We start from the raw sequence: 56,463 nt of genomic DNA on the forward strand, positions 1-56,463 counted from the left end.
TCTGCTGCACCAGCCCGGTGATGCCGAGGGTGCGGAACGCGCCGTCGACACCGTCGGCCGCGTGCTGTTCGTGGAGCTCGGCCACGTGCGCGCACCACGTCGCGCGGTCCTCCTGCCAAGCCCGCAGGTAGCTCGCGCACAACTGCGGCTTGAGCACGTTCTCGCTCTGGCGCAAGGCCGTGCGCAGCGCTTCGATCATGTTGTCGCGCCTGGCCGGATCCAGCCCGTTCGCTTCCTGCACCTGCAGCATCGCCTTGCGGATGAAGTTCCTGCGCTGGACGAGGAAATCGGCCCAGTAGCCCTCCGTCGCGGCCCTGAGGCCGAGACCCCGGTCGAGCAGGGCGTACACGCCTTCGGCGAGGGTGTCGCCCAGCTCCTCGTTCTCGGCGCGGATCAGGTTGTACGGGTCGTAGTCCGCCTGAAACGCGCTTCCGGTGAGCGCGGTGCGCCGCAACCCGTTGTCGCCCAGCAGGAAGAACCAGTCTTCGTTGTAGATGTCCGGGAAGAACGAATCGAGGCACCGCTCGCCCACGACCAGCGCCCCGCCCCCGACGAAGGTGTCCTGCCACCCGCCGGATTCGCGGTAGGCGTGGCAGACCACGGAGTTGTCCGGCATGCCGATGTTGTTCAGGCCGACGGCCGCGTACTCGCCCAGCAAGCCCGCGGCCTCGAGCAGGTCGGCGGGGCGGGGCAGCGTGATGTCGTCGTCGAGGAACAGCACCCGGTCCCAGCGCGCCAGGCCGGCGACGAGCAGGCCGAGGTTGCGCTTGAGGCTGGTGTCGGCGCCGCGGAGGAGTCCGTTCACGCGCAGCAGCTCGGTCGTGGCGAAGCGAGGCATGACGTGCTCGGGCAGGCCGTCGGTGTCGATCGCGAAGGCCTGCACGCCGGCCGTTTTCGCCGACAGCACGACCCGGTCGGCGCTTGCCGCGTGGCTGCAGAGCAGCAGGACCGGCACCTCGAGTTCGCGGGCGATGTCCCAGACGTGGACCAGCGCGTGCTCGTCACGGCCGTTGGGCACCACGATCGCGTCCAGCGCCACTTCGGGCGTGGTGCCGGCGCCGACCTCGGCCACCAGGCGCCGGTGGGTGGGTAGCTGCGCCGGCGCTCCGACGGCAGTGGTCATTTCAGCTCGTTTCTGGCCATTCGTGCAGCCGGTGCTCAGGGAGGGTCCAATCGGGGGTGAGTCCCTGGTTGTTGAAGATCGGCACTCGGCTGATGATGCTGTAGGACTTCGCGGCAGCGAATCGCGAGTTCAGGTGATCCTGGTTGCGATCGCGAAACCGCGGGTCGGTGAGCGCTCGTACGGCTCCGAGGGTGCCCCGGCCGTACATCCCGTTGCACACGGTGACGGTGCGTTTGCGGTTGAGCGGGTTGACTCCGTGGTAGAAGAGCGCGACGTCCTCGATGAGGGTCTTCTCCGGTGACAGTCGCGCGGTGAAGAGTTCGGTCGTGCCGTCGGGGTGGGTCACTTCGAACCCCCCTCGTTCGTCCTTGCCCGGCTCGTCGCGGCCGATCTGGCGGATCGGTGCGTCGATGAGGTTGAGCAGCTCGCGGGTCTGCGGGTTCCAGTCCACTCCGCCGAGCAGCACGAGGTGGGCGGTGTAGTCCTTGGGGCGCAGCGGAACGCGGGGGTTGGCGGTGCGGAACGAGACGTGGTTGCCGGGGTTGCACGCCCGGATGTGACCGTAGAGCTCGATCAGCGCGTCCGGGTCAGCGTAGCTGAAGAGCCGGGAATAGTCGGGATTGGCCGGGTCGGCGTACTTGATCTGGAGGTCGGGTGGCAGCTGTGCGTCGACGATCACGACGTCCTGGTTCGGTGCGAAGCGCCACAGGTTGTCCGGGCCGATCTCCTCCGAGCGCGTGACCTTCGGGGCGCCGCCGCGGAGGTCGGTGGTGTCGGCGGTGCTGCCGCGCAGGTCGGTGAGCTCGGCGAGCAGGTCCGCGCGCCGCTGTTGTTCCTCGTCGGTGAGCTGCTCTTCCGGCAGGATGCGGAAGTCCCGGCCCTCGATCGAACGGCGGGTGGCGAAGAAGGTGGCGTACGCGTCGAGACGGTGCTCCGGCGGGCTCGCGGGGCTGCCGGTGTTCTCCCAGGACGAGAGCAGCGCGTTGCTCACCCCGAACGCCTCGGCGAGCTGGCGCTGGGTGATGACCACACCCGGCCAGCTCTGCTTGCGCAGCGCACGGAGGCGACCGGCGAGGGCGGGACTCGGCTGGGACACGACTTCACACCCTTCAGTGAACTTCACTGGAACGTGAGTGACGGCGATTGTACACGGGGAGTATCTCCCTGGCCCATCAGACTCACTGTGGCTGGTCTGTTCGGGTTCGGGGAGTTGTTCAGTTGATCGAGCTGGCGAACTTCTTAGTCAGAACTTAAGGAAGTGGCCCTGTTCAGCCAGTGGCTGAGCCCTTACAGTTGGTTCGGTGGAAGTCTACTAGATTTCAGTAGCGACCTGAACAAGGGGGTCTGCCATGGACACCGCTGTTCTGCACGTACCGCTGCACCGGGCGATCGTGGTGGTCGACATCGAGGGGTCGACCACCCGCACCAACCCCGCCCGGGCCCGGCTGCGTGCGATCGTGTTCGACCTGCTCGACGAGGCGTTCCGCGCCGGCGGCATCGCGGAGGGGTCCAGAGACCCGTTCGTGGATCGCGGAGACGGTGCGCTGTGCCTGGTCCGGCCGGTCGACGAGGCGCCGAAGACGCTGCTGCTCGCCGGCGTGGTGCCCGCGCTCGAGGACCTGCTCGCGCGGCACAACGCCGAGCGACCCGACGAGGCGTTCCGGCTGCGGGTGGCGATCCACGCCGGCGAGGTGCACTACGACCTGCACGGCCCCTACGGCGAGGACGTCGACCTCGCCTGCCGGTTGCTCGACGCGCCGGAGGTGCGCCGCCGCCTGCGCGAGGCCGGGCCGCTGGCGCTGGCGGTGTCCGAGGCCATCCACTGGTCGGTGGTGCGCCACGGCTACGACGGCATCGATCGCGCCGAGTTCACCCAGGCGTTCCACGTGCGCGTGGGCGGCAAGCGCATGCGGGGCTGGCTCCGCACCGCCGACTTCGCGGGTCTCCCCGGAGCGGGCCTCACCGCCTGACGAGCCAGGGAGGTGGGCCATGGACACGACCGGATTCTGGCCGGCGCTCGGCGCGACCGAGCGGGACAAGGTGGCCGAGCTCGCCGTGCGGCGCAGCTACCGCCGCGGCGACGTCGTGTGCCGCGAGGGTGATCACGCCGCGGTGGTGGTGCTCCTGCTGAAGGGGCACGTCCGGATCACCAACGCCACCTCCGACGGCCGCGAGGTCGTGATCGCCGTGCGCGGCGCGGGCGACGTGGTCGGCGAACTCGGCGCCATCGACGGCGGCCCGCGCTCGGCGACCGTCGCAGCGCTCGACGACCTCGACGCGCTCGTGGTGCCGGCCCCGCGGTTCGCCGCGTTGTGCCGGCGAGAGCCCACCATCTCGTGGGCGCTGTTGCTGGTCCTGGCCCGGCGCCTGCGTGACGCCGGCCGTCAGCGCCTCGACGTCGGCGGCGGCACGATGACCCGCCGCGTCGCCGCGCTGCTGATGCAGCTGGCGGTGCAGCACGGCGTACGCCGGGGCGACGACATCGTGATCGCGATCCCCGGCACGCAGGCCGAACTCGCCACCACGGCGGCGATTTCGCGCGAATCGTGGGCGCGGGTGACGCGCGAGCTGCGCCGGCTCGGGGTCGTGAGCACCTCGCGGGGGCAAGTGGTGGTCCACCGGTTCGCGGAGCTCGGCCGGCTCGCGCGCTGAGTTCGTCGCGGACGCCCTGACCGGCCCCGAATTTCCCGGTGCCACGGCCGTTTCGATGGCGATCGGCAGGGGATTTCCTTGTGCCTCGGGCATTCCTGTGCGTTCGACGCCGCGTGCGGCCGGAAATCGGGTCCGGCGATTTCCTTCGAAGGTGTCTGCAGACACAGATTTCCCTGTCCCGCAGCGGAATCCTGGAGTCACGCACCCACCACGGAGGTAACCATGGACCCGTTTCTTCCCGCCCCGCAACCGATCCGCTGGCGTCGCGGGGTCTACGCGGCCGCGATCGTGATTCCGTTCACCGTGATCCAGGCGTGGGCGCTGCTGGTGCTCCTGAGCCTGGCCGACTTCACCGGCCTTGTCGCGCAAGCGGTTCTGGTGCTCGTGCTCGGGTCGGTCGTCTCGCTCGCCGTCGGGTGGCGGTGGGCGTGGCGGCTGGGCACGGAGCGGCGCCGGGCGCTCGAGATCCGGCGTGAGGTCGAGGCGTGGCGCGCGGCTGCGCGCGAGACGCCGCCGGCCGAGCGGCTCCCGGCCGGGCGAGGCCGCTGGTGACCGCGCTGGCGGTCGCGGCCGCCGACGGTGGTTCGTCGGAGGTGGTGCTGGTGCTCGGGCTGGTGGTGTTCGTGCTGCTGGTCCGGCTGGTGTGGCGGTTGGTCGGGTGGCTCGCGAAGACCGCCGCGCTCGTCGCGTCGCTCGCCGGCGTCGTGATGGCGGTCGGCGGGCTCGGCGGCTTGGCGACGTTGACCCTGGTGGCGCTCCGCTAGCGCACCGACCCGAAGATCCGCGAACCCGGTCCCGCGCTCGGCGGGCACCGGGTTTTCTTTTGCCGCAGGCGATCGGCTCACCCGGCCAGCTGCTTCTTCACCTCCGCCGCCACCCGCCCGCCTTCCGCGCGTCCCGCGACCTTCGGCTGCACGGCCTTCATCACCGCGCCCATACCCGCCATGCCCGACGCCCCGGTCGAGGCCACGGCGTCCGTGACCAGCGCGGCCAGCTCGTCGTCGGAAAGCTGTGCCGGCAGGTAGGCCTTGAGGACCTCGGCCTCGGCCTGCTCGCGCTCGGCGGACTCGGCGCGGCCGGCGCCCGCGAACGCCTCCGCGGCGTCGCGGCGCTTTTTCACCTCGCGGGTGATGATCTTCTGCACCTCGTCGTCCGACAGCTCGCGGTGGGCGTCGCCCGCGGTCTCCTCGTAGGCGATGGCCGAGAGCGTGAGCCGCAGGGTCGCGGAGCGGAGCTGGTCGCGCGCCTTGATGGCGGTGGTGAGGTCGTCGTGGAGGATCTGCTTGAGCGTGGTCATCCCCTGATCCTGGCACCACCGCTGCCGCCACGCGCGGGTCTTCTAGACTCGACCGCGATGTCCAACCAGTACGAATCGCTTCCGGAGGTGCGGTGATGAGGCTCGTTTTCGCCGGCACCCCCGAACCCGCCGTGCCGTCGTTGCGCGCACTGCTCGAATCCGACCGCCACGAGGTCGTCGCCGTGGTGACGCGCCCCGACGCCCAGGCCGGGCGCGGCCGGCACGTCGTGCGCTCGCCCGTGGGGGCGCTCGCCGACGAGCACGGCATCGAGGTGCTCACGCCCGCGAAGGCCGGTGACCCCGCGTTCCTCGCGCGGCTCAAGGAGCTGGCGCCCGACGCGTGCCCCGTCGTCGCGTACGGGGCGCTGCTGCCCCAGAGCGCGCTCGACATCCCGGCCCACGGCTGGGTGAACCTGCACTTCTCGCTGCTGCCGGCGTGGCGCGGCGCCGCGCCCGTGCAGTCGGCGATCCGCGCCGGCGACGAGATCACCGGCGCCAGCACGTTCCGCATCGTCAAGGAGCTCGACGCTGGGCCGGTGTTCGGCGTCGTCACCGAGCAGATCGGCGCCACCGACACGGCGGGCACGCTGCTGGGCCGCCTCGCCGAGTCGGGTGCGCACCTGCTGCTGTCCACCATGGACGGCATCGCCGACGGCACCCTGCGCGCCGTCGAGCAGTCGGGCGACGGGATGACCTACGCGCCGAAGGTCACGGTCGAGGACGCGCGGGTGTCGTTCGCCGACCCGGCCGCGTCCGTCGACCGGCACATCCGCGCGGTGACGCCGGAACCGGGCGCGTGGGCGGAGTTCCGCGGCGAGCGCTTCAAGCTGGGCCCCGTCACGGTGGTCGACGAACCGGGCCCGCCGCCGGGCGAGCTCGTGGTCGAACGCAAGCGGGTGCTCGTGGGCACGGTGACGAAACCGGTGCGGCTGGGCGAGGTCCAGGCATCGGGCAAGAAACGGATGGCGGCCACCGACTGGGCGCGCGGTACACGGATCGAAGAGGGAGAGCGCCTGCGGTGAACGAGCGTGGGGAACGGCGGCCGTCGCGGCCGCAGCGGGGCCGGCCGGCTCCGCGCAAGGACGGACCGCGCCGTCCGCCGGAGGTCGACCCGGCCCGCCAGGTCGCGTTCGACGTGCTGCGCGCGGTGCGTGAGAAGGACGCGTACGCGAACCTCGTGCTGCCGCAGCTGCTTCGTGAGCGCCGGATCTCCGGCCGCGACGCGGCGCTGGCCACGGAGCTCACGTACGGCGCTTCGCGGGCCCAGGGGCTGCTCGACGCCGTGATCGGCGCCTGCGCCGAGCGTCCGGTCGAGAAGACGGACCCGGTGGTGCTCGACGCACTGCGCCTGGGCGTCTACCAGCTGTTGCGCACGCGCATCCCGGAGCACGCGGCTGTCGGGTCCACTGTGGACCTCGTTCGCGCCGAAGCCGGTTCGTGGGCCACGGGTTTCGCCAACGCGATCCTGCGCTCGGTGTCCGCAAAGGACGAAGCGCAGTGGCTCGACGAGCTGGCGCCCGACGAGTCGGCCGACCCGATCGGTTCGTACGCGCTGCGCACGGCGCACCCGCGTTGGGTCGCGCGCTCGTTCGCCGAAGCGCTGGGTGACAAGGGCGCCGAGCTGAAGGCGGCGCTGGAAGCCGACGACGCCCGCCCCGAGGTGCACCTGGTCGCCCGCCCCGGCGAGATCAGCGCCGACGAGCTGGCCGCGATCACGGGCGGCGACGTCGCCCCGTACTCGCCCTACGGCGTGCGGCTGCCCGCCGGCGCCGGTGACCCGGCCGAGGCCGAGCCCGTTCGCGAACGCCTCGCCGCCGTGCAGGACGAGGGCAGCCAGCTGTGCGCGATCGCCGCCACGAAGGTGCCCGTGGCGGGCTCCGACGAGCGCTGGCTCGACCTGTGTGCGGGCCCCGGCGGCAAGGCCGCGCTGCTCGGCGCGCTGGCCGCGATCAGCGGCGCGACCGTGGACGCTGTGGAGAAGGCCCCGCACCGCGCGAAGCTCGTGGAGAACGCGACGCGCGGCCTGCCGGTGAAGGTGCACGTGGCCGACGGCCGCGAGTCCGGCCTCGAACCGGGCTACGACCGCATCCTCGTCGACGCGCCGTGCAGCGGCCTCGGCGCGCTGCGGCGGCGGCCGGAAGCCCGCTGGCGGCGCAAGCCCAGCGACGTCTCCGACCTCACCAAGCTTCAGGGCGAGCTGCTCACCGCCGCCCTCGACCTGGTGCGGCCGGGCGGCGTGGTCACCTACGTCGTGTGCTCGCCGCACCTGGCCGAGACCGAGGGCGTGGTGGGCGAGATCGCCCGCCGCACCAAGACCGAGGTCCTCGACGCGCGCGAATTCTTCCCCGGCGTGCCGTTGCTCGGCGACGGCCCGTACGTGCAGCTGTGGCCCCACCGCCACGGCACCGACGCGATGTTCTGCGCCGCGCTGCGTAAACCGTGAGGCGCAAACCGTGAGGGACCTCGGCCTGGTCGCGAGCTCGTGCGGTGGGCTGGACACCCGGTTCACCGCCGAGCTCGCGCGGCCGGCCGTCACACGCGGCTGGCGACTCGCCGTCACCCTCACACCCGTCGCCCACCGCTGGCTGGAGGCGACGGGCGGGCTGACCGAGCTCGCCGCCACCACGGATCTGCCGGTGCGCACTGTGTCGCGCCTGCCCGGTGAGCCACGGCCGCACCCGGACCCGGCGGTGTTCCTGTTCGCGCCCGCGTCGGCCAACTCCGTGGCGAAGCTCGCCCTGGGCATCGCGGACAACCAGGCGCTGACGGTGCTCGGCGACGTGCTGGGCGCACCCGGGATGACGATCGTGGTGGCGTACCAGATCCAGGACACCCGGGTGCACCACCCGGCCTGGCAGCGCCACCTGGACACGCTCACGTCCGCGGGCGTCCGCCTGCACCGCCTGGACCCGCGCCGGCCGTGGTCGGAAGTCCTGGACCTCCTGCCCGGCGCGTGAACCCGGCGCCCGAAAAAACGGGTGCGCCTCCGGACCAGGAGACGCACCCGTTCACCCGGCGAAGGGTCAGCGCAGGCGCAGGGCCCGCTTGAGCGTCGAGAACACGTCGGTCTGGTTGGTCAGCCCGACGATGTTCGCGGCCTGCGGTCCGTAGCCCGCGATGCGGACCTGGGTACCGGTGTGCGACTGCGAGCCGCCGGTCTCCGCGGTGCCGTAGGCCAGCGTCATGTTCGCGCCCTCGTTGGTGACGAGGGTCGCGGTGAGGCCCGGGGTGGCGGTGGGCTCCACGATCTGGCTGCTGTGGCCGTGGTCGGCCGTCACCAGCACGAGGGTGTCGCGGTGGCTGCGGGCGTAGGCGAGGCCCGCGGCGATCGCGGAGTCGAAGTCGATCGTCTCGCCGATCTGGCCGCACGGGTCGGCCGCGTGGTCCTGCTTGTCGATGCTGGCGCCCTCGACCTGGAGGAAGAAGCCCTTGTCGCTGTGGCGGTCGTCGAGCAGCTCGATCGCCTTGCGGGTCTGCTCGGCGAGCTTCGGCTGGGTCTTCGGCAGGGCGGCGTTCGGCGTGCAGCGGGCCGGCTTGGTGCCACCGTGGACGGCGGCCGGGCCGGTCCAGTTCACGGGCATGTTGTTCTGCGCGAACAGGCCGAGGACCGGCTTGCCCTTCTTCGCCTTCGCCAGGTCCGCGGCGGTGTTGACGACGTTGTAGCCCGCCGCTTTCGCCTGGTCCAGCACGGTCTTGCCCTTGTACTTGCCGGCCGTCACCTTCTGGTCGAAGAAGGCCGCGCCGCCGCCGAGGAGCACGTCGGGGCGGGTCTGCACCAGCTGCTCGGAGATCGAGCCGGCGCCGCCGTTCTCCTTGGCGTTGACCGCGCACTTGGCGGTGGTCTCGACCGGGCCCTTGCAGTCGCGGCTGACGACGTGCGAGCCGAGCACGGCCGGGGTCGCGTCCTGGACCTCGGCGGTCGTCACGTCACCGGTGCGCAGGCCGCCGCGCTTGGCCAGCTCGAGGATCGTCGGCACGGGGTTGCCGTACGCGTCGACCGAGATGGCGCCGTTGTAGGTCTTGGTGCCGGTGGCCCAGCCGGTGCCGGACGCGGCCGAGTCGGTCACGTAGTTCGGCTTGCCGGGGTTGTTCTGCTCCACGGCGTAGGTGGTGTAGTCGCCGGTCAGCGGCAGCTCGTCCATCGAGAGCCGGCCGGCCGCGCCCCGCTCGTAGTTGCGCGCCGCGGTGATCTCCGACTGGCCCATGCCGTCGCCGATGAACAGGATCACGTTGCGGGCGGTGCCGCCCTCGATCGCGTTGCGGACTTCCTGCGTGCGGTCGCCCGTGGAAGCGGTGCGAGCGGCGGTGTCCGACGTGTCCGGGGTCGCCAGCGCGACCGGGGCCGCGGCGATCAGCGCGGCGCCGAGCGCGCCCGCGGTCAGCCACTTGCGGCGGCCGGCGAAGAGCGTTCTCATGCAATTTCTCCTCGGATGGTGATTAATCCGGAACCTCCGGCTTGCGTCATTAGTTCTTGTGCATGTGTTGCGCACGAAGACTCCGGATGATCAGCATCTGTCCGAAAAGAGAACACCGGACCCCTACGGCCGGTTCACGACGGTGACCAGGCCCGACCTAGACTCGGGCCGTGGCTGACCGACCTCTCATCGCACCCAGCATCCTGTCCGCGGACTTCGCCCGGCTCGGCGAGGAGATCGCGGCGATCGCGCGGCCGGGGGAGACCCGCGCCGACTGGGTCCACGTCGACGTGATGGACGCGCACTTCGTGCCCAACCTGACGCTGGGGCTGCCCGTGGTCGAGGCGTTGATCAAGTCCACCGACGTGCCGCTCGACTGCCACCTGATGATCGACGACCCGGACCGCTGGGCGATCGGCTACGCCGAGGCCGGTGCCTACAACGTCACGGTCCACGTCGAAGCCGCGAACGACCCGGTCAAGCTCGCGAAGGACCTGCGCGCGGCGGGGGCGAAGGCCGGCCTGTCGATCAAGCCCGGCACCCCGCTCGAGCCCCACGTCGAGACCCTCAGGCACTACGACACGCTGCTCGTGATGTCGGTCGAGCCCGGTTTCGGCGGCCAGTCGTTCATCCGCGACGTACTGGAGAAGGTGCGCACCGCACGCCGCCTCGTCGACACCGGCCACCTCAAGCTCGTGGTCGAGATCGACGGCGGCATCAACGCCGAGACCATCGAGCAGGCCGCCGAAGCGGGCGTCGACTGCTTCGTCGCCGGGTCCGCCGTCTACGGTGCGGACGACCCGGGCCGCGCGGTCGCGGCCCTGCGGGAACAAGCGGCACGCAGCCGTCGAGACTGACCCCGGGCCCGGGAAGCAACCGGGTCCGCGCGGGTGTTGGATGGTGGGATCACCGGGTTTCCGGCGGTGACGGCGGCGAGGAGGCAGCAGCGGTGTTCACCGGCATTGTCGAGGAGATCGGCGAGGTCATCGAGGTCGAGCAGGGCACGAACACGGCCCGGCTCACGGTGCGTGGCCCCTTGGTCACGTCGGACGCGGCCCACGGCGATTCGATCGCCGTCAGCGGGGTCTGCCTGACCGTCGTCACCTCTTCCGAGGGCACGTTCACCGTCGATGTGGTGAACGAGACACTCGAGCGTTCGAGCCTCAACAAGGTCGCCGTCGGCGACGCCGTGAACCTCGAGCGCGCCACCCCCGCGGGTGGCCGGCTCGGTGGGCACATCATGCAGGGCCACGTCGACGGCACGGGGGTTTTCCTCTCGCGCGACGACACGGGCGTGACCACGTTCGCCCTGCCCAAGGGCCTGGCGAAGTACGTCGTCGAGAAGGGCTCGATCGCCGTCGACGGCGTCTCGCTCACCGTGGCGTCGATCACCGACGAGCAGTTCTCCGTGGCGCTGATCCCCACCACGCTCGAGGCCACGACCCTCGGCCGCCGCGAAGCGGGTGACCTCGTGAACCTCGAAGTCGACGTGGTCGCGAAGTACGTGGAGAAGCTGGCGACCCCACATCTGGCCGCGAGCGCGCACAATGTGTGACGTTCGGTCGGACGGTACGAAGGAGCAGCCGTGAGCGAGACGAAGGCGGCCGAGCCGCGGACGGGCTGGACGCCCTGCGGTGCCGGCGCGGTGTTCGACGCTGACGCCATCGAGGCGGCCATCGCGGACATCGCGGCGGGCAAGGCCGTGGTGGTCGTCGACGACGAGGATCGCGAGAACGAGGGCGATCTGATCTTCGCCGCGGAGAAGGCGACGCCGGAGTTGCTGGCGTTCATGGTCCGGTACACCTCGGGCTACGTCTGCGTCGCGCTCACCGAAGCCGAGGCGGACCGCCTCGACCTGCCGCCGATGTACCACACGAACCAGGACGTGCGCGGCACCGCGTACAGCGTGACCGTGGACGCGGCCGAGGGCATCACCACCGGCATCTCCGCCGCCGACCGCGCGCACACGATGCGGTTGCTGGCCGACCCGGAGGCGTCGGCGAAGGACTTCCGCCGGCCGGGCCACGTCGTGCCGCTGCGCGCGAAGGAGGGTGGCGTCCTGCGCCGCCCCGGGCACACCGAGGCGTCGGTGGACCTGGCCCGCATGGCCGGGCTCCACCCCGCGGGCGTGCTCTGCGAGATCGTGTCGCAGAAGGACGAGGGCGACATGGCGCGGCGCGACGAGCTCGAGGTCTTCGCCGCCGACCACGACCTGCGGGTGATCACGATCGCCGACCTGATCGCCTACCGCCGCCGCACCGAGAAGCAGGTGGAGCGCGTCGCCGAGGCCCGCATCCCGCTGGCCGCCGGCACGTTCCGCGCCGTGGGTTACGACAGCCTGCTCGACGGCATCGAGCACATCGCGTTCGTCTACGGCGAGATCGGCGACGGCGAGGACATCCTCGTGCGCGTGCACTCCGAGTGCCTCACCGGCGACGTCTTCGGTTCCCTGCGCTGCGACTGCGGTCCGCAGCTGGACGCCGCGCTGCAGGCCGTGGCCGACGAGGGCCGCGGCGTCGTGCTCTACATCCGCGGCCACGAGGGCCGCGGCATCGGCCTGCTGCACAAGCTGCAGGCCTACCAGCTGCAGGACGCCGGCGCGGACACCGTCGACGCCAACCTCGCCCTCGGCGTCCCGGCCGACGCCCGCGACTACGGCACCGGCGCCCAGATCCTGTGCGACCTCGGCGTGCGGTCGATGCGGCTGCTCACGAACAACCCGGCCAAGCGCGTCGGCCTCGAGGGGTACGGCCTGCGGGTCACCGGCCGCGTGCCGCTGCCCATCTCGCCCAACCCCGAGAACCTGCGGTACCTGCGGACCAAACGCGACCGCATGGGCCACGACCTCGCGCAGCTGGAGCACTACGAACAGGTGGGTGCCGCCGACCAGGCGGAGAAGGGGACAACACCCGATGAGCGGTGAGGGACGGCCCGAGTTCGAGCTCGACCTGAGTGACTGCAAGGCGCTCAAGCTCGGGATCGTGGCCACTCGGTGGAACGCGAACATCACCGAAAAGCTCCTGGGGCGGGCGCTGGCGGCCGCGAAGGCGGCCGAGCTCGAAGAGGAGCCGACCGTGGTGCACGTCGCCGGCGCCGTGGAGCTGCCGGTGGTCGCGCAGGCGCTGGCCCGCCACCACGACGCGGTCGTGGCGCTCGGCGTGGTGATCCGCGGCGAGACCCCGCACTTCGACTACGTGTGCGACTCGGTCACCGCCGGCCTCACGCGGGTGGCGCTCGACGAGAGCACCCCCGTGGGCAACGGCGTGCTCACGGTCAACAACGAGCAGCAAGCGCTCGACCGCTCCGGCCTGCCGGGGTCGAAGGAGGACAAGGGCTACGAGGCCACGGTCGCGGCGCTCGACTCCGCCCACGTGCTGCGCAGCCTTCGCCAGCCGTGGACCGAGCGGGGATTCGTGTGAGCCCCGCCGTGACCGAGCAGGAGACGACTCTGGTGCTCCGCCCGCGGCGGGCGCTGGTGATGTGCAGCGTGCTGGCCGTGGTGCTGCTGGCGGTGTTCGTGGTCGTCGCGATCCTGCTGCGCAACTCGCACACCGGCGTGGTCTTCGAGAAGTCCGACCAGGTCGCGATGATCGGTATCGGCGTGCTGCTCGCGCTGGGCACGATGCTGTTCGCCAACGCGCGGGTGCGCGCGGACGCGACCGGCATCGAGGTCCGCAACGTGATCACGACCCGCCGGTTCCTGTGGAGCGACGTGCTGTCCGTCAGTTTCCCCGACGGCGCTTCGTGGGCCCGGCTCGAACTGCCCGACGACGAGTACTTCTCGGTGATGGCCGTGCAGGCCGTGGACCGCGAACGCGCGGTGGCCGCCGTGCGCGCGCTGCGCAAGCTGCACAAGGCGGCCACGGGTTCCTGACCGTTCGGGCTACCGCTCCAGGTCGACGACGATCGGGGCGTGGTCCGACGGGCCCTTGCCCTTGCGGGCCTCACGGTCCACATAGGAATCGCGCACGGCCCCGGCGAACGGTTCGTTGCCGTACACGAGGTCGATGCGCATCCCGCGGTTGTTGGGGAAGTTCCCGGCGCGGTAGTCCCAGTACGTGAACGGGTGGTCGTACTTCAGCGGGCGCGGGAACACGTCCGTCAGGCCGAGGTCGCGCAGCCGGGCCAGCGCCGCGCGCTCGGGTTCGGTGACGTGCGTGGAGCCGTCGAACAGCGAGCGGTCCCACACGTCGGCGTCGGTGGGGGCGACGTTGAAGTCGCCGAGCACGGCGAAGGGCGCGTCGGAAAGCTCGTTCGCGACCGTGGTGCGCAACGCTTCCAGCCACTCCAGCTTGTACGCGTAGTGCGGGCTGTCGGGCTCCCGGCCGTTGGGCACGTACACCGACCACACCCGCACGCCGCCGCAAGTGGCACCGACGGCGCGGGCCTCGGCGGCGCCGTCGAACCGCGGCTCGCCCGTGAGCCCGCGGACCACGTGGTCGAGGCCCACGCGCGAGACGATCGCGACTCCGTTCCACCGGCCGAGGCCGTACGCGGCGACGTCGTACCCGAGCGCCTTCAGCTCGTCGGCCGGGAACGCTTCGGTGGTGTTCTTCAGCTCCTGCAAGCAGAGCACGTCGGGTGCCGAGCGCTCGAGCCAGTCGAGCACGCGCGGCAGCCGCGGCACGATCGAGTTGACGTTCCAGGTCGCGATCCTCACGACCGCCAGGATAGGGGTGCGTGGCCCGGGGCACCCGGCCACGCACCCCCGCTCGGGTGCGGTCGGTCCGGCTCAGACGCCCGCGGTGCTGCGGATCCACGAGCGGCTGGTGGCGACGCTCGCGTAGTTGTTGGTGCCGCGGGTGTTCGTGCCGCTCTGGTTCTGCACGGTCGAGGCCACGCCGACCTGCACGCCGTTCGCGACCTCGGGCCCGCCCGAGTCGCCCTTCCACGCCGACCCGTCGATGCCGACGCTCTGGATCGCGCGCCCGCCGTAGGCGTCGGTGGAGCGGCCGGTGACCTGCACGTTGGCGACCTTCAGCGCCGACGCCGGGGGACCGGTCGGAGTCGTGCGGCCCCAGCCGTAGAGCTGGTTGGTGCTGCCCGTGGCCGGGTCCGCGCTGCCGAGGGTGATCGGCTTGGCGGTGGTGGCCTGCGCGAGGTGCAGCAGCGCGATGTCGCCGTTGGGCGACTCGGCTTCGCGGTCGACGGCGATCTTGGTGCCGCCGAAGAGCGTGTTGGTGCCGACGCGCACGTACATGCCGCTGCCGTCTTCGTCGAGGCAGTGCACGGCCGTCATCACCCAGCGCGCCGCGATGACCGTGCCGGAGCAGTTGAAGCCCTCGAAGTCGCGGCCCGGGGTGTTCACGTACACCTGGGCGCCCCAGCTGACAGCGGGCGCGGTGCCGCCGCCCACGATGTTCGTCTGCGCGGTGGCGGCGGTGCCGCCGGCCAGGGTGCACGCGACGGCGGCGGCGGTGACCACGCCGGCGAAACGGGTTCTGCGCACGGGAGTTCCTTTCGGTGGGGACCGGAAGTGCCGGGTCTCGGCTGGAACGGACGGTAATCAGCGCGTCACCCGGCCGGGAACCGACGAAGGTCGCGCGTGTCCGAATCACCCGACTTCCGTCGGGTCGGGGCGGGCGGTGGGCACCAGCCGAGTGCCGAACGGGCCGCTCGCACCGGGGGCCCGCAAAGTTGTCGGGGCGGGACCATGGTCCGCCCATGCCCCCACCTCCACCCTCAGCGGAGGCGCTACGCGCCACTGCGTAGATTCGAGACGTGGCTGACCCGACCACCTACCGTCCCTCGCCGGGGAGCATCCCGGACGCCCCTGGCGTGTACAAATTCCGTGACGCCGCCAAGCGGGTCATCTACGTCGGCAAGGCCAAGAGCCTGCGCAGCAGGCTGAACTCCTACTTCGCCGACCTCATGGGCCTGCACCCGCGCACGCGCCAGATGGTCACCACGGCCGCGAGCGTCGAGTGGACCGTGGTCACCACCGAGGTCGAGGCGCTGCAGCTCGAGTACAACTGGATCAAGGAGTTCGACCCGCGCTTCAACGTCCGCTACCGCGACGACAAGAGCTACCCGGTGCTCGCGGTGACGTTGAACGAGGAGTACCCGCGCCTGCACGTCTACCGCGGGGCGCGCAAGAAGGGCGTGCGCTACTTCGGGCCGTACTCCCACGCGTGGGCCATCCGCGAGACGCTCGACCTGCTGCTGCGGGTGTTCCCGGCCCGCACCTGCTCGGCGGGTGTGTTCCGGCGCCACGGGCAGATCGGCCGCCCGTGCCTGCTCGGGTACATCGACAAGTGCTCGGCGCCGTGCGTCGGGCGCGTGTCGGCCGACGAGCACCGGGGGATCGTCGAGGACTTCTGCGACTTCCTCGCGGGCCGCACCGACGCGATGATCCGCCGGCTCGAGCAGGAGATGGCGGCGGCGTCGGAGGAGCTCGAGTTCGAACGCGCCGCGCGGTTGCGCGACGACCTCGGTGCCCTGCGCCGCGCGATGGAGAAGCAGGCGGTGGTGTTCGGCGACGGCACCGACGCCGACGTGGTCGCCTTCGCCCACGACGAGCTGGAAGCGGCCGTGCAGGTGTTCCACGTGCGCGGCGGACGCGTGCGCGGGCAGCGTGGGTGGGTCATCGACAAGGCCGAGGAGATGGACGTCGCGGCGCTGGTCGACCAGTTCATCACGCAGTTCTACGGCGAGGAGTCCGACCGCGCGGCGCGCGACGGCGTCGACGCCGGGCCGGTCGTGCCGCGCGAGGTGATCGTGCCGGAGCTGCCCGCCGACGCCGAGGCGCTCGGTGAGTGGCTCTCCGGGATCCGCGGCTCGCGGGTGCGGGTGCGCGTGGCCCAGCGTGGGGACAAGAAGGCGCTCGCCGAAACGGTGGAGCGCAACGCGGGCGAAGCGTTCACCCAGCACAAGCTGCGCCGGGCCGGCGACCTCACCGCGCGTTCGGCGGCCCTGCAGGAGCTGCAGGACTTCCTCGCGCTCGACAGCGCGCCGCTGCGCATCGAGTGCATCGACATCAGCCACATCCAGGGCAGTGACGTGGTGGCGTCGCTCGTGGTGTTCGAGGACGGTCTCGCGCGCAAGTCCGAGTACCGCCGGTTCGCGTTGCGCGAGGCGGCGGAAGAAGGCGACGTCGCGTCGATCGCGGAGGTCGTGCGCCGCCGGTTCCACCGCTACCTCAAGGAAACCGCGGAGCCGAGCGGCTCCGGCGACGCAGTGGCCGAAGACGGCACGGACGACGGGGCCATCGAACCCGCGCGTCCCGGCATCGACCCGGACACGGGCCGTCCGCGCAAGTTCGCGTACCCGCCCAACCTGCTCGTGGTCGACGGCGCGGGCCCGCAGGCGACCGCGGCGGCCGACGTGCTGGCGGAGCTGGGGATCACCGACATCGCCGTGGTGGGGCTCGCGAAGCGGCTCGAGGAGGTCTGGTTGCCCGCCGACCCCGATCCGGTGATCCTGCCGCGCACGTCGGAGGCGCTGTACCTGTTGCAGCGCCTGCGCGACGAGGCTCACCGCTTCGCCATCCGTTACCACCGCGAGAAGCGGTCCAAGCGGCTGTCGGCGTCCGAATTGGACAGTGTGCCCGGGCTGGGGCAGGCTCGGCGCACCGCGCTGATCAAGCACTTCGGCTCGGTGAAGAAGCTCAAGCAAGCCAGGGTCGAGGAGATCGAGGCGGTGCCCGGCTTCGGCAGGCGCACCGCGGAGGCCGTGGTGGCGGCACTGGCCGGGGAGACCGGTGCCGGTTCGGGAGGGGACAAGGGGTCGTGATCGGGGAAGGAACCATCGTGAGTGCGCAAGAGGACAGCCGGGGAACCGGGATGGAGGTCGCCGTCGTCAGCGGCCTCTCGGGAGCGGGGCGCTCGACGGCGGCGAAGTGCCTGGAGGACCTGGGCTGGTTCGTCGTGGACAACCTGCCGCCGGAGCTCATCGCCACCATGGTCGAGCTGGGCGCGCAGGCGCGGGGCGCGATCACCAAGGTGGCCGTGGTGATGGACGTGCGCTCGCGCGCGTTCACCGACGACCTGGCCTCGGTGATCAAGGACCTCGACGCGCGCGGGTACAAGCCGCGCGTGCTGTTCCTCGAGGCCACCGACGCCGTGCTGGTGCGCCGGTTCGAGGCGGTGCGCCGCGGCCACCCGATGCAGGGCGACGGCCGGCTCGCCGACGGCATCACCGCCGAGCGCAAGCTGCTGGCCCCGCTGCGCGAGGAAGCGGACCTGGTGCTCGACACCTCCGCGCTGTCGGTGCACGACCTGCGGGCGAAGATCGAGGACGCGTTCGGGTCCGAGGCGAGCACGCAGACGCGGGTGACCGTGCTGTCGTTCGGCTACAAGTACGGCCTGCCGATGGACTCCGACCTGGTGATGGACGTGCGGTTCCTGCCGAACCCGTTCTGGATCCCGGAGCTGCGCGACCACACGGGGCTCGACGGCGAGGTGCGCAACTACGTGCTCTCGCAGGAAGGCGCGGAGGAGTTCCTCGACCGCTACCACCAGCTGCTGCGCCTGATCGGCGCCGGCTACAAGCGCGAGGGCAAGCGGTACCTCACGCTCGCCGTCGGCTGCACGGGCGGGAAGCACCGCAGCGTCGCGATTTCGGAGGAGCTCGCGCACCGACTGTCCAAGGAGGACGGAATGGCCGTGAAGGTGGTGCACCGCGACCTTGGCCGTGAGTGACGTACGCGCGGTCGCGCTCGGCGGCGGACACGGCCTGCACGCGACGCTCACCGCGTTGCGCCGGGTCACCCGGGAGGTCACGGCGGTCGTCACCGTGGCCGATGACGGGGGCTCCTCGGGGCGCCTGCGCCGGGAGCTGGGGCTCCTGCCGCCGGGCGACCTGCGGCAGGCCTTCGCGGCCTTCGCGGCGGAGGACGGCGGCACGCTGTGGGCCGAGGTCTTCCAGCACCGCTTCGGGGGCGACGGCGCGCTGGCCGGCCACGCGGTGGGCAACCTGCTGCTGGCCGGCCTGTTCGAGGTGCTCGGCGATCCCGTGGCGGCGCTCGACGAGGCGAGCCGCCTGACGGGGATTTCCGGACGGGTGCTGCCGATGTCGCCGGAGCCGCTCGAGATCGAGGCCGAGGTGAGCGGGCTCGACAGCGAGGACCCGGGCGCGGTCCGCCGGATCCGCGGGCAGGTGGCCGTGGCGAGCACCCCCGGGCAGGTGCACCGCATCAGCTTGCACCCGGTCGGGCGCCAGGCGCGGCCGCCGCACGGCTGTGCCGAGGCCATCGAGGCCGTGCTGGGTGCCGACGTGGTGTTCCTCGGACCCGGTTCGTGGTTCACCAGTGTGCTGCCGCACGTGCTCGTGCCGGATCTGCACGACGCGCTCGTGCGGACGAAGGCGACCAAGGTGGTGGTCCTCAACCTTGTCCCCCAGCCGGGGGAAACTGCCGGGTTCTCCCCGGAGCGCCATCTCGACGTACTCTTCGAACACGCCCCCGCGCTGCGGGTCGACGCCGTGATCGCGGACCGCGATTCCGTGCCGGACCCGGCAAGTCTGCGCCGGGCGGCGCAGCGGCTCGGCGGCCGCGCCCATCTGGGGGCGGTGGCCGACCCGGTCGTGGAGGGACGGCATGATCCTGATGCGCTCGCCCGGTGCATGCGAGAGGCTCTCGGCCTCGACGGGGGACAGCACCGTGGCTGACGGCGGGCGCGCAGCGGAAGGCAGGAGGGGCAGTACATGGCGATGACCGCCGCGGTGAAGGACGAACTGAGCAGGCTCGAGATCACGAAGATCGGGCCACGCCGGGCGGAGGTCGCGTCGCTGCTTCGCTTCGCGGGCGGGCTGCACATCGTGGCCGGCCGCGTGGTGGTGGAGGCCGAGCTCGACACGGGCTCGGTGGCGCGGCGCCTGCGCAAGGAGATCCACGAGCTCTACGGCCACCAGTCCGACGTGCACGTGATCACCGCCAGCGGCGGCCTGCGCAAGGGCACGCGTTACGTCGTGCGCGTGGTGAAGGACGGCGAGGGCCTCGCCCGCCAGACGGGCCTGATCGACCAGCGCGGCCGGCCCGTGCGCGGCCTGCCCGCCGCCGTGGTGTCCGGCGGGGTCGCCGACGCCGAAGCAGCGTGGCGCGGCGCATTCCTGGCCCACGGTTCGCTGACCGAGCCGGGCCGCTCGTCGTCGCTCGAGGTCACCTGCCCGGGCCCGGAGGCCGCGCTGGCGCTCGTCGGCGCCGCCCGCCGCATGGGCATCCAGGCGAAGTCGCGCGAGGTCCGCGGCGCCGACCGCGTGGTGGTGCGCGACGGCGACGCCATCGGCGCCCTGCTCACGCGCCTCGGCGCCCACGCCAGCGTGCTGCAGTGGGAAGAACGCCGCATGCGCCGCGAGGTCCGGGCCACCGCCAACCGCCTCGCCAACTTCGACGACGCCAACCTCCGCCGCTCGGCCCGCGCGGCCGTCGCGGCGGCCGCCCGCGTCGAACGCGCCCTCGACATCCTCGGCGACACCGCCCCGGACCACTTGCTGGCGGCCGGCAAGCTGCGCCTCTCGAACCGCCAGGCGTCGCTGGAGGAACTCGGCCAGCTCTCCGACCCCCAGATGACGAAGGACGCGGTCGCCGGTCGCATCCGCCGCCTGCTCGCCATGGCGGACAAGCGGGCGAAGGACCTGAACATCCCGGACACCGAGTCCGCGGTGACCCCGGAGATGCTGGAGGAAGAGGAAGCCTAGGGCTTGCGTTGTCCCGGCAGCTTGAGCTCGGTGACCAGCGCGCGCAGCCACGGCTGCGCGATCGCCGGCTCTTTCACGATCGTGCGCACCAGCCAGTCCCGCACCGCCGCGGTGCGGCCGGCCACGACGATCGCCAGCGCTTCGGTCAGGGCTTCGCGGGTCTTTTCGTCGTGGCGGGGCGCTTCGGGATCGGCGGGTCCGGCCGAAGGACCGCGTCAGTTTCGGCTGCCAGTTGCCGAAGTAGTGCCAGACGTTGCCGTGGAGTGAGACGTTGCGGATGGCGCCGGTCGGCAGGTCGGTGGTCCAGGCCGCGTTCCGGTGCCAGCGCCAGGTCTTGGGGCTCGTGTCGAACCGCCAGGTGATGCCGACGATCCGCAGTCGCCGCCGCACTTCCACCCAGGCGACACCGTCGTCGGCGGCCCAGTCGCGCAGGAGCGCGACGAGCGTCTTGACCGTGTCACCGTGGTGGACGAGATCGGTGAACACCACCGGTGGGCCGCCGGCCGCGAGCACGGCGGGGGAGATGCCGGCGTCGGCCAGGTTCGCCCGCAGCTGCGCCTTTTCGGCAGCCGCCAGCGGCGCCGTGGGCCCGACCATCCTCAACGAAAGCGGCAGCAACCGCAGCCGGCTGCGGTCGGTGAGGGCGCCGCTCAACAGGTCGTACACGCTGTCGGCGGACCGGCCGACGAAGTGCAGGTCCCCGTCGCCGCTTCGCGCCAGCACCTTCGCCGCGCAGTCCGTGAGCTCGTCGAGGAACCACAAATCCGGCACCCCGGCGGGCAGGGCACCGACCTGTTCGGGACGCACGAGATCCCAGCGGTACGGGCGGTTCGGTTCGGTCACCCTTCCAGAACACCATGCGGCACAACCGATTTGAGCTGCATAACTCGGTTGCGGCACACGACGACCGTGCGCGACTTCGGCACCGGGGCCAGGAGCGGGCCGAGCGGTTGGCGGCCGCGCTCGCGAGGTCGCCGGCCGACGTCGGGCGGTGCCTCACCGTCGAGGATCTGGCCGCGGCGCCGCTCCGGTCGTCCCGGCCGCGGTCCGGGGTGCGCCCGACGGGAAAGGCGGACGCTGGTGTGCGCCAGGGGTGACCGGCGCCGCTCCGGTCACCCCTGGCGCAGTCCTGGGTTCCGGCCCGTCGCCGTCGCGGGGTTCGCCGACGGGCCACACGCCGGCGGGAAGCCCTGCGGGACAGGGGATCCGGCAGCGGCGGTGCGGCCGAGAGGCGGGGCGGGACGTGGGGGCGGAAGTGCGGGGGACTGGTCCGAGGCGATAGTTAGGAAACTTTCCTATCTATTGGAAGAATGACACCATCCCGAACGGGGTGGTGTCAACACCGGACGGCTCGATCACCGTCCGTCAACCCGGCCGCCATCAGGTGCACAGCCATTCGAACTGCCGACAGCGGCCCGCCCGCACCACTGCCTGCCCAGGCGCAGCCGACCGCCTCGCGTCAGCCGGCGATGTCCGCCCGCGCGATCACCTTCGTGATCTTCGCCCGAACGAGCGATTCCTCCGGCACGGCGTTGCGCTTGCCGTACGCCTCGGCCTGGTCCGGACCCATGTACCGGCCGCCCAGCCGGGTCGCCCATTCGAGCTTCTCGTCGTGGTCGTCGTGCAACGTCGCTTCGGCCGTGAACTGCACGTACGAGTACGGCGGCCGCTGGTCGTCGACGGCGAGCGACAGCCGCGGGTCGCGGCGCAGCGCCTTGCCCTTCAGCGTGTTCCAGCCCGTGTTGAACACGATTTCGTCGCCGTCGGGCCCCTCGTTCAGCAGGAACCAGATCGGCGTGACGATCGGGGCGCCGTTCGCGCGCACGATCCCCAGCATGCCCGTCCTCGTGCCCTCGCTCGCGAAAGCCCACCACTCGGCCCTGCTCATCTCACGCATGTGGGTCACGCTAGCCGTCCGCGTGTGCGGGCGCCTGAGCAGGCCGACTAGCCTGGCCTGCTGTGCGAGACGACGAGATGGAGATCGCGGGCCTGGCCGACGAGGGGCTGACCCGCCGGCTGAAGGCGCTCGCGTGCACCGCGCCGCTGCACGACCTCGACGCGCGCAAGGCGAAGCTGGACTGGGCCGAAGCCACGATCTACCAGATGGCCGAGATCGCGCTGCACACGATCGACCAGGTCACCATCGCGATGGACTTCGACACCGGCGCCGGTCACGACCAGGTCATCGACCGGCTGCTGCCGTTCATCGCGCAGCAGGCGCCCTCGCGCATGCCGGAAGAGCACGTGCGCGTGGCGAAGTGGGTGCTCGACAACCTCATCAACGTCGGCACGACCGACCGCGGCTTCCGGCGCGTCTACGGCTCGATGGGGCCGGGCGGCTACCAGCGCCGACAGTTCGACTTCAAGCTGCTCGTGGAGCTGGCCGCCCCCGACGGCGAGGTGTACCTGCGCGCCACGGACGAGGCGATCAACGTGCTCGTCGGAGCCCTGGACACCGACGTCGAGTCGGCGCAGATCGCCGCCGAGGTGAAGCTCGAGAACCTCATCAACCGCGGCCGGCTGGCCGACGCGAAGCTCGCGGCCGAGCAGGCGCGCTACCGCACCGTGCAGTACGGCGAGACGCTGCGGGCCAAGCTCGACGCCACCCGCCGCGACGTGCGCGCCGTCGACTGGGAGCGGGAGGTGCCCGAGCTGCTCGACACCGCGCTCGGCCACATCGAGTCCCGCTTCCGCGCGGAGAACGCGATCCTCAAGAACATCACCACCGCCCGCGACGAGTCCGAGGACCTCGACCACAAGCGCCGCGCGGCCGAGCTGGTGGACATCGTCGCCGACTGCATCCGCCGCCACACCCGGCTGCAGTCGCGCCTGGCCGCCGCGGGCGCGGTGTTCCGCGCCGAGCAGGACCGCCAGCAGTTCTCCGGCCCGCCGCAGCGCGCGACGATCGACCTGTTCGGCCAGCTGCTCGTGCCCACCCTCGGGCTGCCGCTGGCCGACGCCGTCGCCCCCGCCGAGCACTTCTTCCACGCCGTCGCCGGCATCACGCCGCCGGTGGTGCCCGCACTGTCCTCGCTCGTGTCGCTGCTGCTGCGCCCCGCGCCCGAGCGCGACCAGCTCGTGGGGGAGGTCCCCGAACCCGAGCTGATGCCGGCCGAGGACACCGACCGCTTCGGCGACGACGTGTGGCGCCTGGCCGACGACCTGCTCGACCTGCCCGACGTGCCGCGCCGCCTGTCGGGCCTGCTGGAGGACGCACGCCGCACGAAGCAACCCGGGCTGGCGAGCCTGGTCGCGCTGCGCGCCCTGCACGCCTACAGTCCCGAGGTCGGCGCCGCGCGCCGCCAGGGGGAACGCCACGTGCTGCTGGCCGTCGACGACGGCACGCTGCTCGACGACCCCGAGTTCGGCGGCGCCGACCTGCTGCTGTCCACCGCCGAGGTCGAACGGGCGGAAGAAGCCGAAGAGACCGAGGAGGTCGCCTGATGCCCGTGACGCACACGAGCGTCGACGCCGAGGCCGCCGCGCGCCTGGTGGCGTTCGGCATGCGCCCGAAGCAGCTGCCCGCGCGCGACGTCGTCTACGGCGAGCTGGTGCGCCGCTACGGCGAGGACAACGCGTTCAAGGCGCTCACGCACGCCGTCGCGGCCGGGCTCGGGCTCATGGTGCTGGAGGTCAACCAGCAGGCGGGCGCGGTGCTCGCGGCCGTCGACGAGTCGATCTTCGAGATCAAGATGGACAGCTACGCCCGCCAGGCCAAGATCCGCGAACGCCGCGAGACCGAGAAGGTCATCCACGGCCTCATCCACCTCGCCGCCGCGGCGCTGGCGTACCCGCGCCCGGACGACCTCGCCAACGACACCTACATCGGCCGCGTGAGCGTGGAGCAGGTCGACGCCATGGTGCGCGAGGCATCGCGCATCCTCGACGAGCGCGCGCAGCAGGCCGAGGCCAACAACGACCCGCTTGCCGACGCGCCGGAGCTGGAACAGGCGTGGCGCGCCTACACCCGCCGCCCGGCCGCGGCGGCCACCAAGGACGGCCGCATGGCCGCCGACACCACCCGGGGCATGGTCTCGCGCGCCCTGCGGTTCCTCGCCGACCAGGGTTTTCTGGTGCCGGTGAGCGACGAGCAGGGCGGCACCTACCGCACCACGTCCCGGTACCAGATCCAGGTGCGCGAGCTGGCCGCCGACGCGGCGTTCGACGACTTGCTCGCGCTCGACGTCGTCGCGGTCGCGAGCGCGGGGGGCACGCTGCGCACGAGGACGTCGGACACGTTGCAGTAGAGGGGAATCGATGTACGAGCTTTCGCGGGTCCGCCTGCACTCGGTGGGCCCCGCGGGCGCCCGCTACCAGGACGTGGTGCTGGACTTCAGCGGCGTCGGCGCCACCATCACCGCGCCGCAGCAGGACGCGTTGTTCAACGCCGGTGTCCACGCCGGGGGACCGGTGCGCCGGCCCTCGCCCGCGAGCGTGCTTTTCCTGGAGAACGGCGGCGGCAAGTCGGTGCTGATCAAGCTGATCTTCTCCGTGATGCTGCCCGGCCGCCGCCAGGTCGTGGGCACCACGAGCACCAAGGTGCTGGAGAAGTTCGTGGCGGCCAAGGACGTCTCGCACGTCGCGCTGGAGTGGCTGCACGTGGAGACCGGCCACCGTGTGATCACCGGCAAGGTGTCGGAGTGGCGCGGGCACGTGACGTCGGCGGACTCGGAGAACCTCGTGGACTCCTGGTACTGCTTCCGTCCGACGCAGGAGCTGGGGCTCGATTCCCTGCCGCTCACCGAGGACGGCCGGCTGCTCACCATGTCCGGCTTCCACGACCGCATCGCGGCGGCGGCCATGGCCGAACCGGAGCTGGAGCTGTCGTGGACGCGCCGGCACCACGAGTGGACCGGCCGGCTCGACTCGCTCGGCCTCGACACGGAGCTGTTCCGCTACCAGCGCGCGATGAACGCGGGTGAGGGCGAGGCGGCCGACGCGTTCCAGTTCTCCACCGACGAGGCGTTCGTGGAGTTCCTGCTGCGCGCGGTGGTGTCGGAGGACGAGCCGAAGGACCTCGCCGAGGTCGTGTCGACTTATGCGCACAACCTCGCGCAGCGCGGCGATCTGCTGGCGGAGAAGGACTTCGTGGAGGGCGCGCTCGAGCTGCTCGGGCCGCTCGCCGACGAGGAAGGGGTGGCCGCCGCGTCGCGCCGGATCGCCGAGTCGGCCCGCGCCGATCTGCGTGAGCTCGCCGGGCGCATCCACGCGCGCAACGAGCTGGAGAACGCGCGGCTTTCGGGGCTCGAGGCGCACGTCGACGAGGTGACCTCGGCGGAGAAGCTGGCCGAGGGCGACCACCGGCGGCTGGCCGCGGGGGTCACGGAGCTGCGCCGGCTCGTCGCCGTGCTGCGGCTGGAGGAAGCGCAGGAAGCCCGCAAGCGCGTGGACGCCGAGCTCGCCGACGCGAAGACGGCGGCGGAGGCGTGGCGCGAGACCGCGACCGTGCTGAACCAGCTGAACGCGGCGCGCAAGGCGAAGGACCTGCGTGAGCTCGTCGGCAACCGCGAGGAGAAGGCGAAACCCGCGCTGGCGGCCCGCAACGCGGCGGCTTCGGCGCTGGCACGCGGCCTCACGGCGCTGGCCCGCGACGCCCAGCGGCAGGCGGACAAGGCCGAGGCCCACGCCGACGCGCTGCGCGCCGAGGCCGAGAAGGCGCAGACCGACCGGGACGAGGCCGCGAACCTGGCGGCGTCGAGGCGGGCGGAGGCACGTGGCCTGGCGGCCCGGATCGCCGAACTGCGGGAGGAAATCTCGGGCTCTGTCCGAAGTGGACTCCTGGCGGCCGGCGCGGACGTCGCCGAGGCTTCCCGGGCCGCGCGCGCCGAAGCCGACGAAGCCGCGGCCGAACTGGTGCGGCGAGAGCAGGAGCTGGATCGGGCGAGCGAGGACCTCCAGGCGGCGCAACGGGCCGTGAACGAGGCCAACCAGCTCGCCGGGTCCACTCAGGACCGGCTCGTGCGCGCGGCCGAGGACCTCGACCGGGCTCACCGGCGTACGGACGCGCTGGCCGCCGAACCGCGGCTCGTCGAGCTGCTCGGCGCCGACGACGTGCGCTTGGAGAGCGACCTTCCCGTGCTGCTGCAACGCCTTCGCGAGGCGAGCGCGGCCGTGGAGAAGGAGCAGACGACGCTGCGGATGGAGGAGTCGGCCGACGAGCGCGCTCTGGCCGCCCTCGGCTCCGGCGGCCTGCTGCCGCCCCCGCACGATGTGCAGATGGCCCTCGATGCCCTGGAGGAAGCCGGGATCACGGCCTGGTCGGGCTGGCGCTATCTGTCCAAACTGGACGCTTCCCGGCGCGACGAGGTGCTGGAACGGCTGCCGCAGCTCGTCGCGGGGGTGCTGCTCAACGACGCTGCGCAGGTGCCGCGGGCGCGTGAGGTGCTGGCGGCCGGGCGGCTGCTGCCCAGCGCGGTGATCGCGGTGGGCACGACGGAAGCGTTCCAGCGGGCCGAGGGGGCCGCGGCGGGGGTGGAGTTCCTCGTGCCGCCGAACCCGGCGATGTACGACGAGGAAGCGGCCGACACCGAACGCGAGGCCGTGGCGCTGCGCCACGCCGAACGCCAGCGGCGGCTGGAGCAGCTGGCCGGCGCGCTCGCCACCGACGGCGCGCTCACGTGGAAGCTCACGACCTGGCGCGAGGACTACCCGGCCGGGGCGATCGCGACGCTGGCCGAGCAGGCCGAAAGCGCCCGCGTGGCGCGCGAGACCGCGCAGACGGCACTGGGGCAGGGCGAGGCGGAGTTCGCGCGGTTGAGCGAGAAAGCGGCGGTGCTGCGCGAGCGCGTGCCGGCGTTGCGGACCGCGGTGGCCGAGGGGGAGGAGAAGGCACGCCGGCTGGGCGAGCTCTCGACCCGGGCCACGCGCGTCGCCGAGTGGACCGAGGAGGTCGAGCGGGCCACGGAGATCGCCGAGCGCGCGGAGGCCACGGCGGCCGACGCGGCGGCCCGCGCGGCGCGGCTGCGTGAGCAGGCGGCGGAGGAGCAGCGAACCGCCGACGGCCACCGCCGCACGGCGACCACCGCGCGCTCCGAGCTGGCCGAGGTCCCGGGCGCGGCCGAGGTGACCGAAGACGCCGAAGCGCCGGCCGAGCCCGTGGACGCACTGCGGCGGACGTTCGCGTCGGCGTCGGAGGCGTACGCCAAGGTCGAGGTCGGCAGCGACCTGCGGGCCGAACTGGAGCAGGCCGAGTCGGCGGAGGCGGCCGCCGGGTCGGCGCTCGAGTCGCTCGACGAGGCCGTGCGCGCGCGGGCGGCGGAGCTGCTGGAAACACCGGACGGCTCCGACGCGTCCGCTCGCGCCGCGGCGCTGGCCCGTGCCCGGCGCGTGGTCGACGCCGTGGAGGAGGACCGCACCGAGGCCATCGGGCTGGTGTCCACGCGGCGGGCCGAGCTGGACGTGCTGCCGCTGCACACGGGCGCGGCCTCGCCGGGCGAGCGGCCGCGCGACATCGAGCACGGCCTGGAGCTGATCGACGCGGCTTCGCTGGAGGTGTCGGCGGCCGCGCGCACGTGGGAAGAACTGCAGGAACGTCGTGCCGCGGCGGAGGCGACGCTGGATTCGGCCAAGGCGTCGGCGTCCGGCTTCGGGCTGCTCGGCGAATCGCTGGCGCACCTGCTGCCCGAAGCTCCGGCCGCGGCCTACGACGGCGACGTGGAATCGGCGCGGGCCAAGCACTCCCAGCTGAACAGCGTGCTGACGTCCGCGCAGGAGGCCGCCGACACCGGCGACCGCCGCGTGCGGGCGGCCGCGGACCAGCTGGCGCAGTACGCCACGGAGAAGCGGTTCGAGAAGCTGAGCACGCCCGTGCGCCAGCAGGTGATCGCGGTGAAGCGCGACCAGCTGCCCGGCCACGCCGCCGAGTGGGCCGAAGCGCTGCGGCCGCGCCTGCGCACCCTCACCGACGACCTCGCCCAGATCGACCGCCACCGCGGCGGCATCATCACGCGCCTGCAGGGCATGGTCGACGGCGCGCTGCGCACCCTGCGCTCGGCCCAGCGCGTGTCCCGGCTGCCCGACGGCCTCGGCGACTGGTCGGGGCAGGAGTTCCTGCGCATCCGCTTCACCGAGCTCGAGGACAACGTCCTGGCGGAAAAACTCGGCGAGGTCGTGGACGAAGCCGCGGTCGGCAAAACGGCCGACGGCCGCGACGTCAAGCGCGACGGCCTGTCCCTCGTGCTGCGGGGCGTGATGGTGGCCGCGCCCAAGGGCTTCCGCGTCGACATGCTCAAGCCGGACTCCGTGCTGCGCACCGAACGCCAGCGCGTGTCCGAAATCCGCGACGTGTTCTCCGGCGGCCAGCAGCTCACCGCGGCGATCATCCTGTACTGCACGCTCGCCGCCCTGCGCGCCAACAACCGCGGCAAGGCCCGCAACCGCCACTCCGGCGTGCTCTTCCTGGACAACCCGATCGGCCGCGCTTCGGCCGGGTACCTGCTGGAGCTGCAACGGGCCGTCGCGGAGGCCCTGGGCGTGCAGCTGATCTACACCACGGGCCTGTTCGACGCCGGGGCTCTCGCGGAGTTCCCGTTGATCGTTCGCCTCCGCAACGACGCCGACCTGCGGGCGGGGCGCAAGTACCTGTCGGTGGACTCGACGATCCGCAGCTCGCTGGAGGATCTCGGGGATCCGGACGGCGTCGCCCGGTTGTCGGCGACCCGGATGTTCGCGAAGACGATCGAGCCCGCCGAGCCCGCCGAGCCCGCCGAGCCCGAGGTGGCGGCGGTGGACGAACGATCCGCGTGACCGGCCTGGAGCGCCGGCGTCCGTCGGGATTACCGTGAGCCGGTGCTGACTGGACGGTTCGAGCGCCGGGCGCGGCGCTCGCTGCGGGATCTGGCGGATCGGCTGGCGACGGGCTGGCCCGCGATGGCGGCGGCTCCGGCGCTCGCCGCGGCGGTGGACCAGCACGCCGCCGCGGTGCGCGACATTCTCGTGCTCGGCGTCGACGAGTCGGCGTCGGTGGCCGCGACGGTGCTGCTGGCGTCCTACGCCCACGGCCTCATCGAGCAGGTCCAGGAGGACACCGGCCGGCCGTGGACCCCGGTCGCCGACATCGCGGGGTGGGCCACGGCTTCGCGGGTCCAGCTGCGCCTGCTGGCTGTGTGCCGGCTGGCGCGGGAGCACCGGTCGGGGCCGCTCGTCGCGTCCCCGACCGATCTGCCGTCCCTGGCCTGAGCGCTCACAGCCGGGTGTCGGGTGGGATCGCCTCGTCGCCGGACTGCTCCGCCCGGGTGTGCCGGGGCGGCGCGCCGGCCGTGCCCGATGGAGTGGGGAACGCCTCGGTCGGGGTGTCGGAGCGCGCAACGGCGTCTTCGCGGCCACGCTGGCGGGCTTGTTCGGCCGCCCGCGGGATTTCGTCGTCCGCGCGGTCGAGCCAGCGCGTCCAGCGCTGCTGCATCGGCCTGATCAACCCGCCGCCGGCGCCCACCACGGCGATGCCGCCGACGGTGGCCAGCACGGTGATCAGGACCGGGGTCGTGACCGTGGTCGCGATCCCGATCTGGTTCACCGCGGCGATGATGCCCAGGCCCCAGATGAAGATCGACGCGATCGTCGCCAGGACCTTGCCGTAGGACGCGCCCGACAGCACACCGGAGATCAGGTCCTTCACGGCCCGCGCGATCGCGGCGGCCACCACGATGATGATGATCGCGACGGCCGCGCGCGGCAGCCAGGCGACGATGGCCGTCAGCAGGTCCGAAACCGGGTTCGGCCCCCACACCACGAACGCGATCTGCAGCGTGATCAGCAGAAGTGCGTAGTACAGCAATTTCGAAATGAGGTTGGACGCGTCGAACTTCGAGCGGTCGAGCATTGTTTTCAACCCGCCGCGTTCCACGAGCCGGTCGAAGCCGACGCGGTGCAGCAGCTTGTCGACCAGTTTCGCGATCGCCTTCGAGATCAACCACCCGATCACGAGGATGATCAGGAACACGAGCAGTTTCGGCACGAACGTCGCGACGGTGCTCCACGCGTCGGAGATCCCCCGCCCGACGTCGATGGCGGCCAGTGAGGAGGTGGCCATGACTGAGCTCCCTGTTCGAAATGGGCTGCCTCTGCCGGCCACCCGGATGGAGCGCCGTGTACCCCTTCGGGATCCGCATACACGCAGTTTTCAGCGTTATGAATCCGCGAACCCAGGGGATCGGCCGGGCATTTTCCGGCGGCGTGCCGAAATCGCGGGGAGGTGCCCGGCGGGGGCGGTGGGGCGGCCCCCGCCGGGGAGTGGTCAGACGCGCCGGGCGCCGGGTTTGCCGTCGTCGGTGACGAAGGTGGCGAGGGTGTAGAGCGGGGCGTCCTGGCGCAGCACGGTGTCCGACACCCGGAAGTCCGCGCGCCACTGCAGCGGCGTGACGTCGACCTGGATGTAGCCGCGCTGGTTGTTCTGGAACTTCAGGTGCGGGTTGTCCGCGGTGGGCCCGAACACCGTCGTCGGGTTGGTGTCGCCGCCGCTGCTGATCGACGAGCCGAGGTACTCCGTGGCCAGCGTTTCCGAGGCGGGGTCGGAGAAATCGGCCTTGAGGTCGAACACCCAGTTGCGGTGCGCGTCTCCGGTGATCACCACCGGGTTGGCCGGGCGGTGCTCCGCGATGAACTGCAACAGCTGGTCGCGGTCGGCGACGTAGCCCTCGCCCCAGTTGTCGGTGGAGTCGTAGGAGACGCCGGGGCCGGCCTGGTGGTCGAACGGCGCGAACTTCGTCTGGTTGCCGATGATGTTCCACCGCGCGGTCGAGCTCGCCAGGCCGTCCTGCAGCCACTTCTCCTGCGCGTCGCCGAGGATCGTGCGGTTCGGGTCGAGCGCACCCGGGGCGTACCCGCCAACGGCGGTCTTGGCCGTCCACTTCGCCTGGTCGGAGCGGTACTGGCGGGTGTCGAGCAGGTGGAACTGCGCGAGGGTGCCGAAGCGCACCCGGCGGTAGAGCTGGCTGTCCGGCCCCGTCGGCATCGCCACGCGCCGCAGCGGCATGTTCTCAAAGTAGGCCTGGTAAGCCGCGGCCCGGCGGGCGAGGAACGCGGCGCCGGACTGGCCGCCGCCGATGTCGTCGGCGTAGTTGTTGGTGACCTCGTGGTCGTCTGGGATGACGAGGAACGGCATCGCCGCGTGCGCGGCCTGCAGCAGGGGGTCGGTCTTGTACTGCGCGTACCGGAGGCGGTACTCGGCCAGGGTGGTGATCTCCACCGGCGGCACGTGGGCGCGGTCGAGCGAAGCCTCGCCCGCGGACGGGCCCTGGTAGATGTAGTCGCCGAGGTGCACGACGAGCTCGAGGTCCTGGGCGACGATGTCGCGGTAGGCGACGAAGTAGCCGGCGGGGTAGTTCTGGCAGCTGGTCACCGCGAGCCGGAGCCGCTCGGGGGAGGCGTCGAAGGCGGGCGCGGTTTTCGTCCGGCCGACGGCGCTGATCGCCGGGCCGACGCGGAAGCGGTAGAAGTACTCGCGGGCGGGCGCCAGGCCGGACACCTCGACGTGCACCGAGTGCCCCAGCGCCGGCGTGGCCTCGACCGCGCCGCGCCGGACGATCCGGCTGAACTTCTCGTCCTCGGCGACCTCGTAGCGGACGCCGAACGACTGCGGCGGCATGCCGGCGTTGCCGTCCGCTGCGAGGGGGTCGGGCGCCAGCCGGGTCCACAGCACCACGCCGTCGGGCAGCGGGTCGCCCGAGGCCACGCCGAGCTTGAACGGGTGGTCGAAGTACGGCGGGGTGGCGGCTGCCGGGCGGGGGTCGGCGAGTGACCCGCCGACGATCACGGCCGCGGTGCCGAGCCCGCCCAGCGCCAGTGCGTTGCGTCTGCTCAGGGTGGGCTCGCCGGAGTGGCTCATGTCGGTGGGGATCCTTTCGGTGACGATCGGACCGCGGAAGCGGCCGCCGATCGATCACCTTTTCAGGCAGCGACACGAGGTTCAGGCAACGAAGTCCGAAGCCCCGGCGAATATTCGCTTGCCAAGGCAAGCCCACGGCAAGAAAGGCAAAAAAGCGCTTTGCCCGCTAATCCTTGCGGCCGGTGAACGCGAGCGTCGCACCCAGTCCGATCATCACCAGCCCACCGGTGCCGCCGACGAGCTCGAGCCGGCGAGGAGACCGGGCGAACCACGTGCGGGCCGTGCCGGCGGCCAGGGCCCACGCGCTGTCGCTGGCCAGCGCGATCACCGGCAGGCAGAGGCCGAGCAGCAGCATCTGCGCGGGCACCGAGCCCGCGGCCGGGTCGACGAACTGGGGGAGCAGCGCGGCCAGGAACACGATCGACTTCGGGTTCGCGAAGCCGACGACGAAGCCCACGCGCAGCACCGACAGCGTGCGGCCCGGCGTGGTGCGCACGGCCGTGGCCATGGCGTCGGCGAGTTTGCGGCGCTTGCGGATCGCCTGCACGCCCAGGTAGACGAGGTACAGCGCGCCCGCGAGCTTGATCGTGGTGAACACCGCCGCCGACGTCGTGACGATCGCGCCGAGCCCGAACGCGACGGCCACCACCTGCGTGTACACGCCGGCCGCGTTGCCCACGACGGTGAGCAACGCATCGCGGCGGCCCACGGTGAGCGCGCGGCTGATGGTGAACAGCACGCTCGGGCCGGGGACCACGACCATGAGGAACGTGAGGGCGGCGAAGGCCGCGAAGTGTGCAGGCGTGACCATCAGCCGAGCGTAGAACGCGTGGTGGCGCCGCGACGAGACGTTTTCTGTCGGACCCCGCTGGTACAACATGCCCGTGAAGATCTCCCTCGCGCAGCGCCGCGCCCGGCTCGGCGTGCGCCACCACCTCGCGGCCCCCGCGGCGACCGTCGAGCAAGCCGCCGCCGGGGTCGTCGCCCTGCACGCGACCGACCCGGCGTCGGTGTTCCTCGCCGCGTGGGCGCGCCTGGCGGGCGGCGACGTGGTGGCCGACGTCGAGCGAGCGCTGTACGAGGACCGGACCCTGTTGCGCCTGCTCGGCATGCGACGCACGGTGTTCGTCACCGACGTGCCCACGGCCGCGCTCGTGCAGGCCGGCTGCGCGGCCGACATCGCCGTGCGGCAACGGAAACTGCTCGAACAGCACCTCGGCACGATCGGTCACCCCGCCAACGTCGACGATCCGCCGGGCTGGCTCGCCGAGGTCACCGCGAGCGTGGAGAAAGCCTTGCGCGCCAGGGGATCCGCGACAGCTGCCCAGCTCGCCGACGACGAGCCCCGCCTGCGCCAGCAGCTGCACATGGCGCAGGGCAAGCCGTACGCCGCCATCGGCAACGTCACCAGCCGCGTGCTCTTCCAGCTCGCGGTCGACGGCCGCATCGTGCGCGGCCGCCCGCGCGGCACCTGGCTCAGCACGCAGTACCACTGGGCCCCGCTCGACGGCTGGCTCCCCGGCGGCCTGCCGGCGGTTTCCCCCGCGGACGCCCGCGTCGCCCTCGCCCGCCGCTGGCTGCACGCTTTCGGCCCGGCACCCGTCGCCGACCTCCGGTGGTGGACGGGCTGGACGGCCACCCAGGCCAAACAGGCCCTCGCGGTGATCGCCCCGGCGGAGGTCGACCTCGACGAGGGTCCCGGCATCGCCCTGCCCGACGACCTCGACCCGGTCGCCGAACCGGGCCCCTGGGTCGCCCTCCTCCCGGCCCTCGACCCCACGCCGATGGGCTGGTCCACCCGCGACTGGTACCTCGGCCCCCACCGCACCGCCCTCTTCGACCGCAGCGGCAACATCGGCCCCACCGCCTGGTGTGACGGCCGCGTCGTCGGCGCGTGGGCCCAGCGCCCCGACGGGGACATCGCGCTGCGCCTCCTGGAGGACGTCGGGGCCGACCGCCGCACCGCCCTGGAGGCCGAGGCCGCGCGCCTGCGGTCGTGGCTGGGGGAGACGCGGGTGGTGCCGAAGTTCAGGACACCGGCGGAAAAGGAGCTCTCGGCGTGAATGCGTGCTTCGCCGCGGCGGCGGGCAGGACGACGGCCGACCGAGCACGCCGAGCAGCCGCGACGGTCTACACACGAGACGTCCGCGTGGTCGCCGCTCACCCCGCAGCCGGCAGCGGCCCGAAGCGGTCGCCGCTCACCCCGCAGCCGGCAGCGGCCCGAAGCGGTCGCCGCGGGCTGCCTTGCTCCGGGCGCGTCCTGCCGCCTCGTCGATCCCGCACTCCGGGACCCGACCTTCCGGACGCACCCGACCCCCGACCCGCCGCGTGAACCCCGGCACCAAGACCGATCAAGCCACTGGTCCACACCCACGTCCGTGACACCCCCGGATTTCCTGTCGCAAGCTCGTGAGCTGGCTTCTTAATCGATTCTTGACGGTTCGGCGCAGTGGTGGAAGTCTCGTCGGGGCAGTCAGGGTCGGCCGTGCCCGCACGCTAGGGTTGCGCCGAGTCCGAAGTCTTCCGGGGCGCGGGCCCCGGTTCGAAAAGCACGACAAAGAGGAGTGGCAGCAGTGACCGTTCGCGTAGGTGTCAACGGCTTCGGCCGGATCGGCCGCAACTTCTTCCGCGCCGTGAAGGCGAGCGGTCACGACATCGAGGTCGTCGCGTTCAACGACCTCGGCGACGTCGCGACGATGGCCCACCTGCTCAAGTACGACTCCATCCTGGGCCGCTTCCCGGGCGAGGTCAGCCTGAGCGACGACGGCATCGTCGTCGACGGCAAGACCATCAAGGCCCTCGCGGAGCGCGACCCGGCGAACCTGCCGTGGGGCGACCTGGGCGTGGACGTCGTCGTCGAGTCGACGGGCTTCTTCACCAACGCCGACGCCGCCAAGGCGCACATCGCCGGCGGCGCGAAGAAGGTCATCATCTCCGCGCCCGCCAAGGGTGAGGACCTGACGATCGTGCTGGGCGTCAACGACGACAAGTACGACGGCTCGCAGGTGATCATCTCCAACGCCTCCTGCACCACCAACTGCCTCGGCCCGCTGGCCAAGGTCCTGCAGGACGCGTTCGGCATCGAGCAGGGCCTGATGACCACCATCCACGCCTACACGCAGGACCAGAACCTGCAGGACGCGCCGCACAAGGACCTGCGCCGCGCCCGCGCCGCCGCGCTGAACATCGTGCCGACCTCGACCGGTGCCGCGAAGGCGATCGGCCTGGTGCTGCCGGAGCTGCAGGGCAAGCTCGACGGTTACGCGCTGCGCGTGCCGGTGCCGACCGGCTCGGCCACCGACCTCACGGTCACCCTCACCAAGTCCGCGACGCTCGAAGAGGTCAACGCCGCGTACAAGGCCGCTGCCGAGGGCCCGCTGTCGGGTTACCTGCGCTACAGCGACGACCCGATCGTGTCGGCCGACATCGTCACGGACCCGGCGTCGTGCATCTACGACGCGCCGCTGACCAAGGTCATCGGCAACCAGGTCAAGGTCGTCGGCTGGTACGACAACGAGTGGGGCTACTCCAACCGCCTCGCCGACCTCGTCAAGCTCGTCGGTTCGAAGCTCTCCTGAACCCGATGACGGTCAAGAACCTCGAAAACCTGCTGGCCGAAGGTGTTCAGGGCCGCTACGTACTCGTGCGCAGCGACCTGAACGTCCCGCTCGACGGGTCGACGATCACCGACGACGGCCGCGTCCGCGCGGCCCTGCCGACGATCGAGAAGCTCGCCGACGCGGGCGCCAAGGTCGTCGTCACGGCGCACCTGGGCCGCCCGAAGGGCGAGCCCGACGCGAAGTACACGCTGGCGCCGGTCGCGCAGCGGTTGGGCGAGCTGCTCGGCGCCGAGGTCCCGCTCGCCGGTGACCTCGTGGGCGACTCCGCGAAGCAGCTCGTCGGCGGCCTCGCCGACGGCGGCGTGGTGCTGCTGGAAAACGTGCGCTTCGACGCGCGCGAGACCAGCAAGGACGCCGTCGACCGCAGCGAGCTCGCCGCCGAGCTGGCCGCGCTGGTGCCCGGGGGCGCGTTCGTGTCCGACGGGTTCGGCGTGGTGCACCGCAAGCAGGCCTCGGTGTACGAGATCGCCGCGGTGCTGCCGGCCTACGCCGGTGGCCTCGTGCTGGCCGAGCTCGACGTGCTGAAGAAGCTCACCGACGACGTCAAGCGCCCCTACGTGGTGGTGCTCGGCGGCGCGAAGGTGTCGGACAAGCTCGGCGTGATCGCCAACCTGCTGACCAAGGTCGACCGCCTGCTCATCGGCGGCGGCATGGCCTACACCTTCCTCAAGGCCCAGGGCCACGAGGTGGGTCAGTCGCTGCTGCAGGCCGACCAGCTCGACCAGGTGTCGGGCTTCCTCGCCGAAGCCGAGAAGCGTGGTGTCGAGCTCGTGCTGCCGGTCGACGTGCTGGCTGCCACCGAGTTCGCCGCCGACGCCGAGCACGAGGTCGTGGCGGCCACGGCCATCCCGGCCGACCGCCAGGGCCTCGACATCGGCCCGGCCTCGCGTGAGCTGTTCGCGAGCAAGCTGGCCGACGCCGCCACTGTGTTCTGGAACGGCCCGATGGGCGTGTTCGAGTTCGAGGCGTTCTCGGGCGGCACCCGTGCCGTGGCCGAGGCGCTGGTGCGCAGCAACGCGTTCACCGTGGTCGGCGGCGGCGACTCGGCGGCCGCGGTGCGGCAGCTGGGTCTGCCCGAGGACGGCTTCTCCCACATCTCCACGGGCGGCGGTGCCTCCCTGGAGTACCTGGAGGGCAAGGAGCTGCCCGGCGTTTCGGCGTTGGAGGAGAAGAACTAGTGGCGCGCAAGCCGTTGATCGTCGGCAACTGGAAGATGAACCTGAACCACCTCGAGGCGATCGCCTTGGTTCAGAAGATCGCCTTCGCGTTGCCGGAGAAGTACTACGCGAAGGTGGACGTGGCGGTGCTGCCGCCGTTCACGGACATCCGCAGCGTGCAGACCCTCACCGACGGCGACAAGCTGTCGCTCACCTACGGCGCGCAGGACGTGTCCCCGCACGACTCCGGTGCCTACACCGGCGACGTGTCGGGCCCGATGCTCGCGAAGCTGGGCTGCAAGTACGTCGCCGTCGGCCACTCGGAGCGGCGCGAGTACCACGCCGAGACCGACGAGCTGGTCGGCAAGAAGGTGCGCGCCGCGATCAAGCACGGGATCACGCCGATCCTGTGCGTGGGCGAGAAGCTCGAGGTCCGCGAGGCCGGCGAGCACCACGCGCACGCGACGAACCAGCTGCTCGAGGCCCTCAAGGGGCTCAAGGCCGAGCAGGTCAAGGACGTCGTGGTGGCGTACGAGCCGGTGTGGGCCATCGGCACCGGCAAGGTGGCGACGCCCGCCGACGCCGAGGAGGTCTGCAAGACCATCCGCACGGTGCTCGCGGAGAAGTACGGCGACGAGATCGCTTCGGCCGTTCGGGTGCTTTACGGCGGTTCGGTGAAGTCGGGCAACGTGGGCGAGCTGGTGGGCTGCGAGAACATCGACGGTGCTCTCGTGGGTGGCGCGAGCCTCGACGGTGACGAGTTCACCAAACTCTGCGCACTCGCGGCGGGTGGCCCCCTGCCCTGATCGAGGCCACTACCGGGTAACCTGTGTATCCGGTCCGTCACACAGCAGTGGACGAGTCCAGGGGTACGGTTGCTTTCGAGCCGTGCCCCTGCATTCTCCGAAGACCACAGAGGATGACATGAAGCTGTTCCTGCAAATCCTGTTGATCGTCTCCAGCGTGCTGCTGGTGGTGGCCGTGCTGCTCCACCGCGGCCGGGGTGGCGGTCTGTCGTCGCTGTTCGGCGGCGGTATGCAGTCCAGCCTCTCGGGCTCGAGCGTGGCCGAGAAGAACCTCGACCGGATCACCCTGCTGCTGGGTGCGATCTGGCTGATCAGCATCGTGGGCCTCGGCCTGCTGCTCAAGGTCTGACCGGACTCCCCGCTCGGGGCGGCTCGCTGCCCCGCGTGCATCGGCGTGCCTATTGGGGGGCGCGCCGCCGATTCCTAGGTGTGAGGATTCATGGTTGGCGGTAACGCGATTCGCGGCACCCGGGTGGGTGCCGGTCCTTCGGGCGAATCGGAGCGGGGTGAGTCGGCGCCGCGGCGCCGCATCTCCTACTGGTGCGCAAACGGCCACGAGGCCCGCCCGTCGTTCGCGATGGAGGCCGAAATCCCCGACGAGTGGGACTGCCCGCGCTGCGGGCTGCCCGGTGGACAGGACGAGCAGAACCCGCCCGCCGCGCCTCGCACCGAGCCTTACAAGACGCACCTCGCGTACGTCAAGGAGCGCCGCAGCGACGCCGACGGCGAAGCCATCCTCGCGGAGGCCCTCGAGCGGCTGCGCCAGCGTCGGGAACTGATCTAGTTTTTCTCTCGAAACCACCGTCGTCGGTTGATCAACCGACGACGGTGGTTTCGTGCGTTCTGGGGCCTTTCCGACCCACCGCGGCCGCCGTTCTCAACCCGGCTGTGTACCGCTGACGCTGGTCAACCGGAGCATCAGCGAAGTTGTCCACAACGGCACGCAGTTGTGGACAACTCGGCCGCTGTGCGGCTTCGCCCCGGGTTTTGTCGGGGGTGGCCGATAGACTGGACAAGGGACGCCCCCCCCAGGCCGGGCGGGGGTTTTGCCGGGCGGGGGTGTGTGCCGTCAGACCCAGCACGCCGACCCGGTGCGATCAGCGCAGCACCTCGTAGTGCAAGTGCGTCACACCAGGCGCCACGACCGCCTCGATCAGGCGCAGCGACACGTGCGCGGGCAGTGCGTGGAAGAACGGCCGCCCCCCGCCGAGAAGGATGGGGACCTGGTGCAGGACCAGTTCGTCGACGAGGCCGGCCTTCAGGGCCTCCGTGGCCAGGGCGCCGCCCATGAGGCCGATGTCCTTGCCGGCCGCGGTGGTGCGGGCGGTGGCGACGGCGTCGGCCACGGTCGGGGCTTGGACCTGGGTGCCGGCCAGGTCGGTCACCGGGCGGTGGCTCACGACGACCAGCGGCGCGGTCGGATGGGGGCTGCCGCTGCCGAAGCCGCCGGAGTGCTCGTAGGTGGTGCGGCCCGCGACGACCGCGCCGAGGCGGCTCGCGAGGTCGTCGAACAGGCGGGCGCTGGGCTCGCTCAGCTTGAACCCGTCGAACACGCGGCTCGGCGTGTCCCCGGTGAAGTACCAGTCGAACAGCGTGGGTGCGTCGCCGAGGCCGCGGCCGAACTCCTCCCGGCCGTCGGGGGTGCGGCCGCTGATGAAGCCGTCGACCGACACGGCGTGGGCGCTGATGACCTTGCTCATCTTTCCTCCATCAAGTGGGAAACGAAAAATCCGTGCGGGTCATACGCCCGCTTGACCGCCTTCAGCCGGGCGAGGTTGCCGGCGTGGTAGGCGGTGGCTTCGTCGGCGAGGGCCGGATCGGGGAAATTCGGGTAGACGTGACCCGAGCCGTGCGCGGCCGCCCATGAGCGGTCCACCCACGGGCCGTCGCCGATGTGCTCCAGCAGAAAGCGCTCGCTCCGGTGGGCGAAGGCGGTGGCTTCGGACGCGACACGGTTGTACGCGCCGCCCATCGCGGTGAACGCGAGCTCCCGTTGCCCCGACGCCCGTGGCTCGCCGAGTCCGTCGAGCAGGGCGGACAGCGTCCGATCCGGCAGCGAAGAGGCGAAGAACTCCGACCGGATCCGCACCGCCCGATCCTCAGGTGGCGCCGTGAACGTGCCCTTCAACTCGGGAACGGACAGGCCACCCCGGACGGACATCGCGGGCAGCAGCGCGCGCGTTCGCGCCTCACCCAGCGTCGAAGCGCCGAAAAACCGCGCCACCAGGGGAGATCCCGGCGAGGACGTCAGCGTGAGGTTCACCGTGAGCCCGTCCGGTGCGTCCGGCGCCCAGTCCTGCCAAGCCGACACCAGCTCCGCGAGCCCGTCGATCGCGACGGCCTCGACGCGGGTCATCACCGGCGAGGCCACCGGGTTGAACCGCAGCGAGGTCACCACGGCGAAGTGTCCGCCGCCGCCTCCCCGCAACGCCCAGAACAGGTCCGGCTCCCGCTCGTCGTCGCACTCGACGACGCGGCAGTCGGCGAGCACCACCTGCGCGCCGGTGAGCCGGTCGCACGTCAGCCCGTGCTCACGGCCCAGCAGCCCGATCCCGCCGCCGAGGGTGAGGCCGGCGATGCCGACGGTCGGCCCGCACCCGGCGGGCAACGTGCGGCCGTGGGCGTGCAACGCCGAGTACACCTGGGAAAGCCTTGCGCCACCACCGATCGCGGCCACGCTCACCTCATCCATTGTGGACAGATCGAGCACGATCCCGTCCGTGGACGACCGGCCCGCGAAGCAGTGCCCGCCGCCGCGCACGGCCAAGGGAAGTCCCGTGGACGCCGCGTGCCGAAGAGCGGCGACGACGTCCGCGACCGACCGGCACCGCGCCACGAGCCGCGGCCGCACGTCCCGGAACGCCGGGTTCACGGGCCGGCGCACGGCTTCGTAGCCGGGGGAGCCGGGGCGGAAGACTTCAACCATGCCCCGACCCTACGAAGCGCACCGCCCGGGCTTCTTGAACAAAACGCGCACGCTCAGCGCCCGGCGAGGAAGGGCGCGTACGACGCAGCGTGGTCGTGCCCGCACAGGCACCGATCGACGTCCCCGCCGAGCAGGCCGCGCGGCGTCAGGCCGGTGAGCCGCAGGCATTCGCGGCTCAGGTGCGCCTGGTCCGCGTACCCGACGTCGACCGCCAGCCCGGCCACGCCGTCCGCCCCGAGCCGCCCGGACGCGGTGACACCGGCCTGGGCCAGCGCCAGGAACCCCTGGAAGCGCAGCGTCCGCTGGAGCACTTTGGGACCCATCCCCACGGCGTTCAGGCACCGGCGGCGCAGCTGGCTCGGCGACAGCGCGAGGTGACCGGCCAGCGCGGCGATGTCGACGCTGTGCCACGGCATCAACGCCCGCACGGCCTCATTCACCAACGGGTCCGCGCCACCGGCCGCGCGGAACTCCCGCAGCAGATGCGCCTGGACCACGTCGAGCGCGAGCTCGGGCGTCGCCGCGCCGCCCACCGCGTCCACGAGCCGCTCGGCCGGCGCACCCCACAGCTCGGCCAGGCCCACGCGCTGGTCGACCAGGTCGTCGAGCGCCGCCGGCAGCGGCGGCGTGGCACCGGGCCGGAACCGGGTGCCGACGAGCGTGGTGTGCGGCGGGATGACCTCGACGTGCGGGCCCGTCAGCGGGCCGAGCAGCCGGGGCCGCCCGCCGATCGGCCAGTGCAGCTCGACACCGCCCGTGGGCAGGTGGCGCTGCACGTAGGGCGCGGCGCCGGTCCGCTGGACCCAGACGGTGCGCACCACGCCCGCGAGCTGCGGCACCGGCGGCCGCTCGACGTACGAGGTCACCCCGGCACTGAAGCGTGCGAGCGGATCGGCGTCAAGACGCGGCGAAGGGGTGGCACCCCCGTCACGCCGGATCGCGGCGCACACCAGGGGGCCACCCCTTCGACCTGCGGGGGACCGGGACAACCCGGATCAGCGGTCCAGCGGATACCTGGCCCGCACGCGGAAGCCGCCGTCTTCGGTGTCCGAGGTTTCGAAGCTGCCGCCCAGCAGCCGGGCGCGTTCGGCGAGGCCGGTGAGGCCGTGGCCGCCCGAGGGCAGGTGCTCGCCGGCGCGGGCCGCGCGTTCGTTGCGGACCTCGATGTTCAACGCGCCGCTGCCGCCCTGGATGCGGATGGTGGCGGTGGCGCCGGGGGCGTGCTTGTGGACGTTGGTGAGGCACTCCTGCACCGTGCGGTACGCGGCGGCCGACACCTGGCTCGGCACGGTGTCCGGCAGGCGTTCGACGGTCAGGTGCACCGGGACGTCCGCCGTGCGGATCAGGTGGTCGAGCTCGCCGATGCCGGGGCGGGGCCCGTCGTCCTCGGCGCCCGAGCGCAGCACGCTCACCAGCGAGCGCAGTTCCTCCAGCGTGCGGGTGGAGAGCTGGCGGATGACCTGCGCGGTCTGCAGCGACGCACCGTCGGTGGTCTGGGCCTGCAGCGCGCCGGCCTGCATGGCGATGAGGGTGATCTGGTGGGAGACGACGTCGTGCATCTCGCGCGCCAGGCGGGCGCGTTCCTCGGCGCGCACGGCGTCGGCGTGGAAGCGGCGTTCGCGGTCGCGGCTGGTGGCCAGCTCGGCGAGCTTCGCGGAGATCTCCGCGCGGGCGCCGATCAGCAGGCCGATCGCGATGGGCATGCCCGCCACGAGCACGCCGTAGATGCCGTCGAGCACGTGCTCGCGCCAGCTGAGCTGGGCGAAGTCGTCGAGCGGCCACTGCACGAACCGGCAGGTGAACACCAGCCCGGCGCCCACCCAGGTCTGCCAGTGGATCTGGCGCTTGGTCGCGAGCGTGCCCAGCGTGATCATCGACGCCAGCTGCGCCCACCCCGCGAGGAAGCCCGGCACCGCCAGCACCACCGCGAGGAACGGGAACTTCCGCCGCAGCACCACGGCCAGGCAGGCCGCGGCCGACAGGTAGATCGAATACGGCGGGGCTTTCGGCGGGATCACCAGCCACACGTCGAGCACAGCCAGCAGCACGGCGACCGTCTCGACCCCGACCGTCGTCGCGAACGGCCGGCGGATCGAGGCGAACGCACGGCCCAGGCTGAACTTCCGGACCCGATCGGCCGCCCCCGCGCCGGGGCTGCCCATCGAGATTCCTGGAATCGAGAGTCCCTCAGTGCTCATGCGGCGACCCCATTCGTCTTGTGGACTTGGTGATGAGATGCGCCGGACACCCGATCGGGACGCGCGGCGAGCAACAAATGTGCGGATGCTAACGAGAAGACGTGTGACGACGGTAAGTTTCACCCGGATCCACAACTTTGGTCGTCTGATCTCCATCACTACGGCAAGCAAGTGACCCGCAGAAGTCTGACGTCACCTTGTGTCGATCACAACACCCTACGTTCACCTTACGGGTGATTCCACATACTGGTGAGCCGCTCTTCGGAGTAGTCGTCACTGGTCCGTTCGGCACATGAATGATCTTCACGCTTCCGGGTGGCGCGGGTCAGCCGGACGAGCGGGACCGGAAACCCACGGTCAGGACAGCGCAAGACAGCAAAAGCGCAGCAAGAAGGCCGCCCCGGGCGAACCCGGAGCGGCCTTCGAGCAGAACAGGACCTACGCGGTCGGCGGCTCGTACACCTTCGTCAGCTTCCCGGCCGCCGAGCGGTCCAGGAGCCACAGCGTCCGCCGGTAGCCGCGGGCACCCGACACGGGCACCTGCACCTCCGGCGCACCCGACAGAGCCAGCGACACGGCCTCGGCCTTGGCGGCGCCAGCCGTCATCAGCCACACCTCACGCGCCCGGCGGATGGCCGGCAGCGTGAGCGACACGCGGGTCGGCGGCGGCTTGGGGCAGTCGCGCACCGCCACCACCGAAAGCCCCGTCTCGTGCACGGCCGGCGAGTCCGGGAACACCGAGGCGGTGTGCCCTTCCCCGCCGAGCCCGAGCAGGCAGATGTCGAACGCGGGCACGCCGCCCTCGTCCGGCCCCGCGTTGGCGGCCAGCACCTGCGCGTACGCCGCGGCCGCGGCGTCCACGTCGGCACCGAACTCGCCGTCGGACGGCGCCATCACGTGCACGCGCTTCGGGTCCAGCGGCACGTGGTCCAGCAGGGCCTCGCGCGCGCCCTTCTCGTTGCGCTCGTCGGAGCCGGCCGGCACGAACCGCTCGTCGCCCCAGTAGACGTCGAGGCGCGACCAGTCGATCGCGTCGCGCGCGCTCGAGCGGTTCAGCTCCTCGAGCACCGCGATGCCCGTGCCACCGCCGGTGAGCACGACCGACGCCGAACCCTTGGCCGCCTGCACGTCGACGATCCGGGTGACCAGCCGCGCCGCCACGGCCGCCGCCAGCAGGTCGGCGTTCCCGTAGACGACGACCTCCGTCCGGCTCACGAAGTGCTCTTTTCCGCCTTGGCCTTGCCGGCCTTCTTCGCCGGGGCCTTGGCAGCCGCCGGCTTCGCGGCAGGGGCCGCCTTCGCAGTGGCCGGCGCCTTCGCCGCCGCGGTCGGCGCGGCGATCTTCGGCAGCCCGTGCAGCGAAGCCTCGTAGACCTCGTCCGGGTCGAGCCGCCGCAGCTCCTCGACCAGGCACTCCGGGTTGCTCCGCCGCTGCAGCGCGATGCGCCGCGTGGGCTGGCCCGGCTGCGTCAACGTGCCGACGCGGCCGTCGGGCCGAGTGAGCTCCACCGAACCCGAACGCCGTTCGAGCTGCACGGAGATGATGCCCTGCGCGCTGGAGCTCTTGATCCGCTTCACCGGCACCTTGAGGTACTCGGCGAGCCAGCCCGCCAGCAGCTCCGTGGACGGCGAGTCGGCCTCACCGGTCACGGTCGCACCCGTGATCTTCTCGTACGGCGGCAGGTCGAGCGCCGACACGAGCTGCGCACGCCAGTGCGTCAGCCGCGTCCACGCCAGGTCCGTGTCGCCCTCCACGTAGGCCTTCGCCCGCGTGGTCAGCGCCCTTATGGGGCTCTTCTCCGCGGCCGAGTCGGTGATGCGCCGCTGCGCGATCTGCCCCAGCGGGTCTTCCGCCGGGGCCTTGGGGCCGGCGCCCGGCCACCAGGTGACGATCGGCGCGTCGGGCAGCAGCAGCGGCACGACCGCGCTCTGGCCCTGCGCGGCCAGCGGCCCGTAGAGGCGCAGCACGATGACCTCGCTCGCGCCGGCGTCGCCGCCCACGCGGATCTGGCCGTCGATGCGCGGAGCCGCCGTGCGGGCGCCCTTCGCGACCACGATCACGCGCGACGGGTGCTCCCGGCTCGCGTGGTTCGCAGCCTCGATGGCCTCCTCGAGCTTGGCGTCGTCGTCCGCCACGATGACCAGGGTCAGCACCCGGCCCAGCGCGACCTGGCCGCCCTGGTCGCGGATCTCCACCAGCTTCTTGTTGAGCTGCGAAGTCGTGGTGGATGGCAGGTCGATGATCACGGACGCCTCCAGTGTTCTTGCGGGATACCCGCACCCAGTCGGCGCCCGCGATCAGCTTCGCGATTGTGGATCACGGACGCCTCCAGTTCCGGCCCGTACGCTCCAGCATCTCGTCGGCGCTCGCCGGACCCCAGGTGCCCGGTGCGTACTGCTCCGGCGCGCCTTCCTTGGCCCAGTTCTCGAGGATCGGGTCGAGGATCTCCCAGGAGAGCTCCACCTCCTCGTTGACCGGGAACAGCGACGGCTCGCCCAGCAGCACGTCGAGGATCAGCCGCTCGTAGGCCTCGGGGGAGGACTCGGTGAAGGCGTGGCCGTAGCCGAAGTCCATGGTGACGTCGCGGACCTCCATCGTGGTCCCCGGCACCTTCGACCCGAACCGCAGCGTGATGCCCTCGTCGGGCTGCACGCGGATGACCAGCGCGTTCTGGCCCAGCTCCTCGGTGGAGGTGGAGTCGAACGGCAGGTGCGGCGCGCGCTTGAACACCACGGCGATCTCCGTGACGCGCCGGCCCAGCCGCTTGCCCGTGCGCAGGTAGAACGGCACGCCCGCCCAGCGGCGGTTCTGCACCTCCAGCGTCACGGCGGCGTAGGTCTCGGTCTTGGAGTCCTTCGCGAAGCCCGCTTCCTGCAGCAGGCCCGGCACCTTCATGCCGCCCTGCCAGCCGCCGGCGTACTGCCCGCGCGCGGTGGTCTCGTCGAAGGGGCCCATCGGCTTGGTCGCCGCCAGCACCTTCGCCTTCTCCGAGCGCAGCGCCTTCGGCTCGAACGAGAGCGGCTCGTCCATCGCCGTGAGCGCGAGCAGCTGCAGCAGGTGGTTCTGGATGACGTCGCGCGCGGCGCCGATCCCGTCGTAGTACCCCGCGCGGCCGCCGAGACCGATGTCCTCGGCCATGGTGATCTGCACGTGGTCGATGTAGTTCGCGTTCCAGATCGGCTCGAACATCTGGTTCGCGAACCGCAGCGCCAGCAGGTTCTGCACCGTCTCCTTGCCGAGGTAGTGGTCGATGCGGAACACCGACTCCTCGGGGAAGACGTCGTTCACGATCCCGTTGAGCTCCTTGGCGCTCTTGAGGTCGTGGCCGAACGGCTTCTCGATGACCACGCGGCGCCAGGTGTTGGCGTCGGTGTCGGCGAGGCCCGAGCGGGCCAGCTGCTTGGTCACGACCGGGAACGCGCCCGGCGGGATGGAGAGGTAGAACGCCGTGTTGCCGCCGGTGCCGCGTTCGGAGTCCAGGTCCTTCACGGTCTGGGCGAGGCGGTCGAACGCATCGTCGTCGTCGAAAGTGCCCTGCACGAAGCGGATGCCTTCGGCGAGCCGGTTCCACACCGACTCCTTGAACGGCGTGCGCGCGTGCTCGCGCACCGAGTCGTGCACCAGCTCGCCGAAGTCCTGGTGCTCCCAGTCGCGGCGCGCGAACCCGACCAGCGAGAAGCCGGCGGGCAGCAGGCCGCGGTGGGCCAGGTCGTAGATGGCGGGCATGAGCTTCTTGCGCGCCAGGTCGCCGGTCACCCCGAAGATCACCAGGCTCGACGGGCCCGCGATGCGCGGGAGCCGCTTGTCCCGCGGGTCCCGCAGCGGGTTGTTCCAACTGGTCACTCGCCGGCCTCCTGTACTGCCCGCACGAGCTCGGCCAGCCCGGCGGCCCGGTCCGTCAGGTGCAGGCGCAGCACCGGGCGGCCGTGCTCGGCCAGGACCTGACCGTCGCCGAGCGCCTGCGCGTGCTGCAGCTGACCCAGGGTGTAGGGGCGGTCCGGCACGGCCAGGTCCTCGGCGGGCGCGCCGGTGATCTGGAGGAAACTGCCGTTCTGGTGGCCGCCCTTGTGGTATTGCCCGGTGGAGTGCAGGAACCGCGGACCCCAGCCGAACGTCGTCTGCACGCCGGTGCGCTTGGCGATCTCGCCGCGCAGCAGCGAGGTCGACGCGTCGTCGAGCCGGTCGAGGTAGGCCTGCACCGCGAAGTAGCCGCCATCGGCGACCGAGCCGAAGAACGCGCGCAGCACGTCCACCAGCTTTCCTTCCGTGGCAACGCCTTCCGAACCGAAGACCTCGACGGAACCGTCCACAGTGGCCGGCGTCTCCTTGCCGGACAGCTTCTCGGGTTCGTCCAGCAACGCGCGCGCGGCCTTCTTCGCGGCCTCGACGTCGGGCTGGTCGAACGGGTTGATCCCGATCAGCCGGCCCGCGAGCGCGGTCGCGAACTCCCACAGGAGGAACTGCGCGCCGAGCGGTCCCGTCACCGAGATCTTCGCCGCACCTTCCGGAGCGCCGATCGCGACCGGGGTCGCGTCGGACTTCGCGTCGGCGAAGCCGGGGGCCTCGGGGCCCTCGACGGCCACCGGCAGCAGGCCGGTGCCCAGCTTGCCGGTCGACTCGGCGATCAGCTGCTCCGCCCAGTCCGGGAAACCCTTGATGCCCGAACCGCTGTCAGCGAGCACGACCTTCTCCGCGCCACCCTCGTGGGCGGCGGCCCAGGCGGCCGCGAGCTTGACCGCCGGGTTGTCGGCCGAGTCGGTGCCGAGCGTCTCGGCCACCGCGGCGGCCTGGTCCAGCAGGCGTGCGATGTCCGCGCCCGCGAGGCCGGCCGGCACGAGACCGAACGCGGTCAGCGCCGAGTAGCGGCCGCCGACGTGCGGGTCGGCCAGGAAGGTCTTGCGATAACCCTCCTTTTCGGACAGCTCCGAGAACGGCGAGCCCGGGTCGGTCACGACCACGATCCGCCGCGCGGCGTCGATTCCCGCTTCGGTGAACGCCTTCGCGAAGATGCGCCGGTGGCTGTCGGTCTCCACGGTGCCGCCCGACTTCGACGACACCACGATCACCGTGCGTTCGAGGTCACCCGCGAGCGCGTCGGCGACCTGGCCCGCGTCGGTCGTGTCGAGCACGGTCAGCGGCACCTGGGCGGTGGCCGTGATGACCTCCGGCGCGAGCGACGAGCCGCCCATGCCGGCGAGCACCACGCGGTCCACGCCCTCAGCCTGCAGCTCCGCGCGCAGGGCCTCGATCTCGCCGATCAGCGGCCGCGACGACTTGTGCAGCGACGTCCACGAGAGCCGGATCGACGCCTCGGACTCGGCGTCCGGTCCCCACAGCGTCGCGTCCTGCGCGGCGAGCTTCGACGCGGCCTGGTCGGCGACGAGCCGCTCGACCAGCGGAGCCGCTTTGCCTGCCAGTTCGGCGTCGACGAGCTCGACGCCGGTTTCGTCCCCTGTCATGGTCTGACTTCAGCCCTTCGCCTTGTCCAGCTGGCCGGTCACGGTCTCGATCAGTTCCGCCCACGACTTCTCGAACTTCTCGACACCCTCGGTCTCGAGGGTCACGAACACGTCCGGGACGTCGATGCCGACGGCGCTCAGCTTGTCGAACACCGCCTGCGCCTCGTCGCCGCGGCCGGTCACCGTGTCGCCGGTGATCTCGGCGTGGTCGGCCACCGCGTCCATGGTCTTCTCCGGCATCGTGTTCACGATGTCGCGGACCACGAGCTGGTCGACGTAGCGGGTGTCGGAGTAGGCCGGGTCCTTGACGCCGGTCGAGGCCCACAGTGGACGCTGCGCGTTTGCGCCGGCGGCGGCGAGCGCCTTCCAGCGGTCGCTCGCGAAGAGCTCCTCGAACTTGGCGTAGGCGAGCCGGGTGTTCGCGATGGCCGCCTCGCCGAGCAGCGCCTTGGCCTCGTCGGTGCCGATCTTGTTCAGGCGCTTGTCGACCTCGGTGTCCACACGGGACACGAAGAACGACGCGACCGAGTGGATGCCCTTGAGGTCGTGGCCGTTGGCCTTGGCCTGCTCCAGGCCGGCGAAGAAGGCCTCGATGACCTGCGCGTAGCGCTCGACGGAGAAGATCAGCGTGACGTTGATGCTGATGCCCTCGGCCAGGGCTGCGGTGATGGCCGGCAGGCCGGCGTCGGTCGCCGGGATCTTGACCATCAGGTTGGGCCGGTCCACGGCCTTCCACAGGTCCTTGGCCTCGGCGATCGTCTTCTCGGTGTCACGCGCCAGGCGCGGGTCGACCTCGATGGACACGCGGCCGTCGACGCCGTTCGTGGCGTTGTAGGTCTCGCGGAACAGGTCGGCGGCGTTGCGCACGTCCGAGGTCGTGAGCTCGCGGACCGTGCCGTCGAGGTCCGCGCCGCGGTCGGCGAGCTCCTTGACCTGCGCGTCGTAGGCCTCGCCGTGGGACAGCGCGTTGGCGAAGATCGTCGGGTTGGTCGTGACGCCCACGACGTGCTTGTCGCGGATGAGCGCGGCGAGGTTGCCGCTGTTGAGGCGTTCGCGGGACAGGTCGTCGAGCCAGATGGAGACGCCCGCCTCCGACAGCTGCGCGAGCCGATCAGTGGTGCTCATGGTGATCCTTTCAGTTCTTGGTGTTGGCGAGCGAACGACGGGCGGCCTCGACGACCTTTTCCGGAGTGAAACCGAACTCACGGAACAGTGTGGCCGCGTCGGCCGAAGCGCCGAAGTGCTCGAGCGAAACGTTCACCCCGGCGTCACCGGTGAAGCGGTGCCACGACTGGGCGACGCCGGCTTCCACGGAGACGCGCGCCTTCACGGCGGGCGGCAGCACCGAGTCGCGGTACGCCTGGTCCTGCGCGTCGAACCACTCGACGCACGGCATCGAGACGACGCGGGTCGCCACGCCGTCGGCCTCGAGGGTCTTGCGGGCCGCGACGGCCAGCTGCACCTCGGAGCCGGTGGCGATGAGCACGACCTCGGGGGTGCCGTTCGAGGCGTCTTCGAGGACGTACCCGCCTCGCTTCACGCCTTCCGCGCTGGTGCCCTCGAGCACCGGCAGGTTCTGGCGGGTCAGCGCGAGACCGCTCGGGTGGTGAATGTCCTCCAGCACGGCCTTCCACGCGTAGGCGGTCTCGTTGGCGTCCGCCGGGCGGACGACGTTGAGGCCCGGCACGGCGCGCAGCGCGGAGAGCTGCTCGACCGGCTGGTGGGTGGGGCCGTCCTCGCCGAGGCCGATGGAGTCGTGCGTCCACACGTAGGTGGTGGGCAGGCCCATCAGCGCCGCGAGCCGGACCGGCGGGCGCATGTAGTCGGAGAAGATGAGGAACGTGGCGCCGTAGGGCCGCGTGCCGCCGTGCAGCGCGATGCCGTTGAGGATCGAGCCCATCGCGTGCTCGCGGATGCCGAAGTGCAGCGTGCGGCCGTACGGGTTGGCGTTCCAGGCCGACGTGCTGGCCTTTGCCGGGCCGAACGAGTCGGCGCCCTTCATCGTGGTGTTGTTGCTCTCGGCCAGGTCGGCCGAACCGCCCCACAGCTCGGGCAGCGGGTCGCGCAGCGCGTTGAGGACCTCGCCGGAGGCTTTGCGGGTCGCGATGCCCTTGGGGTCCGGGTCCCAGTGCGGCAGGTTGTCGGCGAAGCCCTCGGGCAGCGTGCGCGTGGCCATGCGGTCGGCCAGCGCCTTGCGCTCCGGGTTCGCCGCGGCCCACGCGTCGTAGCGCTCCTGCCACTCGGCGTGCGCCTGCTTGCCGCGCTCGAGCGCCTTGCGGGTGTGCTCGATCACCTCGTCGTCGACCTGGAAGGTGCGCTCGACGTCGAAGTCGAGGATCTCCTTGACGGCCTTGATCTCGTCGGCCCCGAGGGCGGCGCCGTGGGCCTTGCCGGTGTTCATCTTCGTGGGCGCCGGGTAGCCGATCACGGTCCGCACGGCGATGAACGAGGGCCGGGTCGTCTCGGCCTGCGCGGCCTTGATCGCGGCCTCGAGCGCGGTCACGTTCTCGCCGCCCTCGACGAGCTGCGTGTGCCAGCCGTAGGCCTCGTAGCGGGCCAGGGTGTCCTCGGACAACGCGATGTTCGTGTCGTCCTCGATCGAGATCTTGTTGTCGTCCCAGAAGAGGATGAGGTTGCCCAGCTCCTGGCGGCCCGCGATCGACGAGGCCTCGGAGGTGACGCCCTCTTCGATGTCGCCGTCGGAGGCGATCGCGTAGATGTGGTGGTCGTAGATGCTCTCGCCGGGCGCGGCGTCGGGGTCGAGCAGACCGCGCTCGCGCCGGGCGGCCATCGCCATGCCCACCGCGTTGGCCAGGCCCTGGCCCAGCGGGCCGGTGGTGGTCTCGACGCCCTTGGTGTGGCCGTACTCCGGGTGGCCCGGGGTCAGCGAGCCCCACGTGCGCAGGGACTTGAGGTCGTCGAGCTCCAGGCCGTAGCCGGCGAGGTAGAGCTGGATGTAGAGCGTGAGGCTGGAGTGGCCCGCCGAGAGGACGAACCGGTCGCGGCCGCGCCAGTGCGGGTCGGCCGGGTCGTGGCGCATCGTCCGCTGGAAGAGCGTGTACGCGAGCGGGGCGAGGCTCATCGCGGTGCCCGGGTGACCGCTGCCGACCTTCTCGACGGCGTCCGCGGCGAGGACCCGGACGGTGTCGACGGCGCGGGTGTCGGTCCCGGTCCAGTCGGCGGGCACGTCACGCCGGAGCAAAGGGTTGTTCTCGCTGGTAGAGGCGGTTTCGGACACTGAACTCGAACTCCCCGTCCTGAGGTTGTCGCTTGCTTTCCCTAGTGGTGTAGCCGGTGCGCACTGCCAGTAATCTCAATCGATCCCGAACAGACGATATTCCTGCTGGGAGCGCTGCGCCGGGGCACCAGTCGGCCCGTCCGCGACAGCCTAGTGCTTGGGGTGTTCCGGGGGCAGTCGCGACAGCCGGGGTCGGCCCCACCGGGCAGGTGATCCCGCCCATGCGGGTCGCGTGCGGTCCGCCGCTGGTCACGGACCGTGCAAAAGGGACGATCGGGATAGCGGCCGGTCCCGCCGGACGGCCTCGACCGGTCCTTCCGGACACACCGCGCACACCCGCCCGGGTGAGGTGAGAACCCGGTGGCGTGACGCAGAAGACAGACCCGGCGTGTCGAGGACCCTCGATCAGCAGCCGGATTCACCACGTCTAACATCGAGCGCGGGCCTGGTCCGGGAGCTTCACCAGTTCCATCGCGGTCTTCCGGATCGCAGCCCGGCCCCGAACTGACCTTGGGAGTGAAATGTCGTTGGTGAACGCTGCGCACGGACGCAGTGAGAACACCAGCGCCGAACACCCGACCGGTGAACGACCGCGTGGTGCCCGGCGGAACAGTGCCCGGCGATCCGTCCGCCAGGTTGTCGGCGCCTACGCCGCGCTGGCGAAGCCGCGCGTGATCGAGCTCCTCCTCGTCACCACGATCCCCGCGATGTTCCTGGCGGGCCGCGAGATCCCGAACCCGTGGCTCGTGCTCGCGACCCTCGTCGGCGGCACGATGGCGGCCGGCAGCGCCAACGCGCTCAACTGCGTGATCGACGCGGACATCGACAAGGTGATGAACCGCACCAAGAAGCGTCCGCTCGTGAAGGACTCGGTGCCGCGGCGCAACGCGCTGATCTTCGGCCTGGTCCTCGGCGTCGCCTCGTTCGCGGTCCTGTACTTCACCGTGAACCTGCTGTCGGCGATCCTCGCGATCGCGACCATCCTCTTCTACATCTTCGTCTACACCCTCGGCCTCAAGCGGCGCACGTCGCAGAACGTGGTGTGGGGCGGGGCCGCCGGCTGCATGCCGGTGGTCATCGGCTGGGCCGCGGTGTCCGGCACCGTGCAGTGGCCCGCATTCGTGATGTTCGGCGTCATCTTCTTCTGGACGCCCCCGCACACCTGGGCGCTGGGCATGAAATACCGCGAAGACTACGAACGCGCGGGCGTCCCGATGCTCCCCGTCGTGGCGACGCCGCAGCACGTGGCCAAGCAGATCGTCATCTACTCGTGGGTGATGGTCGCCTGGACCCTCCTGCTGCTCCCGGTCACCAGCTGGCTCTACGCCACCTTCGCGGTCCTCGCGGGCGCCTGGTTCCTCTTCTACGCCCACCGCCTCCAGGCCGCGGTCCGCCGCGGCCTGGAGACGAAGCCGATGTCGTTGTTCCACCGCTCGAACACGTACCTGATGATCGTGTTCGTCGCGCTGGCCGTGGACTCGGCGATCGGGTTGCCGACGCTCGGCTTGCCGTTCTAGCCGCTTTTTTCAGCCGCAGCGCCGTCGAGGTCTTTCGACCCGGCGGCGTTTCGGCGTGTGGAGCGCGGCACAGGGCGCTCCGTGACGGGTGGGCGTCCTTCGGGAATGGCGTAGTCTGGACGGCCGTTGTGTTCTTCCGGCTCTGTGCAGTTTTTCCCCGATGCAGTCTTTCCCCGATGCCGCCTTTCCCCGATGCGAAAGCAGGATTCACCTTGTCCGTGTCCCCGGACCGGGAAGCAGACCGCGCCCTCGAGGACGGTACGCCCGAGCACGCCGCCGAGCTGGCGCGTGAGCAGGCGTACGTCTCGACGTTGTACACGAAGCTCGACACCGAGCGCGTCGCGGCGCAGCGGCGGCTCGACACCACGCTGAGGCAGACCGGCGGCACCCCGCAGGCGCGCACCGAGCGGGACGTCGCCACCACGCTGTACACCGACCGGCTCGCACAGCTGGGGTCGGTGGAACAGGGGCTGTGCTTCGGCCGGCTCGATTTCGTGCCCGAGAGCGCCGAGGAAACGACCTACATCGGCCGGCTCGGGTTGTTCGAGGAGGACGACGACTACCGGCCCCTGCTGGTGGACTGGCGGGCGCCCGTCGCCCGGCCGTTCTACCTCGCCACGGCGGCGTCGCCCGACGGGGTGCGCCGGCGGCGGCACCTGCGGTCGCTGAGCCGCAAGGTGACGGGCTTCGACGACGAGATCCTCGACCTGAGCGCCGCGGACCAGGGCCAGGACCTCGGGCTCGCGGGCGAGGCCGCGCTGCTGGCCGCGCTCGAGCGGCGCCGCACGGGCGAGATGAGCGACATCGTCGCGACGATCCAGGCCGAGCAGGACCGGATCATCCGCGCGCCGCTCGGCGGGGTGATGGTGGTGCAGGGCGCGCCGGGCACGGGCAAGACCGCGGTGGCGCTGCACCGTGCCGCGTACCTGCTCTACACGCACCGCCAGCAGCTCACCACGCGCGGCGTGCTCGTGGTCGGGCCGAACAGCACGTTCCTGCGCTACATCGGCCAGGTCCTCCCGTCGCTGGGCGAGACGGGTGTGCTGCTCGCCACGATCGGGCAGCTCTACCCGGGCCTCGACGCCGAGGGCGCGGAGGCGCCCGAGGCCGCGGAGGTCAAGGGGCGCCTGGTGATGGCCGACGTGCTGGCCAACGCCGTGCGCGACCGCCAGCGTGTGCCGGAGCCGGTGCTGGAGATCGAACACGAGCGCGAGATCCTCAAGCTCGACCGCAAGACCTGCGTCGACGCCCGCACCCGCGCCCGCCGTTCGCGCCGGCCCCACAACCTCGCGCGCCGGCTGTTCGTCTCCGACGTGCTCGACGCGCTCACCCGCCAGGCCGCCCGCAAGCTGGGGGAGGACCTGCTCGACGCGCAGGACGTGCAGGACATCCGCGCAGAGCTCGCCGCCAGCCCGGCCGTGGCCGCCGCGATGAACCGGCTGTGGCCGAAACTGACACCGGAAGGCCTGCTCGACGACCTGTTCGCCGAGCGCGAACACCTTGATCGGGCCGCCGGGAAGCTGCTGTCCGAGGCGGACCGCGCGCACCTGGAGAGCGGGCGCGATGCGAAGTGGACCCCTGCCGACGTGCCGCTGCTCGACGAGCTGGCCGAGCTGCTCGGAGAGGACGACAGCGAGGAGCGCGCCGAGCGCCGGCGCCGCGAGCGCGTGGAGCGTGCCTACGCCGAGGGCGTGCTGCACGTGCTGGAACAGGACGAGGAGATCCAGGACGAGGAGATCCTGCGGGTGTCCGACGTGCTCGACGCCGAGCTGTTCGCCGAACGCCAGCAGGAGCGCAGCGAGCTCACCGCGGCCCAGCGTGCGGCGCAGGACCGCACGTGGACGTTCGGGCACGTGATCGTGGACGAGGCCCAGGAGCTGTCCGCCATGGACTGGCGCCTGCTCATGCGCCGCACGCCGAACCGCTCGATGACGCTCGTCGGCGACGTCGCGCAGACCGGCGCGGCCGGCGGAGCGCGCACGTGGGACGAGGTCCTTTCGCCCTACATCGCCGACCGCTGGCGCCTGGAGCAGCTCACCGTCAACTACCGGACGCCGGCCGAGATCATGGCCGTGGCCGCGCGCGTGCTGGCCGAGCTGGACGTGGATCTCGCAGCGCCGGCGTCGGTGCGCGAGACGGGGGTGCCGCCGTGGTCCGTGAAAACCAGCGACCTCGAAGCGGACCTGCCGGGTCTCGTCGCGCAGGAGCTGTCCGCAGTGGACGGTGGGACCGTGGCCGTGCTCACACCCGCCGCGCGGCTGGCTGCCGTGGAAACCGCGGTGCCGGCCGACGAACGCGTGAGCGTGCTCACGGTCGAGCGGGCCAAGGGGCTGGAGTTCGACGCCGTGGTGCTGGTCGCGCCGGACGAGATCGTCGCGGCGTCACGGCGTGGGCTCAACGATCTGTATGTGGCCCTCACGCGCGCGACCCAGCGGCTCGGCGTGGTCCGGACCGGTGAGGCCGTTTCGGCACTCGCTGAGCTTGGCTAGCATCGCGCGCATGCAGACATTCGGCAAGATCGCCTCCGTGGGGGTCGCGGCCGTCGCCGCGGCGCTCAGCCTGACCGCGTGTGGCGGCGACGACACCGCGGCCCAGCCGTCGGCCACCCCGTCGGCCCCGGCCGCCCCGTCGAGCTCGGCCGCGCAGGCCGCCCAGACCAAGGGCCGCGAGTGCACCGCGGACGACATCAAGACCACCGGGACCTTCGGCCAGCCGCCGACGATCACCATCCCGGACGACTGCGATCCGCCGAAGAAGCTGATCACCAAGGACCTCGTCGCGGGCACCGGCAACGGCGCGAAGACCGGCCAGGAACTGTCGATGAACTACACGCTGGTCACCTGGTCGGACAAGCAGAAGCTCGACAGCTCCTTCGACCGCGGCCAGCCCTTCGACCTGCCGCTGGGCGCGGGCAAGGTCATCCCGGGCTGGGACCAGGGCCTCGTGGGCATCAAGCAGGGCGGCCGCCGACTGCTGATCATCCCGCCCGACCTCGGCTACGGCCAGGGCGGCGATGGCGTCGCGCCCAACGAGACCCTCGTGTTCGTGACCGACGCCGTCACGGTCCCCGCCGACAAGAGCTGACCTTGACCGACACCGTGCACACCGGCTGGGTCGTCGAGTGGCACGGCGAGCAGGGCTGGGGCGTGCTCGACTGCCGGACGCTGCCCGAGCGGGTCTGGGCGCACTTCTCGACCATCGAGATGGCCGGCTTCCGGCGCCTGGATGCGGGCGCCGAGATCGAGTTCACGGTGGAGCGCGCCGAGCAGGACGGCTACCACTGGCGTGCGGTGTGGGTGAAGGAGAAACCCCCGAAGAAGCGAAAGCAGAAGCACTGAACCGCCGGGCCGGGCACACACCCGGCCCGGCGGTCGTGCGTCACGGGATGAGGATCAGCTTCCCGGTCGTGCGCCGGCCCTGCAGGTCCTCGTGGGCCTTGCGGGCGTCGGCCAACGGGTAGCGGCCGCCGACGCGGATGTCCAGCGAGCCGTCGGACACGTGGGAGAACAGCTCCTCCGCGCGCCAGTCGAGCTCCTCGCGCGTGCGGACGTAGTGGCCGGACGTCGGGCGGGTCAGGAAGAGCGAGCCGCCGGAGTTCA

General features: G+C 71.6%; 52 protein-coding genes (1 of these 52 only partly in view). 30 read left to right on the plus strand and 22 right to left on the minus strand.

Annotation, left to right across the window (positions count from 1 at the left end; all coding sequences use genetic code 11):
* Together ACWEOE_RS36335 and ACWEOE_RS36340 are read right to left on the minus strand one after the other, a co-directional pair.
* The coding region (locus tag ACWEOE_RS36335) for a hypothetical protein (RefSeq protein ID WP_452017368.1) at positions 1–1,123 on the minus strand (1,123 nt) is incomplete at its 3' end.
* Position 1,124: 1 nt separating this feature from the next.
* Positions 1,125–2,219, minus strand: coding sequence for a helix-turn-helix domain-containing protein (locus ACWEOE_RS36340; protein WP_452017370.1), 1,095 nt, complete (start codon positions 2,217–2,219; stop codon positions 1,125–1,127).
* Between the two features lie 253 nt (positions 2,220–2,472).
* On the opposite strand from ACWEOE_RS36340, the gene ACWEOE_RS36345 reads away from it, so the two are divergent.
* From ACWEOE_RS36345 to ACWEOE_RS36360, 4 genes are all read left to right on the plus strand, one after another.
* The gene (locus ACWEOE_RS36345; RefSeq protein WP_452017372.1) at positions 2,473–3,093 is read left to right on the plus strand and encodes a hypothetical protein; all 621 of its coding nucleotides are present in this window, start codon (positions 2,473–2,475) and stop codon (positions 3,091–3,093) included.
* A 19-nt stretch (positions 3,094–3,112) separates the two neighbouring features.
* On the plus strand, positions 3,113–3,775 hold the full coding sequence (locus ACWEOE_RS36350; protein ID WP_452017374.1) for a Crp/Fnr family transcriptional regulator: 663 nt from the start codon (positions 3,113–3,115) through the stop codon (positions 3,773–3,775).
* Between the two features lie 222 nt (positions 3,776–3,997).
* Entirely contained in the window at positions 3,998–4,327 is a 330-nt protein-coding gene (locus tag ACWEOE_RS36355) for a hypothetical protein (protein ID WP_452017376.1), read from the plus strand.
* Entirely contained in the window at positions 4,324–4,539 is a 216-nt protein-coding gene (locus ACWEOE_RS36360) for a hypothetical protein (protein WP_452017378.1), read from the plus strand. Before ACWEOE_RS36355 ends, ACWEOE_RS36360 begins: the two co-directional genes overlap by 4 nt.
* Before the next feature lie 77 nt (positions 4,540–4,616).
* Here ACWEOE_RS36360 and ACWEOE_RS36365 read toward each other — a convergent pair whose 3' ends face one another.
* Entirely contained in the window at positions 4,617–5,072 is a 456-nt protein-coding gene (locus ACWEOE_RS36365) for a GatB/YqeY domain-containing protein (RefSeq protein WP_452017380.1), read from the minus strand.
* A 95-nt stretch (positions 5,073–5,167) separates the two neighbouring features.
* Here ACWEOE_RS36365 and fmt point away from each other — a divergent pair, with 95 nt between their 5' ends.
* From fmt to ACWEOE_RS36380, 3 genes are read left to right on the plus strand one after another with little or no spacing between them, the layout of a single operon-like run.
* Positions 5,168–6,094, plus strand: coding sequence for a methionyl-tRNA formyltransferase (gene fmt / locus ACWEOE_RS36370; RefSeq protein WP_452017382.1), 927 nt, complete (start codon positions 5,168–5,170; stop codon positions 6,092–6,094).
* Positions 6,091–7,515, plus strand: coding sequence for an RsmB/NOP family class I SAM-dependent RNA methyltransferase (locus tag ACWEOE_RS36375; protein WP_452017384.1), 1,425 nt, complete (start codon positions 6,091–6,093; stop codon positions 7,513–7,515). The genes fmt and ACWEOE_RS36375 overlap by 4 nt, the downstream gene beginning before the upstream one ends.
* Before the next feature lie 10 nt (positions 7,516–7,525).
* Complete coding sequence (locus ACWEOE_RS36380) at positions 7,526–8,029, plus strand: flavoprotein (protein WP_452017386.1); 504 nt, start codon at positions 7,526–7,528, stop codon at positions 8,027–8,029.
* Between the two features lie 66 nt (positions 8,030–8,095).
* On the opposite strand, the gene phoA is transcribed toward ACWEOE_RS36380, so the two are convergent.
* Entirely contained in the window at positions 8,096–9,487 is a 1,392-nt protein-coding gene (gene phoA, locus ACWEOE_RS36385) for an alkaline phosphatase (RefSeq protein ID WP_452017388.1), read from the minus strand.
* Between the two features lie 170 nt (positions 9,488–9,657).
* Here phoA and rpe point away from each other — a divergent pair, with 170 nt between their 5' ends.
* The 5 genes from rpe to ACWEOE_RS36410 all read left to right on the plus strand — a co-directional run bounded on the left by rpe (position 9,658) and on the right by ACWEOE_RS36410 (position 13,361).
* Complete coding sequence (rpe, locus tag ACWEOE_RS36390) at positions 9,658–10,344, plus strand: ribulose-phosphate 3-epimerase (protein WP_452017390.1); 687 nt, start codon at positions 9,658–9,660, stop codon at positions 10,342–10,344.
* Between the two features lie 92 nt (positions 10,345–10,436).
* The gene (locus tag ACWEOE_RS36395; protein WP_452017392.1) at positions 10,437–11,042 is read left to right on the plus strand and encodes a riboflavin synthase; all 606 of its coding nucleotides are present in this window, start codon (positions 10,437–10,439) and stop codon (positions 11,040–11,042) included.
* 90 nt (positions 11,043–11,132) lie between these two features.
* Positions 11,133–12,410: a bifunctional 3,4-dihydroxy-2-butanone-4-phosphate synthase/GTP cyclohydrolase II gene (locus ACWEOE_RS36400; protein WP_452017480.1), complete on the plus strand. Its 1,278-nt coding sequence runs from the start codon at positions 11,133–11,135 to the stop codon at positions 12,408–12,410.
* Complete coding sequence (ribH, locus tag ACWEOE_RS36405) at positions 12,400–12,906, plus strand: 6,7-dimethyl-8-ribityllumazine synthase (protein ID WP_452017394.1); 507 nt, start codon at positions 12,400–12,402, stop codon at positions 12,904–12,906. Before ACWEOE_RS36400 ends, ribH begins: the two co-directional genes overlap by 11 nt.
* A 59-nt stretch (positions 12,907–12,965) precedes the next feature.
* Positions 12,966–13,361 (plus strand): PH domain-containing protein, encoded by a 396-nt coding sequence (locus ACWEOE_RS36410; RefSeq protein WP_452017482.1) that lies wholly within the window; start codon positions 12,966–12,968, stop codon positions 13,359–13,361.
* A 9-nt stretch (positions 13,362–13,370) separates the two neighbouring features.
* On the opposite strand, the gene ACWEOE_RS36415 is transcribed toward ACWEOE_RS36410, so the two are convergent.
* Complete coding sequence (locus ACWEOE_RS36415; protein WP_452017396.1) at positions 13,371–14,147, minus strand: exodeoxyribonuclease III; 777 nt, start codon at positions 14,145–14,147, stop codon at positions 13,371–13,373.
* A 72-nt stretch (positions 14,148–14,219) separates the two neighbouring features.
* Entirely contained in the window at positions 14,220–14,936 is a 717-nt protein-coding gene (locus ACWEOE_RS36420; RefSeq protein ID WP_452017398.1) for a S1 family peptidase, read from the minus strand.
* Between the two features lie 272 nt (positions 14,937–15,208).
* Between ACWEOE_RS36420 and uvrC the strand changes: the two genes are divergently transcribed.
* From uvrC to whiA, 4 genes are read left to right on the plus strand one after another with little or no spacing between them, the layout of a single operon-like run.
* Positions 15,209–17,218, plus strand: coding sequence for an excinuclease ABC subunit UvrC (gene uvrC / locus ACWEOE_RS36425; protein WP_452017400.1), 2,010 nt, complete (start codon positions 15,209–15,211; stop codon positions 17,216–17,218).
* A 50-nt stretch (positions 17,219–17,268) separates the two neighbouring features.
* A complete protein-coding gene (gene rapZ / locus ACWEOE_RS36430; RefSeq protein ID WP_360597079.1) occupies positions 17,269–18,126 on the plus strand; it encodes an RNase adapter RapZ in 858 nt (285 codons plus the stop codon).
* Positions 18,113–19,093, plus strand: coding sequence for a gluconeogenesis factor YvcK family protein (locus ACWEOE_RS36435; protein WP_452017402.1), 981 nt, complete (start codon positions 18,113–18,115; stop codon positions 19,091–19,093). The genes rapZ and ACWEOE_RS36435 overlap by 14 nt, the downstream gene beginning before the upstream one ends.
* Before the next feature lie 36 nt (positions 19,094–19,129).
* On the plus strand, positions 19,130–20,122 hold the full coding sequence (whiA, locus tag ACWEOE_RS36440) for a DNA-binding protein WhiA (protein ID WP_452017404.1): 993 nt from the start codon (positions 19,130–19,132) through the stop codon (positions 20,120–20,122).
* On the opposite strand, the gene ACWEOE_RS36445 is transcribed toward whiA, so the two are convergent.
* Both ACWEOE_RS36445 and ACWEOE_RS36450 read right to left on the minus strand, forming a co-directional pair.
* Positions 20,119–20,247, minus strand: coding sequence for a hypothetical protein (locus tag ACWEOE_RS36445; RefSeq protein ID WP_452017406.1), 129 nt, complete (start codon positions 20,245–20,247; stop codon positions 20,119–20,121). The genes whiA and ACWEOE_RS36445 overlap by 4 nt on opposite strands.
* A 1,334-nt stretch (positions 20,248–21,581) precedes the next feature.
* The gene (locus ACWEOE_RS36450) at positions 21,582–22,019 is read right to left on the minus strand and encodes a PPOX class F420-dependent oxidoreductase (RefSeq protein ID WP_452017408.1); all 438 of its coding nucleotides are present in this window, start codon (positions 22,017–22,019) and stop codon (positions 21,582–21,584) included.
* 77 nt (positions 22,020–22,096) lie between these two features.
* On the opposite strand from ACWEOE_RS36450, the gene ACWEOE_RS36455 reads away from it, so the two are divergent.
* The 4 genes from ACWEOE_RS36455 to ACWEOE_RS36470 are packed head-to-tail and all read left to right on the plus strand — an operon-like array spanning position 22,097 to position 29,299.
* Positions 22,097–23,566 carry a hypothetical protein gene (locus ACWEOE_RS36455; protein ID WP_452017485.1) on the plus strand — a complete coding sequence of 490 codons (1,470 nt, stop codon included), beginning with the start codon at positions 22,097–22,099 and terminating at the stop codon, positions 23,564–23,566.
* Positions 23,566–24,369, plus strand: coding sequence for a hypothetical protein (locus tag ACWEOE_RS36460; RefSeq protein ID WP_452017410.1), 804 nt, complete (start codon positions 23,566–23,568; stop codon positions 24,367–24,369). The genes ACWEOE_RS36455 and ACWEOE_RS36460 overlap by 1 nt, the downstream gene beginning before the upstream one ends.
* A 10-nt stretch (positions 24,370–24,379) precedes the next feature.
* Positions 24,380–28,867 carry a hypothetical protein gene (locus ACWEOE_RS36465; protein ID WP_452017412.1) on the plus strand — a complete coding sequence of 1,496 codons (4,488 nt, stop codon included), beginning with the start codon at positions 24,380–24,382 and terminating at the stop codon, positions 28,865–28,867.
* Between the two features lie 42 nt (positions 28,868–28,909).
* On the plus strand, positions 28,910–29,299 hold the full coding sequence (locus ACWEOE_RS36470) for a DUF6401 family natural product biosynthesis protein (RefSeq protein WP_452017414.1): 390 nt from the start codon (positions 28,910–28,912) through the stop codon (positions 29,297–29,299).
* A gap of 4 nt (positions 29,300–29,303) precedes the next feature.
* Here ACWEOE_RS36470 and ACWEOE_RS36475 read toward each other — a convergent pair whose 3' ends face one another.
* The 3 genes from ACWEOE_RS36475 to ACWEOE_RS36485 form a co-directional block, all read right to left on the minus strand.
* On the minus strand, positions 29,304–30,149 hold the full coding sequence (locus ACWEOE_RS36475; protein ID WP_452017416.1) for a membrane protein: 846 nt from the start codon (positions 30,147–30,149) through the stop codon (positions 29,304–29,306).
* 204 nt (positions 30,150–30,353) lie between these two features.
* Positions 30,354–31,943, minus strand: coding sequence for an alkaline phosphatase D family protein (locus ACWEOE_RS36480; protein ID WP_452017418.1), 1,590 nt, complete (start codon positions 31,941–31,943; stop codon positions 30,354–30,356).
* A 166-nt stretch (positions 31,944–32,109) separates the two neighbouring features.
* Positions 32,110–32,754, minus strand: coding sequence for a LysE family translocator (locus ACWEOE_RS36485; protein ID WP_452017419.1), 645 nt, complete (start codon positions 32,752–32,754; stop codon positions 32,110–32,112).
* A gap of 67 nt (positions 32,755–32,821) precedes the next feature.
* Here ACWEOE_RS36485 and ACWEOE_RS36490 point away from each other — a divergent pair, with 67 nt between their 5' ends.
* The 6 genes from ACWEOE_RS36490 (at position 32,822) to ACWEOE_RS36515 (ending at position 38,310) form a co-directional block, all read left to right on the plus strand.
* Entirely contained in the window at positions 32,822–34,006 is a 1,185-nt protein-coding gene (locus ACWEOE_RS36490; RefSeq protein ID WP_452017421.1) for a winged helix DNA-binding domain-containing protein, read from the plus strand.
* 510 nt (positions 34,007–34,516) lie between these two features.
* Positions 34,517–35,521 carry a type I glyceraldehyde-3-phosphate dehydrogenase gene (gene gap / locus ACWEOE_RS36495; RefSeq protein WP_452017423.1) on the plus strand — a complete coding sequence of 335 codons (1,005 nt, stop codon included), beginning with the start codon at positions 34,517–34,519 and terminating at the stop codon, positions 35,519–35,521.
* Positions 35,522–35,526: 5 nt separating this feature from the next.
* Entirely contained in the window at positions 35,527–36,741 is a 1,215-nt protein-coding gene (locus ACWEOE_RS36500) for a phosphoglycerate kinase (RefSeq protein WP_452017425.1), read from the plus strand.
* On the plus strand, positions 36,741–37,526 hold the full coding sequence (gene tpiA / locus ACWEOE_RS36505; protein WP_452017427.1) for a triose-phosphate isomerase: 786 nt from the start codon (positions 36,741–36,743) through the stop codon (positions 37,524–37,526). Before ACWEOE_RS36500 ends, tpiA begins: the two co-directional genes overlap by 1 nt.
* A gap of 118 nt (positions 37,527–37,644) precedes the next feature.
* Positions 37,645–37,875, plus strand: a complete 231-nt coding sequence (gene secG, locus ACWEOE_RS36510) for a preprotein translocase subunit SecG (protein ID WP_220238698.1) — start codon at positions 37,645–37,647, stop codon at positions 37,873–37,875.
* 90 nt (positions 37,876–37,965) lie between these two features.
* Positions 37,966–38,310, plus strand: coding sequence for an RNA polymerase-binding protein RbpA (locus ACWEOE_RS36515; protein WP_220238699.1), 345 nt, complete (start codon positions 37,966–37,968; stop codon positions 38,308–38,310).
* A gap of 313 nt (positions 38,311–38,623) precedes the next feature.
* On the opposite strand, the gene ACWEOE_RS36520 is transcribed toward ACWEOE_RS36515, so the two are convergent.
* The 10 genes from ACWEOE_RS36520 to tkt all read right to left on the minus strand — a co-directional run bounded on the left by ACWEOE_RS36520 (position 38,624) and on the right by tkt (position 51,347).
* Positions 38,624–39,226: a dihydrofolate reductase family protein gene (locus ACWEOE_RS36520; protein WP_452017430.1), complete on the minus strand. Its 603-nt coding sequence runs from the start codon at positions 39,224–39,226 to the stop codon at positions 38,624–38,626.
* Positions 39,223–40,452, minus strand: a complete 1,230-nt coding sequence (locus tag ACWEOE_RS36525; protein WP_452017432.1) for an FAD-binding oxidoreductase — start codon at positions 40,450–40,452, stop codon at positions 39,223–39,225. Before ACWEOE_RS36525 ends, ACWEOE_RS36520 begins: the two co-directional genes overlap by 4 nt.
* Before the next feature lie 53 nt (positions 40,453–40,505).
* The gene (locus ACWEOE_RS36530; protein WP_452017434.1) at positions 40,506–41,318 is read right to left on the minus strand and encodes a helix-turn-helix domain-containing protein; all 813 of its coding nucleotides are present in this window, start codon (positions 41,316–41,318) and stop codon (positions 40,506–40,508) included.
* 129 nt (positions 41,319–41,447) lie between these two features.
* Positions 41,448–42,614 (minus strand): sensor histidine kinase, encoded by a 1,167-nt coding sequence (locus ACWEOE_RS36535; protein ID WP_452017487.1) that lies wholly within the window; start codon positions 42,612–42,614, stop codon positions 41,448–41,450.
* A 474-nt stretch (positions 42,615–43,088) separates the two neighbouring features.
* A complete protein-coding gene (pgl, locus tag ACWEOE_RS36540; protein ID WP_452017436.1) occupies positions 43,089–43,865 on the minus strand; it encodes a 6-phosphogluconolactonase in 777 nt (258 codons plus the stop codon).
* Positions 43,862–44,896 (minus strand): glucose-6-phosphate dehydrogenase assembly protein OpcA, encoded by a 1,035-nt coding sequence (gene opcA / locus ACWEOE_RS36545; RefSeq protein WP_452017438.1) that lies wholly within the window; start codon positions 44,894–44,896, stop codon positions 43,862–43,864. Before opcA ends, pgl begins: the two co-directional genes overlap by 4 nt.
* Before the next feature lie 70 nt (positions 44,897–44,966).
* On the minus strand, positions 44,967–46,493 hold the full coding sequence (gene zwf / locus ACWEOE_RS36550) for a glucose-6-phosphate dehydrogenase (RefSeq protein ID WP_452017440.1): 1,527 nt from the start codon (positions 46,491–46,493) through the stop codon (positions 44,967–44,969).
* Positions 46,490–48,109, minus strand: coding sequence for a glucose-6-phosphate isomerase (locus ACWEOE_RS36555; protein ID WP_452017442.1), 1,620 nt, complete (start codon positions 48,107–48,109; stop codon positions 46,490–46,492). Before ACWEOE_RS36555 ends, zwf begins: the two co-directional genes overlap by 4 nt.
* Before the next feature lie 9 nt (positions 48,110–48,118).
* Positions 48,119–49,234, minus strand: coding sequence for a transaldolase (gene tal, locus ACWEOE_RS36560; protein WP_452017444.1), 1,116 nt, complete (start codon positions 49,232–49,234; stop codon positions 48,119–48,121).
* Between the two features lie 10 nt (positions 49,235–49,244).
* A complete protein-coding gene (tkt, locus tag ACWEOE_RS36565) occupies positions 49,245–51,347 on the minus strand; it encodes a transketolase (RefSeq protein ID WP_452017446.1) in 2,103 nt (700 codons plus the stop codon).
* Positions 51,348–51,868: 521 nt separating this feature from the next.
* Here tkt and ACWEOE_RS36570 point away from each other — a divergent pair.
* From ACWEOE_RS36570 to ACWEOE_RS36585, 4 genes are all read left to right on the plus strand, one after another.
* Positions 51,869–52,864, plus strand: coding sequence for a heme o synthase (locus ACWEOE_RS36570; RefSeq protein ID WP_452017448.1), 996 nt, complete (start codon positions 51,869–51,871; stop codon positions 52,862–52,864).
* A gap of 176 nt (positions 52,865–53,040) precedes the next feature.
* Positions 53,041–55,353 carry a HelD family protein gene (locus tag ACWEOE_RS36575; protein WP_452017450.1) on the plus strand — a complete coding sequence of 771 codons (2,313 nt, stop codon included), beginning with the start codon at positions 53,041–53,043 and terminating at the stop codon, positions 55,351–55,353.
* A gap of 10 nt (positions 55,354–55,363) precedes the next feature.
* Positions 55,364–55,948, plus strand: coding sequence for an FKBP-type peptidyl-prolyl cis-trans isomerase (locus ACWEOE_RS36580; protein WP_452017452.1), 585 nt, complete (start codon positions 55,364–55,366; stop codon positions 55,946–55,948).
* 2 nt (positions 55,949–55,950) lie between these two features.
* The gene (locus ACWEOE_RS36585; RefSeq protein WP_452017454.1) at positions 55,951–56,202 is read left to right on the plus strand and encodes a cold-shock protein; all 252 of its coding nucleotides are present in this window, start codon (positions 55,951–55,953) and stop codon (positions 56,200–56,202) included.
* A gap of 40 nt (positions 56,203–56,242) precedes the next feature.
* On the opposite strand, the gene ACWEOE_RS36590 is transcribed toward ACWEOE_RS36585, so the two are convergent.
* Positions 56,243–56,463: the end of a quinone oxidoreductase family protein gene (locus ACWEOE_RS36590; protein WP_452017456.1), read on the minus strand. It continues 751 nt past the right edge of the window; only the last 221 of its 972 coding nucleotides appear in the window; the start codon falls outside the window, past its right edge; its stop codon occupies positions 56,243–56,245.

This window comes from Amycolatopsis sp. NPDC004368 (assembly GCF_053602515.1).

What these genes read in the sequence shown, in the direction of transcription:
- phoA (WP_452017388.1), bottom strand. Translation starts at nt 9,487, where the DNA reads ATGAGAACGCTCTTCGCCGGCCGCCGCAAGTGGCTGACCGCGGGCGCG.
- ACWEOE_RS36570 (WP_452017448.1), top strand. Translation starts at nt 51,869, where the DNA reads ATGTCGTTGGTGAACGCTGCGCACGGACGCAGTGAGAACACCAGCGCC.
- ACWEOE_RS36365 (WP_452017380.1), bottom strand. Translation starts at nt 5,072, where the DNA reads ATGACCACGCTCAAGCAGATCCTCCACGACGACCTCACCACCGCCATC.
- fmt (WP_452017382.1), top strand. Translation starts at nt 5,168, where the DNA reads ATGAGGCTCGTTTTCGCCGGCACCCCCGAACCCGCCGTGCCGTCGTTG.
- secG (WP_220238698.1), top strand. Translation starts at nt 37,645, where the DNA reads ATGAAGCTGTTCCTGCAAATCCTGTTGATCGTCTCCAGCGTGCTGCTG.
- ACWEOE_RS36515 (WP_220238699.1), top strand. Translation starts at nt 37,966, where the DNA reads ATGGTTGGCGGTAACGCGATTCGCGGCACCCGGGTGGGTGCCGGTCCT.
- ACWEOE_RS36535 (WP_452017487.1), bottom strand. Translation starts at nt 42,614, where the DNA reads ATGGGCAGCCCCGGCGCGGGGGCGGCCGATCGGGTCCGGAAGTTCAGC.
- ACWEOE_RS36580 (WP_452017452.1), top strand. Translation starts at nt 55,364, where the DNA reads ATGCAGACATTCGGCAAGATCGCCTCCGTGGGGGTCGCGGCCGTCGCC.
- ACWEOE_RS36575 (WP_452017450.1), top strand. Translation starts at nt 53,041, where the DNA reads ATGCCGCCTTTCCCCGATGCGAAAGCAGGATTCACCTTGTCCGTGTCC.
- tal (WP_452017444.1), bottom strand. Translation starts at nt 49,234, where the DNA reads ATGAGCACCACTGATCGGCTCGCGCAGCTGTCGGAGGCGGGCGTCTCC.
- ACWEOE_RS36355 (WP_452017376.1), top strand. Translation starts at nt 3,998, where the DNA reads ATGGACCCGTTTCTTCCCGCCCCGCAACCGATCCGCTGGCGTCGCGGG.
- ACWEOE_RS36450 (WP_452017408.1), bottom strand. Translation starts at nt 22,019, where the DNA reads ATGCGTGAGATGAGCAGGGCCGAGTGGTGGGCTTTCGCGAGCGAGGGC.
- rapZ (WP_360597079.1), top strand. Translation starts at nt 17,269, where the DNA reads ATGGAGGTCGCCGTCGTCAGCGGCCTCTCGGGAGCGGGGCGCTCGACG.
- ACWEOE_RS36475 (WP_452017416.1), bottom strand. Translation starts at nt 30,149, where the DNA reads ATGGCCACCTCCTCACTGGCCGCCATCGACGTCGGGCGGGGGATCTCC.
- ACWEOE_RS36350 (WP_452017374.1), top strand. Translation starts at nt 3,113, where the DNA reads ATGGACACGACCGGATTCTGGCCGGCGCTCGGCGCGACCGAGCGGGAC.
- ACWEOE_RS36490 (WP_452017421.1), top strand. Translation starts at nt 32,822, where the DNA reads ATGCCCGTGAAGATCTCCCTCGCGCAGCGCCGCGCCCGGCTCGGCGTG.
- ACWEOE_RS36465 (WP_452017412.1), top strand. Translation starts at nt 24,380, where the DNA reads ATGTACGAGCTTTCGCGGGTCCGCCTGCACTCGGTGGGCCCCGCGGGC.
- ACWEOE_RS36525 (WP_452017432.1), bottom strand. Translation starts at nt 40,452, where the DNA reads ATGGTTGAAGTCTTCCGCCCCGGCTCCCCCGGCTACGAAGCCGTGCGC.
- ACWEOE_RS36485 (WP_452017419.1), bottom strand. Translation starts at nt 32,754, where the DNA reads ATGGTCACGCCTGCACACTTCGCGGCCTTCGCCGCCCTCACGTTCCTC.
- ACWEOE_RS36480 (WP_452017418.1), bottom strand. Translation starts at nt 31,943, where the DNA reads ATGAGCCACTCCGGCGAGCCCACCCTGAGCAGACGCAACGCACTGGCG.
- ACWEOE_RS36555 (WP_452017442.1), bottom strand. Translation starts at nt 48,109, where the DNA reads ATGACAGGGGACGAAACCGGCGTCGAGCTCGTCGACGCCGAACTGGCA.
- ACWEOE_RS36460 (WP_452017410.1), top strand. Translation starts at nt 23,566, where the DNA reads ATGCCCGTGACGCACACGAGCGTCGACGCCGAGGCCGCCGCGCGCCTG.
- whiA (WP_452017404.1), top strand. Translation starts at nt 19,130, where the DNA reads ATGGCGATGACCGCCGCGGTGAAGGACGAACTGAGCAGGCTCGAGATC.
- ACWEOE_RS36520 (WP_452017430.1), bottom strand. Translation starts at nt 39,226, where the DNA reads ATGAGCAAGGTCATCAGCGCCCACGCCGTGTCGGTCGACGGCTTCATC.
- ACWEOE_RS36500 (WP_452017425.1), top strand. Translation starts at nt 35,527, where the DNA reads ATGACGGTCAAGAACCTCGAAAACCTGCTGGCCGAAGGTGTTCAGGGC.
- ACWEOE_RS36455 (WP_452017485.1), top strand. Translation starts at nt 22,097, where the DNA reads ATGGAGATCGCGGGCCTGGCCGACGAGGGGCTGACCCGCCGGCTGAAG.
- ACWEOE_RS36410 (WP_452017482.1), top strand. Translation starts at nt 12,966, where the DNA reads ATGTGCAGCGTGCTGGCCGTGGTGCTGCTGGCGGTGTTCGTGGTCGTC.
- ribH (WP_452017394.1), top strand. Translation starts at nt 12,400, where the DNA reads ATGAGCGGTGAGGGACGGCCCGAGTTCGAGCTCGACCTGAGTGACTGC.
- ACWEOE_RS36345 (WP_452017372.1), top strand. Translation starts at nt 2,473, where the DNA reads ATGGACACCGCTGTTCTGCACGTACCGCTGCACCGGGCGATCGTGGTG.